The organism is Streptomyces sp. NRRL F-525 (genome assembly GCF_000716605.1).
Classification (GTDB): Bacteria; Actinomycetota; Actinomycetes; order Streptomycetales; family Streptomycetaceae; genus Streptomyces.
Genome location: NZ_JNXE01000035.1, coordinates 1 through 56,901 on the forward strand (window position 1 = coordinate 1; position 56,901 = coordinate 56,901).

General features: G+C 69.2%; 55 protein-coding genes (1 of these 55 only partly in view). 15 read left to right on the forward strand and 40 right to left on the reverse strand.

Going from position 1 to position 56,901, the window contains the following annotated elements; translation table 11 throughout:
* Positions 1-90: 90 nt before the first annotated feature.
* The 6 genes from OO69_RS36380 to OO69_RS36405 form a co-directional block, all read right to left on the reverse strand.
* Positions 91-1,110, reverse strand: a complete 1,020-nt coding sequence (locus OO69_RS36380) for a hypothetical protein (protein ID WP_033285182.1) — start codon at positions 1,108-1,110, stop codon at positions 91-93.
* 6 nt (positions 1,111-1,116) lie between these two features.
* On the reverse strand, positions 1,117-1,632 hold the full coding sequence (locus OO69_RS36385) for a hypothetical protein (protein WP_033285183.1): 516 nt from the start codon (positions 1,630-1,632) through the stop codon (positions 1,117-1,119).
* Entirely contained in the window at positions 1,629-2,327 is a 699-nt protein-coding gene (locus tag OO69_RS36390; RefSeq protein ID WP_033285184.1) for a hypothetical protein, read from the reverse strand. The genes OO69_RS36385 and OO69_RS36390 overlap by 4 nt, the downstream gene beginning before the upstream one ends.
* A 98-nt stretch (positions 2,328-2,425) precedes the next feature.
* Complete coding sequence (locus OO69_RS36395) at positions 2,426-4,684, reverse strand: Tox-REase-5 domain-containing protein (protein ID WP_033285185.1); 2,259 nt, start codon at positions 4,682-4,684, stop codon at positions 2,426-2,428.
* Between the two features lie 247 nt (positions 4,685-4,931).
* Positions 4,932-5,234, reverse strand: a complete 303-nt coding sequence (locus OO69_RS36400; protein ID WP_033285186.1) for a hypothetical protein — start codon at positions 5,232-5,234, stop codon at positions 4,932-4,934.
* A 28-nt stretch (positions 5,235-5,262) separates the two neighbouring features.
* On the reverse strand, positions 5,263-5,607 hold the full coding sequence (locus tag OO69_RS36405) for a hypothetical protein (protein WP_324604577.1): 345 nt from the start codon (positions 5,605-5,607) through the stop codon (positions 5,263-5,265).
* Between the two features lie 274 nt (positions 5,608-5,881).
* Here OO69_RS36405 and OO69_RS36410 point away from each other — a divergent pair, with 274 nt between their 5' ends.
* The gene (locus OO69_RS36410) at positions 5,882-6,292 is read left to right on the forward strand and encodes a hypothetical protein (protein ID WP_051801465.1); all 411 of its coding nucleotides are present in this window, start codon (positions 5,882-5,884) and stop codon (positions 6,290-6,292) included.
* Here the strand turns inward: OO69_RS36410 and OO69_RS36415 are convergent.
* The 19 genes from OO69_RS36415 to OO69_RS36505 all read right to left on the reverse strand — a co-directional run bounded on the left by OO69_RS36415 (position 6,271) and on the right by OO69_RS36505 (position 25,456).
* Positions 6,271-6,840, reverse strand: a complete 570-nt coding sequence (locus tag OO69_RS36415; protein ID WP_033285188.1) for a DUF4240 domain-containing protein — start codon at positions 6,838-6,840, stop codon at positions 6,271-6,273. The genes OO69_RS36410 and OO69_RS36415 overlap by 22 nt on opposite strands.
* Positions 6,841-6,951: 111 nt before the next feature.
* Complete coding sequence (locus tag OO69_RS36420; protein ID WP_158713468.1) at positions 6,952-9,579, reverse strand: TniQ family protein; 2,628 nt, start codon at positions 9,577-9,579, stop codon at positions 6,952-6,954.
* Entirely contained in the window at positions 9,576-10,655 is a 1,080-nt protein-coding gene (locus OO69_RS36425) for an AAA family ATPase (protein ID WP_234444621.1), read from the reverse strand. Before OO69_RS36425 ends, OO69_RS36420 begins: the two co-directional genes overlap by 4 nt.
* Positions 10,656-10,687: 32 nt before the next feature.
* Positions 10,688-12,838, reverse strand: coding sequence for a helix-turn-helix domain-containing protein (locus tag OO69_RS36430; protein ID WP_033285269.1), 2,151 nt, complete (start codon positions 12,836-12,838; stop codon positions 10,688-10,690).
* Positions 12,835-13,533 carry a TnsA-like heteromeric transposase endonuclease subunit gene (locus OO69_RS36435; protein WP_234444622.1) on the reverse strand — a complete coding sequence of 233 codons (699 nt, stop codon included), beginning with the start codon at positions 13,531-13,533 and terminating at the stop codon, positions 12,835-12,837. Before OO69_RS36435 ends, OO69_RS36430 begins: the two co-directional genes overlap by 4 nt.
* Positions 13,534-13,772: 239 nt before the next feature.
* Positions 13,773-14,360, reverse strand: coding sequence for an OmpA family protein (locus OO69_RS36440; protein WP_234444629.1), 588 nt, complete (start codon positions 14,358-14,360; stop codon positions 13,773-13,775).
* Positions 14,361-14,415: 55 nt separating this feature from the next.
* The gene (locus OO69_RS36445) at positions 14,416-14,997 is read right to left on the reverse strand and encodes a hypothetical protein (RefSeq protein ID WP_033285193.1); all 582 of its coding nucleotides are present in this window, start codon (positions 14,995-14,997) and stop codon (positions 14,416-14,418) included.
* Positions 14,998-15,031: 34 nt separating this feature from the next.
* Positions 15,032-15,637, reverse strand: a complete 606-nt coding sequence (locus OO69_RS36450; RefSeq protein WP_033285194.1) for a pilus assembly protein TadG-related protein — start codon at positions 15,635-15,637, stop codon at positions 15,032-15,034.
* Entirely contained in the window at positions 15,637-15,834 is a 198-nt protein-coding gene (locus OO69_RS36455; RefSeq protein WP_033285195.1) for a Flp family type IVb pilin, read from the reverse strand. The genes OO69_RS36450 and OO69_RS36455 overlap by 1 nt, the downstream gene beginning before the upstream one ends.
* Positions 15,835-16,045: 211 nt before the next feature.
* Positions 16,046-16,921: a response regulator gene (locus OO69_RS36460; RefSeq protein WP_033285196.1), complete on the reverse strand. Its 876-nt coding sequence runs from the start codon at positions 16,919-16,921 to the stop codon at positions 16,046-16,048.
* A gap of 62 nt (positions 16,922-16,983) precedes the next feature.
* Positions 16,984-18,168 (reverse strand): histidine kinase, encoded by a 1,185-nt coding sequence (locus tag OO69_RS36465; protein ID WP_199811098.1) that lies wholly within the window; start codon positions 18,166-18,168, stop codon positions 16,984-16,986.
* Positions 18,169-18,561: 393 nt separating this feature from the next.
* Complete coding sequence (locus tag OO69_RS36470) at positions 18,562-19,452, reverse strand: DUF5936 domain-containing protein (protein WP_033285198.1); 891 nt, start codon at positions 19,450-19,452, stop codon at positions 18,562-18,564.
* A gap of 16 nt (positions 19,453-19,468) precedes the next feature.
* Positions 19,469-20,410 carry a type II secretion system F family protein gene (locus OO69_RS36475; RefSeq protein ID WP_033285199.1) on the reverse strand — a complete coding sequence of 314 codons (942 nt, stop codon included), beginning with the start codon at positions 20,408-20,410 and terminating at the stop codon, positions 19,469-19,471.
* Between the two features lie 11 nt (positions 20,411-20,421).
* Positions 20,422-21,762, reverse strand: a complete 1,341-nt coding sequence (locus OO69_RS36480) for a CpaF family protein (protein ID WP_033285200.1) — start codon at positions 21,760-21,762, stop codon at positions 20,422-20,424.
* A gap of 57 nt (positions 21,763-21,819) precedes the next feature.
* Positions 21,820-22,173, reverse strand: a complete 354-nt coding sequence (locus OO69_RS36485; protein WP_033285201.1) for a TadE/TadG family type IV pilus assembly protein — start codon at positions 22,171-22,173, stop codon at positions 21,820-21,822.
* A 1-nt stretch (position 22,174) separates the two neighbouring features.
* Positions 22,175-22,564, reverse strand: coding sequence for a TadE family protein (locus tag OO69_RS36490; protein ID WP_033285202.1), 390 nt, complete (start codon positions 22,562-22,564; stop codon positions 22,175-22,177).
* A gap of 5 nt (positions 22,565-22,569) precedes the next feature.
* Complete coding sequence (locus tag OO69_RS36495) at positions 22,570-23,820, reverse strand: AAA family ATPase (RefSeq protein ID WP_033285203.1); 1,251 nt, start codon at positions 23,818-23,820, stop codon at positions 22,570-22,572.
* A gap of 9 nt (positions 23,821-23,829) precedes the next feature.
* The gene (gene cpaB / locus OO69_RS36500) at positions 23,830-24,543 is read right to left on the reverse strand and encodes a Flp pilus assembly protein CpaB (RefSeq protein ID WP_033285204.1); all 714 of its coding nucleotides are present in this window, start codon (positions 24,541-24,543) and stop codon (positions 23,830-23,832) included.
* Between the two features lie 103 nt (positions 24,544-24,646).
* Complete coding sequence (locus tag OO69_RS36505; protein ID WP_106971174.1) at positions 24,647-25,456, reverse strand: hypothetical protein; 810 nt, start codon at positions 25,454-25,456, stop codon at positions 24,647-24,649.
* A 386-nt stretch (positions 25,457-25,842) separates the two neighbouring features.
* On the opposite strand from OO69_RS36505, the gene OO69_RS36510 reads away from it, so the two are divergent.
* The gene (locus OO69_RS36510) at positions 25,843-27,531 is read left to right on the forward strand and encodes a chitinase (RefSeq protein ID WP_051801467.1); all 1,689 of its coding nucleotides are present in this window, start codon (positions 25,843-25,845) and stop codon (positions 27,529-27,531) included.
* Between the two features lie 114 nt (positions 27,532-27,645).
* Complete coding sequence (locus tag OO69_RS36515; protein ID WP_051801468.1) at positions 27,646-28,920, forward strand: MFS transporter; 1,275 nt, start codon at positions 27,646-27,648, stop codon at positions 28,918-28,920.
* A 24-nt stretch (positions 28,921-28,944) separates the two neighbouring features.
* On the opposite strand, the gene OO69_RS36520 is transcribed toward OO69_RS36515, so the two are convergent.
* A complete protein-coding gene (locus tag OO69_RS36520) occupies positions 28,945-29,169 on the reverse strand; it encodes an antitoxin (protein WP_033285207.1) in 225 nt (74 codons plus the stop codon).
* A 153-nt stretch (positions 29,170-29,322) separates the two neighbouring features.
* A complete protein-coding gene (locus tag OO69_RS36525; RefSeq protein ID WP_051801470.1) occupies positions 29,323-29,865 on the reverse strand; it encodes a hypothetical protein in 543 nt (180 codons plus the stop codon).
* A gap of 170 nt (positions 29,866-30,035) precedes the next feature.
* Here OO69_RS36525 and OO69_RS36530 point away from each other — a divergent pair, with 170 nt between their 5' ends.
* Both OO69_RS36530 and OO69_RS36535 read left to right on the forward strand, forming a co-directional pair.
* The gene (locus OO69_RS36530; RefSeq protein WP_033285208.1) at positions 30,036-30,554 is read left to right on the forward strand and encodes a SigE family RNA polymerase sigma factor; all 519 of its coding nucleotides are present in this window, start codon (positions 30,036-30,038) and stop codon (positions 30,552-30,554) included.
* Between the two features lie 88 nt (positions 30,555-30,642).
* The gene (locus OO69_RS36535; RefSeq protein ID WP_033285209.1) at positions 30,643-31,896 is read left to right on the forward strand and encodes a hypothetical protein; all 1,254 of its coding nucleotides are present in this window, start codon (positions 30,643-30,645) and stop codon (positions 31,894-31,896) included.
* A gap of 41 nt (positions 31,897-31,937) precedes the next feature.
* On the opposite strand, the gene OO69_RS36540 is transcribed toward OO69_RS36535, so the two are convergent.
* The 5 genes from OO69_RS36540 to OO69_RS36560 form a co-directional block, all read right to left on the reverse strand.
* A complete protein-coding gene (locus tag OO69_RS36540) occupies positions 31,938-32,597 on the reverse strand; it encodes a hypothetical protein (RefSeq protein WP_033285210.1) in 660 nt (219 codons plus the stop codon).
* 75 nt (positions 32,598-32,672) lie between these two features.
* On the reverse strand, positions 32,673-34,148 hold the full coding sequence (locus OO69_RS36545; protein WP_033285211.1) for a GntP family permease: 1,476 nt from the start codon (positions 34,146-34,148) through the stop codon (positions 32,673-32,675).
* Between the two features lie 114 nt (positions 34,149-34,262).
* Positions 34,263-34,667, reverse strand: a complete 405-nt coding sequence (locus OO69_RS36550; protein ID WP_033285212.1) for a RidA family protein — start codon at positions 34,665-34,667, stop codon at positions 34,263-34,265.
* On the reverse strand, positions 34,664-35,425 hold the full coding sequence (locus OO69_RS36555; protein ID WP_033285272.1) for an IclR family transcriptional regulator: 762 nt from the start codon (positions 35,423-35,425) through the stop codon (positions 34,664-34,666). Before OO69_RS36555 ends, OO69_RS36550 begins: the two co-directional genes overlap by 4 nt.
* The gene (locus tag OO69_RS36560) at positions 35,422-36,468 is read right to left on the reverse strand and encodes a sugar kinase (protein ID WP_033285213.1); all 1,047 of its coding nucleotides are present in this window, start codon (positions 36,466-36,468) and stop codon (positions 35,422-35,424) included. The genes OO69_RS36555 and OO69_RS36560 overlap by 4 nt, the downstream gene beginning before the upstream one ends.
* A 138-nt stretch (positions 36,469-36,606) precedes the next feature.
* Between OO69_RS36560 and OO69_RS36565 the strand changes: the two genes are divergently transcribed.
* Positions 36,607-37,884, forward strand: a complete 1,278-nt coding sequence (locus tag OO69_RS36565) for an amino acid deaminase (protein ID WP_033285214.1) — start codon at positions 36,607-36,609, stop codon at positions 37,882-37,884.
* A 32-nt stretch (positions 37,885-37,916) separates the two neighbouring features.
* Positions 37,917-39,497 carry an N-acyl-D-amino-acid deacylase family protein gene (locus tag OO69_RS36570; RefSeq protein WP_033285215.1) on the forward strand — a complete coding sequence of 527 codons (1,581 nt, stop codon included), beginning with the start codon at positions 37,917-37,919 and terminating at the stop codon, positions 39,495-39,497.
* A 56-nt stretch (positions 39,498-39,553) separates the two neighbouring features.
* Here the strand turns inward: OO69_RS36570 and OO69_RS36575 are convergent, their stop codons facing one another.
* Positions 39,554-40,390: a trypsin-like serine peptidase gene (locus OO69_RS36575; RefSeq protein ID WP_033285216.1), complete on the reverse strand. Its 837-nt coding sequence runs from the start codon at positions 40,388-40,390 to the stop codon at positions 39,554-39,556.
* Between the two features lie 179 nt (positions 40,391-40,569).
* Here OO69_RS36575 and OO69_RS36580 point away from each other — a divergent pair, with 179 nt between their 5' ends.
* From OO69_RS36580 to OO69_RS36605, 6 genes are all read left to right on the forward strand, one after another.
* Entirely contained in the window at positions 40,570-41,781 is a 1,212-nt protein-coding gene (locus OO69_RS36580) for a pyridoxal phosphate-dependent aminotransferase (protein ID WP_033285217.1), read from the forward strand.
* 133 nt (positions 41,782-41,914) lie between these two features.
* Complete coding sequence (locus OO69_RS36585; RefSeq protein ID WP_033285218.1) at positions 41,915-42,322, forward strand: hypothetical protein; 408 nt, start codon at positions 41,915-41,917, stop codon at positions 42,320-42,322.
* A gap of 336 nt (positions 42,323-42,658) precedes the next feature.
* A complete protein-coding gene (locus OO69_RS36590; RefSeq protein WP_033285273.1) occupies positions 42,659-43,738 on the forward strand; it encodes a substrate-binding domain-containing protein in 1,080 nt (359 codons plus the stop codon).
* A 14-nt stretch (positions 43,739-43,752) separates the two neighbouring features.
* On the forward strand, positions 43,753-44,970 hold the full coding sequence (locus tag OO69_RS36595) for a toxic anion resistance protein (RefSeq protein WP_033285219.1): 1,218 nt from the start codon (positions 43,753-43,755) through the stop codon (positions 44,968-44,970).
* Complete coding sequence (locus OO69_RS36600) at positions 44,967-46,508, forward strand: vWA domain-containing protein (protein ID WP_033285220.1); 1,542 nt, start codon at positions 44,967-44,969, stop codon at positions 46,506-46,508. Before OO69_RS36595 ends, OO69_RS36600 begins: the two co-directional genes overlap by 4 nt.
* On the forward strand, positions 46,495-47,106 hold the full coding sequence (locus OO69_RS36605) for a hypothetical protein (protein ID WP_199811100.1): 612 nt from the start codon (positions 46,495-46,497) through the stop codon (positions 47,104-47,106). The genes OO69_RS36600 and OO69_RS36605 overlap by 14 nt, the downstream gene beginning before the upstream one ends.
* Before the next feature lie 22 nt (positions 47,107-47,128).
* Here the strand turns inward: OO69_RS36605 and OO69_RS36610 are convergent, their stop codons facing one another.
* The 7 genes from OO69_RS36610 to OO69_RS36640 form a co-directional block, all read right to left on the reverse strand.
* Positions 47,129-48,292: a hypothetical protein gene (locus OO69_RS36610; RefSeq protein WP_033285221.1), complete on the reverse strand. Its 1,164-nt coding sequence runs from the start codon at positions 48,290-48,292 to the stop codon at positions 47,129-47,131.
* Positions 48,289-49,080, reverse strand: coding sequence for a PP2C family serine/threonine-protein phosphatase (locus tag OO69_RS36615; protein WP_033285222.1), 792 nt, complete (start codon positions 49,078-49,080; stop codon positions 48,289-48,291). The genes OO69_RS36610 and OO69_RS36615 overlap by 4 nt, the downstream gene beginning before the upstream one ends.
* A 3-nt stretch (positions 49,081-49,083) precedes the next feature.
* A complete protein-coding gene (locus tag OO69_RS36620) occupies positions 49,084-49,845 on the reverse strand; it encodes a vWA domain-containing protein (RefSeq protein ID WP_033285223.1) in 762 nt (253 codons plus the stop codon).
* A 32-nt stretch (positions 49,846-49,877) separates the two neighbouring features.
* Positions 49,878-50,777 (reverse strand): hypothetical protein, encoded by a 900-nt coding sequence (locus OO69_RS36625; protein ID WP_234444623.1) that lies wholly within the window; start codon positions 50,775-50,777, stop codon positions 49,878-49,880.
* An 80-nt stretch (positions 50,778-50,857) separates the two neighbouring features.
* Entirely contained in the window at positions 50,858-51,319 is a 462-nt protein-coding gene (locus tag OO69_RS36630) for a hypothetical protein (protein ID WP_033285225.1), read from the reverse strand.
* Positions 51,306-52,289: a serine/threonine-protein kinase gene (locus tag OO69_RS36635; RefSeq protein WP_033285226.1), complete on the reverse strand. Its 984-nt coding sequence runs from the start codon at positions 52,287-52,289 to the stop codon at positions 51,306-51,308. The genes OO69_RS36630 and OO69_RS36635 overlap by 14 nt, the downstream gene beginning before the upstream one ends.
* 253 nt (positions 52,290-52,542) lie before the next feature.
* Positions 52,543-54,366: a phosphoenolpyruvate carboxykinase (GTP) gene (locus OO69_RS36640; protein ID WP_033285227.1), complete on the reverse strand. Its 1,824-nt coding sequence runs from the start codon at positions 54,364-54,366 to the stop codon at positions 52,543-52,545.
* A 329-nt stretch (positions 54,367-54,695) separates the two neighbouring features.
* Here OO69_RS36640 and trhA point away from each other — a divergent pair, with 329 nt between their 5' ends.
* Both trhA and OO69_RS36650 read left to right on the forward strand, forming a co-directional pair.
* A complete protein-coding gene (trhA, locus tag OO69_RS36645; protein ID WP_033285228.1) occupies positions 54,696-55,409 on the forward strand; it encodes a PAQR family membrane homeostasis protein TrhA in 714 nt (237 codons plus the stop codon).
* A 136-nt stretch (positions 55,410-55,545) separates the two neighbouring features.
* On the forward strand, positions 55,546-56,901 hold the 5' portion of the coding sequence (locus OO69_RS36650; protein ID WP_051801472.1) for a DHA2 family efflux MFS transporter permease subunit. It continues 222 nt past the right edge of the window; only the first 1,356 of its 1,578 coding nucleotides appear in the window; its start codon is at positions 55,546-55,548; its stop codon lies off the right edge, out of view.

Genomic DNA, 56,901 nt, shown 5'->3' on the forward strand with positions numbered 1-56,901 from the left:
GTGGAGGCGGGGGCGGGGGTCATGGCCGGGTGGGGGTTGGGGGTTGGGGCTCAGGTGGAGGTCGAGACGGAGTAGCCGGGGAGGTGGGGTTCATCGGTCGTCCGACGGCAGCCTTCCCTCGGCGGCCAGCCGGGCGAGGGCCTCGCGGCTGCGGGGTACGGTGCCGTGCCAGTTCAGCATCGCCACGGCCCGGTCGGGGACGAACCCGAACCGGGCGTACCGCTCGGCGAGTTCCATCGCCCACGGGGTGACGAGGGTGTCGTCGTCGACGCACATGCCGAGCCAGGTGAAGACCTCGCCGGCGATCCAGCCGCTGATCCAGGTCACCCAGCGCCGGGCGAAGCGCGCGGCCTCCTCGCTGTCCGGGTCCCTTGGCACGCCGGGGACGGTGAGCAGCGCGCACTCGCGGATCGCCTCGGCCATCCGTTCCTCGGTGACCAGGCTCGCGTACGGCATGAAGTCCCGCAGCACCGCGCGGACTTCGAGCCAGACGGGCGGGTCCTCGCCCTCGTCCTCGTAGCTGTGCCAGGAGGGGGCGGGGACCGGATCGGATACGGGGGCTGCGGGTGCACAGGCCTGGAGGATCGCGCGGGCGCGGGCGATGTTGTCGGCGGTTTCCGGGAGTTGAGCCGGCCACTGGAAGCCGGTGTCCCAGCTGTAGGGGAGATCGTGCACGGCGGACGGCAGCAACGGGCTTTCCCCCTGGGGGAGTTGGCGTGCGCGGGCCTCGTACCCGGGGCGGCGCAGCAACGTCAGGGAGTCCCTCGCCCAGGCCCGGCTCACCTCGTCCACCCTGCCGTCCCGCACGAGCCGCAGCAGGGCCTGCTCGCCATGGGGCGTACCGAGGTCCCGCAGCAGGCTCACCGCGTGGTGGGCGGCGAGGCCGAGCACGGCGCATCGTTCGGCGACCACCGCGACACCGATCTCGTCGTACGGCCGCTGCCGGAGCCGGCGCAGCAGGTCGGGGACCGAGCCCGCGAGCGTCGGGTCGGTCGAGGCCCGCGCCAGCGCGTCCAGGGTGGCCCGCTCGTTCGCTTCGGTGTGGGCCGGTTCCTCCCGTGTCCGGCGCCCGTCCGGGGGCGGGTCGTGCCACGGATCGCTGTGCGGCACGGCGGTTCAGCCGTCTTCGGGGAGCTCGGTGATCGGGTGGTCGGAGACGACGGCGCAGAGGATCATGGGGGCGTCGCCGTCGGACTGGCTGAGGGAGACGGCCAGTTGGCGGGTGGGGGTTTCCGGGCGGGCGGTCGGTACCGGTTCCCAGACCGTGAGGTCGCCCAGCAGGTCCTCGTCGCACAGGGCTTGGAAGAGGGCGGGCATCGGGTCTCCCGCGATCTTGCGGAAGAGCGGTACGTGCATGGCGACTTGGCGGTGCGGTCCGTAGCGGTCGTCCAACTGGCGGACGAGGGCGGACAGTTGGGCCTCCGCCGCCTCTTCCGCCTCGTTGCGCTCGGGTGCGTACACGCCGGTGAGCGGTCTGCCCACCCACAGCGGGGCGATCACGAAGCCCTCGCCTCGGGTTCGGGTCCACTCCCCCGTGGCCGGGTCGCCCTCGCTCACGGTCGGTCCGGTCGCCGGTACGGGGCCGGTGAGCAGCGCGTCGAGGTCCCGGAGTTCCCGGCCGGGTGCGGTCACAGCGTGGCCCGGTCCATGGGGCGTGGCAGGGGCCGTAGCGCTCCGGTCTCCCGCAGCCGTTCGAAGGCCCGCACCACCGCGTCCACGTCGTCCTCCGTCGCGAGGTCGAGGACAACGCCCGCGCCGGGGACGGCTGTTCGGGGTGCGGTCAGGTCGTCCGGCACCAACTCGGCGCGTGCTGGCGAGAGATAGCCGGCCCGGCCCACGCAGGGGTCGCCGACGCCGTACTCCGCCTCGTCCTCCAGCGCGTCCAGTACGTCGTCGTCGGTCACGTCGCCGAAGTCGGGGTGCCAGAACTCGGCGACGGCGGCGAGGAGTTGGGTGCCGGGCAGCTCGGTGTCCTCGGGTGAGCGGATGCCGATCACCAGTGACTGGAGCAGGAACCCGGAGTCGCCACCGGCCAGTCCGCTCACCTCGACCGTCCAGCCGGGTGCGCCCGTGGCGGTGAGCCGGAGAGCGGTGCCGGTGCCCTTCGACCAGTCGTCCGCGGCCCGGGCATCCTGGAGGGCTGCGCGCAGGCTGCCCTCGTCCGACGGCACCGGGGAGGCCGGCGCGGAGACCGCCGTCCACTCCGCGGGCAGGGCTGCGTGCGGAAGGAGCCGGGTGACCTGGTCGAGTGTCGCCTTCCAGCGGCCGGCCAACTCCTCGACCGATTCCTCCCTGGGGCCCCAGAAGCCCCTCACCAGACGTCGCATTTCTCCGTCTCCGTCTCCGTCGTACGTGGTCCCTGGTCGCGCGTATGTCTGCGTGTGCGGGTGTCGTAGCAGGTCGGGCTGCCGTCACCCTAGTCGAGCTAGCCGAACGCGCCCGGCTTGCGGGTTCCGCCGACCGGCTTCTGCTTCTCGTAGACGACCCTGATGTCGAGGCCCTCGTCGCGGAACGCCCGCCTGGCTGCCTTGGCCACGTCCGGGTTGGAGAAGTGCCATTCGACGGCCTTGCCGCCCGCGGCCGCCACCTGCCGCCGCGCCTCGGTGGCGAACTCGGCCTTCGCGGACGGGGTCAGCTCCCCCTTGCTGGACTTGGAGAGGTAGCCCTCGTAACCGTTCTTGGCCTCCAGATACGTCTGCCGGCCCGCGTCCCAGCCGTCGAACTCGACGTCGGGCACGCCCTTCTTGGGGTACGGGACCACGTACTCCTCGCCGCGGACCGTGCCGGTGACCTGCTCCTGGTAGCGGAGCCAGGACTCGTTCTGCCAGTTGGGCGCGGGGTTGCGGTCCCGGCTCGCCCAGAAGCCGTCGCTGCTGTCGGCGTCGCCGAGCGTGTGGTTCTTCAGGTCGGCGGCCCAGTCCGGCGGGTTGTAGTTGCGCGGGTCCGAGGTGTCGCCGTGCTTGGGGTCGGGGTACTCCTTCTTGGCCGCCGCGGCCTTCGCCGCGCGTCCCGGCTCCTCCGCCCGCTTCTTGGCCAGGTAGGCCTCCCGCTCCTCCTTGCGGGCCTCCTCGGCCTCCTTCTTGGCGTCCTCGTCGCAGCCGTCCTCGGCGAGGAGGACGTACGGGGAGGACGCGCCGGCGGCCAGGACGGTGGTGCCGGTACCGGTGCCGCCGAGCAGCCCGGGACCACCGCCACCGTTGTCGCCGTACGGGATCCGGTGCGCCGGGGCGCCGATCGTGCAGCCGGACTCGCGAGCCTTCTTCTCGGCCTCGTCCGCCGCGTCGTCGGCTTCCTTCGCCGCCTTCTCGGCACCTTCTACGTCGCCTGCCTTGGCCGCCTTCTTGGCGTCCTCGGCGGCCTTGGAGGCTTCCTCCGCGAACTTGCCGAGCTTCCCCAGCTTGCCGATCTTGCCGAGGTCGCCGAGCTTCTCGACGACCTTGGCGCCGTCATAGCCCGGGATGAAGAGGGAGCCCGCGTTCCAGAGGACGTGGCTGACGGCGCGGGTCTTGTCGCCGTTGTTCCAGTCCTTGGCCACGTCGTCGCCGATGAACACGTCGTAGAGGACCGTGCCGCCGGTCTTGACGGAAGCACCGGCCCAGTCCCACAGGGCACCGCCGTAGTCGCCGTCGGACCACTTCTTGCCGGCGTCCTTGGAGTTCTTCGACCAGTCGTCGCCGAGCTGTTTGCCGTAGTCGCCGATGCCTTTCAGGGTGTCCCAGGGGTGCCGGACCATGTCGTAGATACCGGTGACGTCGCCCCAGACACCGTCGACGAAGAGGCCCTGGCCCACTTGCTTGACCTGGTTGCCGGCGCAGCCGAAGAAGGCGCCGATGCCGGAGAAGCAGCCGTCGTCGCCTTTGTTGTCGTTGTCGTCCTTCTTGTCGTCGGCGGGGGCGGGGGCGGGTTTCTGGTCGTCGGTGGTGCCGGTGGTACCGGTGGTGGTGCCCGTGCCGGTGGAGCCGGTGGTCCCGCCGTTTGTGGTTCCGCCGTTGCCGTCGGCGTTGTTGTTGCCGGCGGTTGTGTCCGTGTCCGTGTCGCTGCCTGCTACGGCCGGGCACGCCAGGCCGGTGACCTTGCAGACCTCCGACTGGATGCCGCCGAAGATCTGCGTGCCGAGGCCGCTGACCAGCAGCGCGGTGATGATCGCGGCGACGATGGCGATGAACCCGGCGTACTCGACCGCCGTCTGCCCCTCGTCCCGGCGCCAACGGATCAGCCGGGACAGGGAGAACGGCCGCCGCTCCACGCGCTCCAGGCCGGAAAGCCCGTACCACTGACGGCTTTCGGGCCGGGACAGGAAGAAGAGGATCAGGATCGGCAGCAGGAGCTGCAACCCCCCGCGGGCGGACCCGGAGACGAGGTTGACGACCCCGCCGAGGATCAACCAGCCCTGTACGGCGAGGAGTCCACGCCGGACGAAGGTCCCGCCCTCCCAACTCCGCCTGGCGAGCCACCAACCGAGGACACCGGGCGCGGCGGCGTACGCGACGAGGGCGATCACCTGTCCGTCGAGGGCGTCGTAGGCCCCGGCGGTCATCAGCAGCCCGAGCCCGCCGACGAGGGTGACCGCGAAGAGTACGTGCACCAGCACCAGCGCGGCGGCGAGCGGCACGGGCATGTCCCTGCGCCCGTTCAACTCACCTTGCCCGCCCGGCACTTCCGGCACTCCTCCGATCGAGGCCATGGTGTCTCCCCCGTCCCCCGACGTCGCTCCCAGCGCGACAAGACCTTGCAGAGGTTCCAGAGGTTAGGGACGGGACGGGTGCCCGAGATGGGCCCGTGGGCCTAAATCGGTACCCAAGTACTGTAGGATCTCGCGGCTCATGTCATAAGGCATCGCGCTGACCAGCAGCTTCTCGGACTGTCTCGCGCCGTGGCCAAGCACTCTTGTCTCAGGACGGGTGGCATTTCCTCATGGCCCACGTCAGGAGTCACGGTTGTCGGGCTTTGATCTGTCGGCGGGCCATGTCCCAGACCTTCTCGAACTGGTCGGAGGTCAATTCCTCGGGGTCGTGGCCTTCCCATTCTGAGACGGGCAGTTCAGCTGTGACCCCGAACCTGCTGTCGTATTCATCGAGGCGGCCCGCATCCTGCGCCTGCTGCCATTCGCTGAGGGATGCCGCTGCGATCGGGGTCAGCCCGGGGCCATGGAGCTCGATCTGCCGAGTCACCCACCCCTCTGCGTCGACCTCGAAGTAGAACCAGATGTCTTCCTCGTCCCAGTAGCAGCGCATCCATGTCATCGGCCCATGGTGACTGGGGTCACCGGAGCGCGGCGAGTTCATTGACCGAGCGAGTAGGGGTGCCCAGGAACAGCTCGGAAGCTGCGGTGCCGTATGCGATGTTGAGGGTGTCGAGGCGGTAGGTCCATTCGCCGCCGTGGGTGCCCGCGAAGCGGTAGTTGACCTGCCAGCGGAGCCATTCGCCGCGTGCCAGCCGGACTGCTGGCGGCCGCCTCCACCTGCGGGGCATGCCGAACGGGGTCACGGCCGGCTGAACGCGCAGCTTGGCGCCGTCTTCGCGTAGAACCACGCCGGTGTCCGCGGCGGAGTCGGGCAGACCCTCCCGGGTGACGAATCGGGGCTGGAAGCTGTCTGCTTCGTGCATGAGGACTTCATGGACGTAGGGGGGTGCCAGAAGCGGCAGGGGAAAGGCCGTTGGGACCGCGTTCCGGCGGGAAGCTTCAGGTCCACCCCGAGATCGTTTTGTCCAAGAAGTGCGCACCCACTGGATGACTGTGTCCACGGCGCCGATCCTTCAGCATCCGCACGGATGCTGACCACCCTTTTCCGGCCGCTCGTCGCAAGGGGCCGCGGAGCTACCCCAAACTCTGTTGGATGGGCGTCCAAGGTGCTGGGATGCTCCTGCGGTGACAACCGGCATGAGCAGATTCCAGACCGACGCGGGGTGGGACGGCCCGTACTACCGCGTCCGCGCCGAAGAGTTCGATGCACTGTTCCTCCCCGGCCCTGACGAATCACTCGACGAAGTCTGCAATGTTGATGTCGAGGTTCATCTACCTGATGGCTCGCGCTGGAGCGCGACGATCTTCACTCTCGCCGAGGTCGATCGGCTGATGAAGCGGTGGGAAGAGACCGAAGAAGCAGCGGGCGGCAAGTACTTCTGGTGCTCCAACGGCTTGGTCGTGCGGGCTCCGGGCATCCCAGGGATGGTGACAGTGATCGCCGACCTGCTCAGATCCCGAGAGTTCGACGGCGCATTTCACCGCCTGGATTCCTCGGCCTCAACGCGCTGGCCGGGGCTTGCCGTTCAGTGTGTGTCACGGAGGTAGAGGGCAGCAAGCTGCGGGAGTCGACTTCGCATCTCATCGGGGTCGTCAAAGTCGAAGTCTTCACCCATGTCTCCGGAGTCCTGTTCGGAACTGTCCCGGGTGGCTCTGTATGCGTCCCAGGCCTCGTAAAAGTCCTCTTCATCTCCGGTGACGTGCTTGAACGCCTCGCTGGCGGCGTAGTTGACGTCCTCGTAGAAGAGAGCCTCGTCACGGTGCACCTCCGCGGCGGCGATCACTGCCGGGTGCTCAGCGAGGCTGTCCGGGTGAGCCGCTGCCTTCTCGTACCAGTCGCGGCCCAGCGCAATCAGGCCGGCGCGGAAGTCCATGAAGCTGTCGTCCGAGCAGCCGCCGCCGATGAGGTAGGCGGCGGCCCACATGTCCCATCGGTACACAGCGTCATGCACCTCGTCGAAGCGTTCCTGGTAGCGAAGGATGTCGTCCTTGGTACGGGCGGCCAGCTCGTTGACTAGGGCTTCCGCGAAAGGCCTGTCTGGCGTACTGGCCGAGCGGGCGGCCTCGATGATGGTCCAGAACTCAGAGGTGTCCATGGCTGGGCACTCTGCCAGTTGGGTCTGACAGCGAGTCCTGCTGGGGTGTACGACCTCCACCGTGATCACGGTGCTGCCTGAGTCGATCCTGAGTTTCGAGTCCCATCGGGGTCACGGTGCGGATAGCCAAGCCGTTGCGGCCCTGACGACCCGCTGGCCGAGTGGCGTGAGTTTCATCGGGCGGCCTCGTTCGGCTCGTTCGAGCAGTGGGCCACCCAGCTCACGTGCCAGCCGGTTGAGTTGGTTGACGAGGGTGCTGTTGTGCAGGCCGAGTGTGCGGGCTGCCTCGTGCAGCGTGGGGTGGGTGGAGGCTGCGACAAAGCGCCTGAGGCGCTTCTCTGCGGCGGGGCTGTTCAGCGCGGGCTGCAGAAGTCGGGGTGCTTGGCGCGCCTGGGCTTGGGCGCGAAGGGCTTCACGGTGGCTGGCGCCTCCACGCTGACGGAGCGGGATGCCCGCGTTCTTAAGCCGTTTGGCGACGTTCGACCTCGTCATTCCAGTTTCAGCGGCGACGTCGTCGAGGGTGCGGCCGAGCTCGACGTATTGCTCGTGGAGCCATTCGCGGGTGAGTTCTTGGCGGTGCCGGTATTCCTTGGGTGTACGGATCGGGATCTCGTACTCGTCTGCGATGCCTCTGATCACGTCCGGTTTGACGCCGTGGAGAGCGCCAATGACCTCGAGGGACATGCGCTTGTTCAGGTAGAGGTCCGCGAACGCGGCCGGGCCCAGGGTGGCGCGGACCGGGTCGGACACCGGAGAAGGACGTGAGGTGCCGGCCGATGGGTCGGGGGCTGGGTGCCGGTCGAGGATGCAGCGCACGACGTCGAGCGTGGTGCCGAGGTGACGTGCGGCATCAGTCGCCGTCATGCCGGATTCACGGATCAGTCGGTGCAGTGTCGCGATGTCGATCTCTGATGGGCTATGTCCGGGCAGGGTGAGGCCACGCAGGAGTTCGGCCGGTGGGTGCCAGGTCACCGGCTCACCGCTGACGCCGTGGCGCTGGAGGAACTCCTCGGCAACGTGGTCGAGGTGCGTGAGGAGGACCGGGGTCAGACGGCGGTAGCGCATCACGTGCTGCGACCGGGCGGAAGTGTTCGCAGGGGTGCAGGTGGACGGCGCCAACGCGGACGGCAGGCCGCTGATTCGGACGAATAGGAAGTTCCTGAAAAGCCGGGCCAGTGCACCGCTGCCCCGCTGCCTGCCGATCTCCCGTGCGATGTCGGTCCATTGTGCTTCTGGCAGCAGACCGGTGTAGTCGATGCTCCTGCGTCGTTCGTAGTCGATGGGTGACGGGTTGGCGTCGAGGTACTCCGCGATTCGCAGGAGCGCGGTCTGGATGTCCGGCCATTGCTGGTGATCGTGCAGGTGGGCGAGCATCCGAGACGCCATGAAGCCAGTTGTCCCCTTCCCGAGAAGTCCGGCGACGGCTGTGGCGGAGTGGAGGTTTCCGACGAGGCCGACGAAGCAGGACAGCGCCGGCCTGCTGATCCGGTGTTGGTGCTGCAGGGGCGGGACGAGGGGCAGAGCGAGTTCGGGCCAGAATGCGGTGGGCAGAGACCGGAAGCGCTCGCGGATCCGGCTCGGCGGTTGGGCGCCCGGGCGGGTGGCGATAGTGCGATGCCGGAGCTGTTCGACAGCGCGAAGGCGGGGACCAGCGGCCGCGAGCTGCACTGAGCGAAGGGTCTCGGTGGTGGCTTTCCCCCAGGGCCCCAGCGGTGGGCGTCCTTGCCAGTCCTGCGGACCAGCGCCGGTAGCGATGGTCCAGCGCAGAGCTGCACCGGCTTGCTGAATGTCCGGTTGGGTCAAGATCTCCGCGGCGAGCGTGACGCCGACTGCGGTGATCGCCGCGCTGTTCGGGGCGAGCATTCCTCGGCGTTTGAGGACCTTGGAGTCGGCGTAGGTGAGAAGGGTGTTCGCTTCCTCCGTGGTGAGGGGCAGGTCGGCAGGAAGGCGTTCGGCCAGTTGCGTGCGGGGGGCATGGACGAAGATCTGGCCGACGACAGCTCGCAGGTCCGCGAGTGCGCCGAGGCTGGGCTGTGGATGCTCTGCGTAGGGGCCGAAGTCAGCGGTTCCACTCTCGACCATCGCGTCCACGAGTCGTTGCGCGTGGAGCGCGGGATGGCCGTCCTCAAGCCTTGGGGCGACCTGCCGGGTCAGGTCGGCATCGCAGCGTCCGGGCCGGGCATCGGCGTGGCCTTTCCGGAACGTGTTCGGACAGTGCCCAGGACGCGGGATCTCTCGGCTGGCGGCGGGACGTGCCCGTAGGGGACGGTGGCATTGCAGGCAGCGGTCGGCCAGCAGGCGGTTGTGCTTGATGCAGGCGAACGTCCAGCCCAGTCGCCAGTTCAACTGCCAACGGCCACTCGATTCGACCAGGCAATCCGGGCAGAAGCGAGAGCCGGTGCTGTTGCCCCAACGCGTCGAAGCGGCGAGTTCCATGCGTGGCCCGAGGACCACGGCCTGCCCCTCGTAGTGGGCCATTGTCATGGTGTGCAAGGTGGCGGCGGGCACCCCGGTCGTCCGGGAGATCGCCGTTGCCTGCGCGGGAGCCAGGCGCCTGGTCAACGTCTCCGTCGACACCGTGTCTGCCGTCTGCTGTTCCGAGGTGTCGACTCCCAGGCCCGCGAGGACGTCGCCGACCTGGGTGTGAAGTCGGAATGCCAACGCCTCAAGCCAGGAGTCCAGAGCCTCGCCGGGCAGGGGCTGCATCCGGATGGGGAATGTTCCCGGCACGTCTGTCACGAGGCTTTTCGGGAGCGAGGGCGGCTGGTCAGCCGGCGGGCTTCCAGCGCCGCTTCGAGTTCGCGGCGGGCGTTCTCGGACGCCTCGTCGTTCTTCACACGGTCGAGCAACTCCTTGTCCAGGCACTCACTGCCGCTGCGGATGGCCCGCTGGCAGCCGCGGATGATCAGCGTCATGAGGGAGCCGATGTGGCCGGTGCTGCGGAAGAAGAGGTAGTCGGACAGGTCGTGCGCGAGCATCCCGGGGTGCTTGTCAGCCAGGACGATGCGCTGTTCCAGCGCCAGGAGCATCTGGTTCCACTCCCGTCGCCCCATCTCGTTCGTGATCGTGAAGGGCCGCATGTCCAGTCGGGTCGTGCGACGTCCGGTCTGAGCCAGCGCGGTGTCCCCCGCTGCGGATCCCTCGCTGAACAGACCCTTGTCGGCCAGTCCGACCCCGACCATCAGCAGGGTCACGGGGAACTCGTTGGCGATCCACTTCAGATGGTTGCTGACCTCGATGCCGCTCGTTCTGCCCCACTTGAGGAAGTGCAGGTCATCGAGGGCGAGCACCCGGACCTCGCAGGACAGCATGCAGTCCAGAGCCCGCCGACCGAGTTGGATAGTGGTGCCTCGGGACCGTCCGGGATGCTCGAAGAACTCCAGCATGGCCCGGTTCAGGTCCTTCATGCCGGTGTTGCCGGTCAGTCCGACCCGGCAGACCGGCCACCGCTCGTGGCCCTGCTCGGTGAACTCGCCTCTCTCGGCAATCTCTCTGCGGTGGAACTCGCGCAGGAAGGCCAGGACCGACGTGGTCTTGCCCAGCCCGGGAAAGGCGTCGACGGCCACCGCCCCCTTGGCCTTGTCGCCGTCCTGCAAGTTGCTGTCGGTGATGTCCCACAGGTCCTCGTGCAGTTCGACCATCTGCGGGGTCTTGATCGGCCCTAGGTTGGCATGCCATTCCCGTCGCGACCGGTCGTACTCGGCCCGCGCCTGCGCGCCGAGCTCCTTGAGTTGCTTCCGGGTCAGCGCCTCGGGCTGCTGTCGCCGGGGCGCGTCGGCGAACGCCTTGAAGTCTTCCTTCTTCGACAGAGCCAAGTTGCCCAGGTTCGACAATGCGGCAACAGGGCTCACACGTCCTCCAGGGCATCGGCGTAGAAGTCGTCCTCGTCGGTGAGGTCTTCCAGATCGGCGTCGTCGTCATCGCCGCCTTCGGCCACGGCCTCCGGTTCCGGCTCCGCTGCGACTGGCTCCGACGGCCCCGCCTCCTGGCCCAGTGCCTTGCGTACGGAGGGCAGTGAGACGACCCGTTCCGCCTCGCCATCGGTCTCCGGCAGCTCGATGCCGGCCTGTTCGCGCGACAGCCGCAGCGCCATTCGCCGCTCGGCGATTGAGGTTCCCAGGCCGAGGTTCCAGCGCTCCAAGAGATCGGCGACGGCCAGCCGGTCGTCGGGGTAGCGGTACTTCGCCGCCGCCAGTTTCCGGGCGAACGCCAGCGCGTCCTCGCTCAGCGGCATGTCGGCCGACGGCGCGTGCTCCCAGATCAATGGGTGCCAGCGGCGATCGGCCGGATCACGGAAGTAGATCCGAGTGATGTCGTCGGGGTCGACCTGGAAGGGCCAACTGCCCTCGGCAGGGCCCCGATGTGGGCTCTTGGCATTGCGGTAGGGATTGAGCGCGGGCCCGTTGTACCGGCGGCGGCCGATCTCGACGCCGTAATGCTGGATCGTGCGCCACTCGGTCCGCAGGAACTCGAAGGCCAGGTCACGATCCCGGGGCACCTCGATGTAACCGGCCCTGGCCATGCCGTGCTCGAACATCGCGGCAGGTGAAAGCCGTAGTCCCGGCACTCCGGGATCGACCAGCCCCGCATGCGTCCGGCAGTGGTACACCGTCGCGGTCCACTCCCGGACGATCTCCTCCAGCTCGTCGAGGAAGAAGAACGCGTCGTCCTCCGGGCTCTCGCCCCGCGAGTGGATGTCCGGGCCCTTGTAGCCCGGCAGGGCCTGCAGCAGCCCCTCCCGCAGAGTCCGGAAATACCGCTCCACGGGCCCCTTGTCCCGGCCCGTCCGCAGCCTCGCAGGCTGTACCGACATCCCCAACCGGCGGCAGACACTGGTGAGATGCTCCGAGACATAGACCTTGCCGTGGTCGACCACCAGCGTCTCCGGCACCAGCGGCGGCGAGGCGAAGCCCGGCCCCTCGACCGCCTCGACATCCACCAGGACCGTCCGGGGAATGCCGTGCTCGGGCCAGACTGCGTGCCGCGGCCAGTCACGCCCCGCCGGACGGGGGCGGAACGACTGATAGAGCACCGCACTGATATCGACCGCCTTCGTCGAGACCGGCGTGATCCGAATCCCGGTGATACAGCGGGTGTACCAATCCATTCCGACCGAAAGTTCAGCCTGCAGCCACTGCAGCGTCAGCGGATCGAAGGCGAACACATCCAGGCGCGTGGAGTCCATCACCAGGTACTCGCCCGGCCGTGTCGGCCGCAGCTTCCCGTAGACCCCGTCCGGACGATCCGCGATGTCCCGGTTCCGCTTCGTGCTCAGCCGGAACAGCGGATGCTGCCGCTCCAGATCCTCAAGCAACCGAAACGCCGTCGCACGGCTCGGCAGCTTCACCACATCCGGCCCGAACCGTGCGATCACCCGGGCCCGCGTCCGCTCGATCACCATCGTCCGCGACGGCTTCGACTCCCCGGTGTGCTCGACCATCACCTCCAAAGCGGTCTCCACCCACCGCTCGTCCACCTTCGTCGGCGACCTGCGGGCCAGCCCCTTCTTCGCCACCAGACCGGCCTCACCATGGCTACGGAAGTCAGCGACCCACTGCTTCACCGTGCGAAGAGACACCCCCAGCTCGGCCGCCTTGGCCGCGTACCGGGATTCCCGGGACAGATCCGGGGAGTACTCCTGGCGGGGCTCGCCCTCCCGCGCCAACTCCGAACTTCCCGACCGGAAGCCGGTGATGACCTCTCGCACATGTTCGGACCGCTCCAGAAGCTTCGCCCGCTCCGCCGTCCCCAGCTGCCCTAGCACCACAGACGCGATCTCTGCGTCGTCATCGGCCGACGGCCCCGGCACATCAGGGATGACGGCCGCCCGGTCGGAGAACAGCAGCTCCGCGAGTGACAGTCGCAGCAGCCGCCCCCGGCCATCCTTCAGGACTACTTCATTACCTGCCGTGGTCGCAGCCATCTGCACCACCTCGACGGTCTCTCCGTCGTAGCGAAACCGCGTCCCGATCCCGACCCTTGCTCCAGCACCGCTCATGCCGGCCTCCGGCACACCCGGGACGGGTCGAGTGGTCGATCGAGGTCCACGAGGAGCTCACGGGCCCAGAGCAAATGGTGCACAGCAGCGCGCACTTGCGGCTCGGCGTATCCCGGAACCTGGCTCGCGATCTGCCCCAACCGAGCACCATCGAGATCGGCGCCACGAAGCTCGTCCAGGAGATCGGTGTCGAACAGCCAGGACCGGCGATAGCCGGCCAGAAAGCGGATGTTCTCCAACTCCGCCGGTGACGGCTCGCTCCAGACCTCGTACTGCCATCCGCGCGACTCCACCGCCCTGCGGGTCCAGTCGAAGGTGAAGGCCACTTCGGGCTTGGACACCCGGTACAGCGGTTTGACGTCCACCACCACGAGCCCTTGCCCGGTGATCAGCAAGTAGTCCGGGATGTGCTTGCAAACCTTCCCCTCCAGTGCCGCCTTCAGCAGGAACGGCTGGGCCACGATGTGGCGTACAGAAGGATCGAAATCGGCGAAGAGCAGACGTGCCAACTCCAGCCGTGACTCGTAGATCACGTGGTCGCTCGTCGTCGCCGACCAGTAGATACCCGAGTAGTGCCTCTGGCCCTTGAACCAGCGAAACGTTCGCCATGGCACCGCCGATGCCAAGAGCTCGACAGACGCCTCGCTCCAGGGCCGGTCCTCCATCACCGCACGCCCCTCGGGCCGGACGCTCACAGACGCAGCAAATTCCCCCACCGCACACCCCCAGCCGCACATCAACTTCCTATGCAGCAAAGGTTCCAGCGCGGCGAACGCAAGCGGGGTGGATCACCGCTCTCGCCACCCGAATAGGTGACGCTCCGACCTGCGAGTCTCACGGCGGCGGCATAAATGCCGCCGCCGTGCAGAACTCGCTGAGATTATGCAGCGAGTTTTGAGACCCTACAATGAGGACGGTCACGTGGGGACGTCCCTCAGCTCTCCGTCCGCGGGAACGTCACCTCGACCCTGCGGTTCTTCTTGCGGCCGGCCTCCGTGGAGTTGTCGGCGATCGGGTACTGCTCGCCGTAGCCGCGGACCTCGAAGGTGATGTTCGGGTTGTTCAAGTCCGAGTCCAGGACCGCCTGTACGGCATCGGCGCGCTGCTTGGAGAGGATGTCGCCGTGGGCGGACGAGCCGAGGTTGTCGGTGAAGCCGAAGACGCGGACCGTCGACGCGTTCTGCTTCTTGATCTCCTCGGCGATCGCGTCGATACGGGACTTCGCCTCGGCGCTCAGCTTGGAGCTGTCCTTGCTGAAGAGGACCTCGGCCTGGAGGGCGAAGGTCACGTCCGAGTTGGTGTCCTCACGGCGTTCCTCACCGCCCTGGTCCTCCACGACCGACTTGATGTCCAGGACCTTGGGGGCGGCGAGCGTTCCGCCCTCGGGGAGTTTCAGGTCCGGGTCGTTCGGGTCGACCTGCACCGGGGCGGAGGCGGAGGCCTCGGTGCCCGGCGGGACGCTCGGGCTCGGGGTGTCGTCGGCGTGCGCGGCCACCGCACCGACGATGTTCGCGGCGACCATGATCGTGGCGGCGGTCACGACCAGGGCGAGACGGGGAGTGGTGGTCACGGCCGCCTCATCCGGAGATCTTGATCGTGCCGACAGGGAACGTCGGTAGTTCGAAGGAGACTTCGGTGGTGGTCGAAGGGGGCGCCGGGAACTGCATGAAGACGGCCACCGTGCCGCCCGCCTTGATCGTCGTGAGGCCTGTCGTGGTGAGCGGCCGGCCGTCCGTGTCCCGCAGCACGTAGTAGCGCTTCTTCCCCTTGGAGTCCACGAGGGTGGCCCCGCCGAGCGACGTACCATGCTGAAGGATCTCGGTCTCGTCGCCGCGCAGGGCCGACGGAATCACGAGCAACTTGTCACCGTCGTTCTTCAGGACCCCGTTCACGGTGACGAACCCGCCCGAGTCCCTGTCGGCGGAGGTGATCTGGAGGAGCAGTCCGTCGGTCCCTCTGAGTTCGGCCAGAGGCGTCTCCGACTGCCCCTCCTGAGCGCTCGGATCGGATCCGCTGCTCTTGGAGGCCGAGGCCGTGGTGTCCGGCTTCTTGTTGTCGTCGCCGCCACTCCCGCAGCCGGCCACGCCGAGGGCCAGACCGGCCGCGACAGCCAGGGCGACCGTCCCCCTGCGGGCCGTCGAAGTGAACCGAATGCTCATGACTCTGCTTCCCTCATCACTCGTCGTTCGCTTGTCAGTCAGCCAGGTGGACGTCGAAGAGGTCCTCGGGTCCCGGTAGATCGGTGAGGTGGAGCGGATCCAGGTTCCAGTCGATGCCGTCCTTGCAGGTGAGCTTCGGCAGCACGTCGTCCCCAGCGTCCGCGCCGAGGGGTGTGAACGTGCAGCGCGGCTCGATCACGGCGGTGGCATGGGCTGTCGAGTGCTGGTCCTCCGTGCCGGGCACGATCGAGTCTCCGACCGGCTTGTCCGTCTCGACGGTGACCGTGTACTGCAGGGGGACCCCCGTCGGCGGCGCGCAATCGGTCACGTGGGCTTCGTTCTGCCCCGCGAGCTGCCCGGCGCGCCCACATCCGTCGACGAGTCCCGGCACGTTGCCGTCGAAGATGTCCTGCCACTTGGTCGGATCGAGTACGTCCTCCACCCACTGGCCCGCGAGTTGGTCCCGGGTCTCCTGGGCCGCCGCGAGCGCCGCCGCGTCGGCGGCCGTCTGGGCGCCGCTCCGGTTCACCGCGGCCTGGCCGACCGCGACGTAGGCGAACGCGAGGAAGAGCAGACCCGCCACCACCGTGATGTAGATGGGGAAGGCCTGCCCTGCGTCGCTGTACCTACGGGGCGGCATCAGCCGCCGGTGACCTCGGAGATCTTGTTGTTGATCGCGTCGAGGATCGTCGAACCGATGCTCGTACCCGTGATCGCCAGCACGATCGCGACCACCACAGCGATGATGCCCAGGTACTCCACCGCGGTCTGCCCCTTGTCGCTGCGGGCGGCGCGGGCCTGAAGGTACGTCACGGTGGTGTTGATCCAGTTGCTCATGGTGTTCCCCTCCGAGAGACTCGATCCCGGCTTCCTCGTCGCCGGTGCCGCTTTCGACATGAGAACGGTATGCCCGAACTACGGGTACGCCAGAGGGCCCCAGGGCCCAAAATCGGGCCCAATCGGAGTCCCGGACTTCGCACTGGGCCCGCCCGTCACCGAACCGGGGCCGTAGGCCCGGCAGTTGGGTCCTCCGTCGCGGCGTCACCGGTCACCCCAGCCCTCGGGCCGAACCAGGCGTCGTACCAAGCCACTTGGCCGCGGCCTCGGAGCGGCTGGTGCTGTGGAGCTTGGCGAAGATGCGGTTGATGTGGTTCTTGACGGTCTTCTCGGAGATGAAGCAGGTGGCGGCGATCTGCTGGTTGGTCATGCCGGACGCGATGTGGTCCATGATCTCCGCCTCCCTCGTGCTCAGTTGGAACCGTGACTTATCCGAGGATGACTGTCTCACAGGTGGTTGCAATTGCGAAAGACCGTGGGGAGAATTCGGCTGAGGATGGGCCACCGAAGGCATTCTTCCGTTTGCAGCCGCACCTAGTTGAGAGTCGTATGAGCCCAGGCCCTCGGGCAGGGAGGGGCCTGTCCGCTCCTGTCGCAGCTGGGCCAGCAGGGCCCCCGCCGCCGATGGCGTGAAATGGGCCCTGCCCTGCCTGATGTCCCGTACGGCGGCGACCAGTTCGTCCGCCGTGAACTCGCCGTGGACCAGATAACCGCCCGCCCCGCGCCGCAGCGCCTCCTGGACGATCTCCGACTCCCTGCTGTACGTGAGCATCACGACCGGCGCGATCCGCACGAGGTACGGCAGCGCCGAGATGCCGTCCACGCCCGGCATGCGGACGTCCAGCAGGACCACGTCGGGGTGGTGGAAGTGCGCCGCCTCGTACGCCTCCCGGCCGTCCGCCGCCTCCGCCACGACCGTGATGTCCGCGCGGCCCGACAGCAGCGCCGTCAGGCCCGCCCGGACCACCGGGTTGTCGTCGGCCACGACGACCCGGAGAGCTGAAGTCGGGGCCGGTTGCGGGAAGTTGGCGAACGGGTTCGGTGGCGGCTGTGGCGCGCCGGGGTGGGGCGTCGTCTGGTCCGGCATGGCTGCCTCCTCTCAGGTCTCTCAAGTCGTTTGTACGAGTGGGGGGATGAGGTTTACGGGGTTTACGTCGTCAGGGCTCCCAGCGGGAGTTCCAGGCGGACCTCCGTGCCCGTGTCGTGGCCGCCGCGGCCGATCCGGATGCGGGCGCCCACCGACGCGGCCCGTTCGACCATGCCGACCAGGCCGAAGTGGCCTGCCCTGCGCAGCTGTTCGAGGGTCGTGCCCGCGGGGAGGCCGCGGCCGTCGTCGTAGACGCTGATGCGCAGGAGGCTGTCGTGCACCCCGGCCTCCACGTCGACCTTCGTGGGGGTCGCGTGGCGGTGGGCGTTCTCCATCGCCTCCGTCGCGATGGTGAGGAGCTGGCGTGCCACGGCGGGCGGGACCGGCGGTACGCCGTGGTCGCCGGTCGGGCGGTAGGTCGTGGGGAGACCGGTCCTGGTGCTGAAGTCCCTTGTGCGGGCGGCCAGTTCGACGAGTACGTCCGTGCCCTCGTCCGGGTTGGACTCCCGTCGTAGGTCCGCCAGGAGTTCGCGGGATTCCGCCGCCGCCCTGCGCGCCGAGCGGGCCACCAGTTCCGCCTGCTGTCTGATCAGGGCCGGGTTCATGTGGTCCGCGCCCGCCGAGCCCACCAGGCCGTCCGCCGCGAGGGCCACGCCGTGCAGGGTCTTCGCCACCGAGTCGTGCAACTCCCGTGCCAGGCGTGCCCGTTCGGCTCCTACCGCTTCCGTTACGGCGAGGCGGGCCTGGACCGTCGTCAGCGCGGTCGTGGCCTCGCCGAAGCGGAGCATCAGGTTGCGCAGGGTCACTCCCACCGCGCCCGCGATCACGCACAGGCCGGGGAGTAGGAAGGCCTGTGCCACGGCCCTGTGGGCGTCCGCCGCGGCGGTCTGCGCCAGCACCAGGATCACCGCCTGGAGGCCGGCGAAGCAGCCGGCGCCCCGCCAGCCGTAGACGATGCCGGCGAGGAGGGGGGTGCAGACGCTGACGTAGGCGAGCGTGCTGGTTGGCCCTGCCGAGATCAGGAGTAGGGAGCCGAACAGGGTGTCCACGGCCAGGAGGGAGGGGTGGCGTAGGAGTAGGGGGCCGAAGCGTTCCCAGTCTCTGAACAGGACGTAGGAGGCCATGAAGGTGACCACTACGGCTGCGCCCACCAGGCGGGTGGCTACGCCGGGGGTGGCGTTCACCAGGGCGGAGGGGGCGGCCAGGGCGATCATCGCCAGGCGGAAGCCGAAGACCTGCCTGCACATTGCCTGGAGTGCGCTGATCTGGATGGGGAGGGCGACTTCCCGGCCTTCGGCCGGGATTTGACTCCCACCCGCACCACCCGTTTCGCCTTTGTCGTCGGGTGCGGGTGGCCCCTGTGGGGCGCCCTCGCCGTCTGCGGCCAGCCGTTCCACGCTCGGCTGCGTCGGCGGCCTCGGTACCCCCGGAAGCCAGCCCCCTATCGGCGCCCATCCCTCCGGCAACGCCGGCGTCACCGACGTGACCGGAATATCCGTCGCCCCCGACCGCACATGATCCGGCAGGACCGTCCCCGCCGGCGGAGTCGTGATCTCCGTCGGCTGGGGACGCCGCCGCAGCAGTCTCGTGCGTCCGCGTTCGTCCGTCGTCGCCATGGCCCCCGTCGCCCCCGTCCGTCCCTACTTGCCCGTGATCGTGCTGAAGTCCGTGCCGGAGCCGAGGAGAAGGCCCGCGCCGAGGAGCAGCATGGTGGCCGGGACCATGAACGTGGTGATCATCATGGTGGCCTTGGGGACCGCGCGGGCCGCCTTGCGGCGGGCGTTCTGCGCGTCCGTGCGGCGCATGTCCTTCGCCAAAGACACCAACGTGTCCACGATCGGCGCGCCCAGCTCCTCCCCCTGCTGCAACGCCGTGACGAACATGGCCACTTGCTCGCTGTCGTTGCGTCGCCGGAGTTCCGTGAAGGCGGCGCGGCGGCTCATGCCGAGGTCCATCTGGCGGAGGGTGATGCGGAGTTCGTCCGCCCAGGGGCCCTCGTACTTCGAGGCGACGCGGTCCAGTGCCTGGCGGAAGCCCAGGCCCGCGCTCACCACGACCGCGAGCACGTCCAGGAAGTCCGGCAGGGTGCGTTCGATGACGTCCCGGCGGATGCGGATCGCCGACCAGATGCCGACCTCCGTCCAGAACGCGCCGAAGGCGAAGAGGATGACGGCGACGATGTAGTGGCCCTCCAGCAGCATCAGCAGGCCGCCGAAGCCGCCGAGGAAGCCGTAGACCGCCCGGCGGGCCGCGTAGCGGTCGATGGTCAGGCCGCCGGGGTTGCCCGCGAGGTCGATCTTGCGGCGGTACTTGGCGACCAGCTTCGGGCCCATCAGGCGCAGGACCATCGGGGCGTAGCGCATGCCCATGCGGTCGATGAGGGAGTCGACCGCGCCGGTGCGGGTCGAGCCGACCTCCAGGGCGAGGACGAGGTCGGTGGGGAGTTTCGCGTCGGCGCGGTACATGCGGATGCCCGCGAAGACGCCCCACACGCTGAGGCCCATGACCAGGGCGAGGACGAGTGCGACCATGTCTGTTCTCCTCCCCTCAGACGTCGATGCGGGACAGGCGGCGGATGAGGATGAAGCCGATCGCGTAGAGCCCGAAGGCGATGATCACGCAGGCCTGGCCGATCGGGGAGCCCGTCATCCGGTCCAGGGCACCGGGTTTGACGCCGTTCATCAGGAAGAGGGCGCCCACGCCCATCACCGGGACGGCGTACGACGTCATGTTGACCTGGGAGAGCTGGGTGCGGACCTCGCGGCGGGTCTCCTTGCGCTCCTCCAGGGTCTCCGTGAGGTTGCGCAGGGCACTGACCACCTGGCCGCCCGCCCGGTTGGAGAGCACCAACGTCGTTACGAGGACGACCAGTTCGCGGGACGGGAGCCTGTCCGCCAGCTCGCTCAGCGCGTCGTCCATCGAGGCGCCCACCGCCAACTGGTTGGCCACCTTGGCGAGTTCCTCCCCCGCCGGTGCCTCCAGCTCCTCCGCCGCCATGCTGATCGCCGTACGCAGCGCGAGTCCGGCGTGGGTGGCGTTGGCCATGATGCGGGCCAGTTCGGGGAGTTGGTTGATGAACTTCTCGATGCGCTTCTGGCGCTGCCAGTTGAGGAACTGGATCGCCACCCCGATGCCCAACAGCCCTGCTATCGGCCCGAAGAAGGGCGCCAGGGACGCCTGCCCGATCAGCCAGAGGGCCGCCACCGTGCCCAGCATGTAGACGAAGAACTCGCCCGGCGTCATGTCCAACCCCGTTGCCGACAGGCGCAGTTCGAGCTGCCTGCCGAGCCGCGTACGGCGCAGTCTGCGGTCCAGGTCGCGGAAGCGGCGGACACGGCCCACCTGGATCTGGCCGGTCGAGGAGAGCCGGTCGACCAGGGCCGCGCGCTGCGCCTTGCCCGCGGCGTAGGCGTGCACACCGGCGACACCCAGGACACAGGTCAGCAGGGTGACGCCGGTGGTGAGCGTGACGATCGTCTGGAGATCCATGGGGTCGGTCCCTACCTACTGGCTTCTCTGAGGGCGAGCTGTTCCGCGGTGTGGGCGACGCCGAAGGCCTGCGGCAGGGGCTGGCTCGCCATGTAGAGCCGGTCGGCGGTGCGGCGGGAGAGCGGGAAGTACTCGAAGGTGCCGTAGACCCGGCCGTCGGCGGAGATCGGCTGCGGGCTGAAGCGGGCCACCGTCGCCAGCCGGTACGGCTCGCTGCCGTGGCTGTCGAGGAGGGCGATCTCGGTGATCCGGCGGGCGCCGTCGGCGAAGCGGGTGAGCTGGATGATGACGTCGATGGCGCTGTTGATCTGGTCGTGCAGCGCCTCGAAGGGGATCTCCACCTCGGACATGGACGCCAGGGTCTTCAGCCGCATCAGCGCGTCCTCCGCGCTGTTCGCGTGGACCGTGGCGAGCGAGCCGTCGTGGCCCGTCGACATCGCCTGGAGCATGTCGAGGGATTCGCCGCCGCGGACCTCACCGACCACGATCCGGTCGGGGCGCATACGGAGGGAGTTGCGCACCAGGTCGCGGATCGTGACCTGGCCCTTGCCCTCGACGTTCGGCGGGCGTGCCTCCAGGCGGATCACGTGCGACTGCTGGAGCTGGAGTTCGGCGGAGTCCTCGATGGTGATGATGCGCTCGGTCTCCGGGATCAGGCCGGAGAGCGCGTTGAGAAGGGTCGTCTTCCCGGTACCCGTCGCGCCCGACACGATGATGTTGAACTTCGCGTGCACCAACCCCGCGAGGAGATACAGCATGTGCTCGTCCAGCGAGCCGAAGCCGACCATCTCCTGGAGCGTGAAGGAGCGCGGGAAGCGGCGGATGGTGAGCGTGGCGCCGGTCAACGACAGCGGCGGGATGATCACGTTGACGCGCTCGCCGGACGGCAGGCGTGCGTCGACCATCGGATTCGACTCGTCCACACGGCGGTTGACCGTCGACACGATCCGCTCGATGGTCTGCATCAGCTGGTCGTGGGAGGGGAAGCGGAGCGGCAACTGCTCGACGCGGCCGCCGCGTTCGACGAAGATCGCGTCCGGGCCGTTCACCATGATCTCGGTGATCGACGCGTCTTCGAGGAGCGGTTCGAGTATGCCGAGGCCGAGCGCCTCGTCGACGACCCGGCGGATCAGCTGCGAGCGCTCGACGGTCGAGAGGACCGGTCCCTCACGGCTGATGATGTGCCCGAGCACCCGCTCCAGGCGGGCCCGTCGCTCGGCGGCGGCCAGCGCGCTCATCTCCGCGAGGTCGATCTCCTCCAGGAGCTTGGCGCGGTACGAGGCGACCATGTGGCCGTCCTCGCCCCGATGGCCGTTCTCCTCGGGATGGTTGACACGTTCCCGCAGACCCATGAGTGCTGTGCTCCTCGCTCCTTGTTCAGTCGAGCTCTGTCGTTCTCTGTCGTTGGTTCAGTGGTCGAGCGGCATGGTGGCGGTCTTGCTGGCGTCCCCGAAGCCGTCGTAACCGGGGATGACCGACGGGATGTGGATGGTGGCGGTGACCGAGACCGTGTCGCCGCCGAACGACGCCGGGCAGCTGACCGAGAGCCAGTCGCTGACGGCCTCGCTGCACGCGGGCTGCGCACCCTGCCGCAGCGAGGCGCTGCGCGCCCCCGCCCGGGCCGCCGTCCCCGCCTGCTCCGCGGTGTACGCGACCAGCCCGAGCTGCACCGCCGCCAGCGTGACGAGGATCAGGACCGGGATGAACCCGAGGTATTCGATGGCGACTTGACCGCGGTCGCGCGCTCGGAGGCCGTAGGACATGTCAGTTCGTCTCCTCCTCTACGGCGCCCGCGTGGCCGCGCACCGTGAAGGGGAAGCCGATCGCGCCGGGGAAGAGGACGGGCACCTTGAGGGTGACGTCGGCCGTGATGAACCCCGTGCCTCCGCAGGTCACCGTGGCGTCCCCCTTCCACGGGCCGTCCAGCTTGTCGAGACCGGCCTGTCGGCAGGCGGCCAGCCGGTCGCCCCGGGTGGCGGCCGTGCCCGCGCGCACCGCCTCGTCCGCAGCATTCCCCGCGAGCGTGAAGGTGTACCCCACCAACACGAACTGCCACATCAGCACCAGCGTCAGAATGATCAGCGGGGTCATGCCGAGGAACTCGATGGTGGTCTGGCCCCGGTCCCGTTCCCGTACGGTCGCGCGCACGTCCATCCCCCTCACTCCCTACGACGCCGGAAGCTCACCGAGCCGCGGTCGCCGCCGCCCCGCAACCGCCCGCTCTTCTGGGCGACTTCGGGGACCTTGACCAGTCCCAGTTCGCCCGCGAGACCCCAAAGGGCCTGTTTCACCACGCTCTTGTTGTCGAGTTCGTGCAGGCGGCCCGCGTCCACCGCGCCCTGGAGTTCCTTGAAGTTGGCGGGGATCGCGGTGGCGGCGACCGTCGTGCCGGTGATGCGCTGGATGAGCGCCGGCTGGATCTCGGTGCCGCGTGTGTAGCGGTTGACGACGATGGTCGTCTCCTCGGCCTTGCGGATCTGCAGCCGGTCCCACATGCGGACGGTGCGCTTCGCGGCGCGTACGGCGACGACGTCCGGGGTGGTGAACAGCAGGGCGGTGTCGGCCATTTCGACGGCGGCCGCGCTCGCGCCGCTCATCTGGGCCCCGCAGTCGATGACGACGACCTCGTAGCGGGAGCGCAGCGCGCTGACGATCTGGCGGGCGGCCCGGTCGGTGACCTCCTCGCCGCGTTCGCCCTCGCCGGGGGCGAGCAGCAGCGCGATCCCCGTGTCGTGCCGGAACACGGCGTCGGCCAGGACGCGCGGCGAGATGTCGGTGATCGCGGCGAGGTCGACGACGGAACGGCGGAACTGCACGTCCAGGTAGGAGGCGATGTCCCCGGTCTGGAGGTCCATGTCGACGAGCGCGACGCTGCGGCCCGACACCTGCGCGGCGAGGGCGAGTTGGATCGCCGCGAGGGTGGCGCCGACCCCGCCCTTGGCGCCGCTGACCGTGACGACGGTGCCGCCGACACCGGTGAACACGTCGCCGCCATGGCCCAGATGGCGCCGTACGCCCACCGACCAGGCGGCGACGGCCTGGACGCGGTTGGCCAACTCCTCGTAGCTCAGCGGCAGGGCGATCAGGCCGCGGGCGCCGGAGTCCATGGCGGCCTGGAAGAGGCCGGGGCTGGCGTCGGTGGTGACGAGGATGACGCCCACCGCGGGGAAGCGCAGGGCCACTTCGCGGACGAGCTCCAACGCCGGTACGGGACCGATGCGTTCATGCACCACCACGACCTCGGGCAGCTCGTCGACGGACTCGGCGGCGAGCCGGGCCAGGGTGTCGATGAGCTGCGTCGAGTCGGCCACCGGGGCCACCGGGTCGGCGTCCGGGAGCTGGCTGAGCAGGGTCGTGATGGCGCGGATGGCGTCCGCGTCTCCGACCGCCGGAAGAATCCTGGTGGGCATGCGGGCCTCTCACTTGTCCTTCGCGAGTTCGTACGTCCGGTCCTTGTCGGGGACGGTCGTATCGGTGCCGGGTGCCACCAGCGCGAGCCGCACCCGCTCGGCGAACGACTCGGCGTAGGTGATCCGCTGGGCGTCGAGCGTGGAGAGCGCGAAGGTGATCGGCACGCCGTTGGTCGACTGCTGCTGGTTCTTGTCGCTGTTGCTGCCGGGGTCGAGGGCGGTGATGTGGCCGACGTCGATGACCTTCGCGTTCGTCACGATGATCTTGGACTGGTCGGGGTCGCCCTCTTTCGCGCCCGCGAAGGTGGCGTACACGTTGACCGTCGAGCCCGGTGTGATCTTGCCGGCGACGCCGGTCGCCGCGTCGATCATGATGGCGACCTCCTGCTCCCCCGGCTTCAGGGCGGGCTGGTCCACGATCATGTCGGTCTGCAGCAGGGAGCCCCCGCGCAGGGTGGTCACCGCGATCTTGCCCTGGATCTGCCGGAGATCGGTCACGGCGGTGTCCGACAGCCACCGCTTGGGCATCTCGATCTTCTTGAACTGCGCGGCGGTCAGCGCCGTGTAGGGCGCCACGTTGTCCTTGACCTGGTACGCCGTGACCTCGGGACCGACCTTGGACTTCACGTCACGGATGACGGAGAGGACGCCGGCGAACGCGCCGAGGGCGCAGATCACCGACAGGAGCAGGAGTATCACGCCGCGGCGCTGACGGGAGTTCATGAACCGTACAACCTCATTGGGGATATCGGTCGAGCGGAAATGAGCGGATCGAACCGGGTCTGGCGAATTCGTGTGCTGTAAGCGTGTCCTGTGAGTTGAGGACTTATCCGCTCGATGTTTGGTTCTCGTGAACGGGCGGTGTGGCGGAGCAGAAGACACAACGGTCGCCGATGACGTCGATACCGCACCAGTGGCACACGGACTGCCGTACAGAGGTGACCAGTTGGTACAGCACCGACAGGTCGGGCAGATACGTACAGAACTCGATCAGCTTGTTCGTACCCCACCAAGTCACCGATTCGGCGGGCAGGGTGGCCTCGCGCAGCCCCATCGCGTTCCACGCCGGGGCGAGGGTGGTGCCGATCCAGTCGGACTGGAGCTGCCCCTTGGCGACCAGCATCCAGGTGCCGAACTCCGGCCCCTCCAGGGTGACTCCGGGGCCGACCCGGACCAACTGCGGCTCGGGGTGGGCGATCACCGCGAACTGACTGCCGGGCACCCAGGACTTGGCGTGCTGCTTGAGGCCGACGGGGACCCGGTCCAGCTTGGTGACCGAGCCGAGGAGCGCGCCGGCGTGGATGTAGTGCGTGAGCAGCCGGCCCGCCGAGGCGAGCACGCCGGGACTGAGGTCGCAGGACGCGAGCTGCCTCAACTGCCGGGCCAGGACGGCGAGTCCGAGCGGGGGAAGATTCGGGCGGAACAGGGCGATCCGGTCGGTCTCCAGGATGGACCGGATCGTGTGCAGCCGTCGGTCGACGCCCTCGGACACGGCCTGCGAGGACACGACGACGACATGTCCGTGCTGGTCGATCAGGGCCTGCATCTCCGACAGCGCCTGGTCCAGCGGTCGTTGATCGAGGTCCCGCAGGACGACGGCGGGCAGGGTCCGTTCGTCCTGTGGCGGCAGCGCCATGTCGGCGCTGGTCACGGCAATGGCAGTTGGCACGCGCAGCTCCCCGTCTCACGCCTGTCGGCCCACCGGCATTACTCCGGCACACCGAGTTGACTTCACTGCGTGACTACCTCAGCACTGTAACCACGCCCCTGTGACCGGAGAACAGCGTTTCTGTAGCTGTGCGGCAACTGTCATCGCACACAACACGCCAAATCGGGGCAGGTCGCGCATCTGATCACGCGGGGAGCACCGGGACCGACGTCGGCGAAGTTGGTCTGGACCTCTTGACATCAGATTGGTCTGGACCAACTCTGGACTTCCAGCGGTGGCCACCGTCGGCACAGTCACAGTCACAGCCCCTCCAAACTCCCCCACCGGAGGCATCAGTGGACCGCGCACCAGGCATGCCCGTACTCGGAAAAAGACGTCTGTGGGCCGGGGTCGCCCTGGCCGCCCTCGCCCTCTCCTTCGCGGGCACCGGCCAGGCGTCCGCCGCCGACATCAACAACGCCAAGAACGCCGGCTTCGAGTCGGGCCTGACCAACTGGACCTGTACGGCGGGCAGCGGCACGACCGTCTCGTCCCCGGTCCACAGCGGCGCGGCGGCCCTGAAGGGCACCCCGGCCGGCCAGGACAACGCCCAGTGCAGCGAGCCGGTGGCGGTGAAGCCCAACTCGACGTACACGCTGAGCGCTTGGGTGCAGGGCGGCTACTCCTACCTGGGCGTCACGGGCACGGGCACGACGGACGTCTCGACATGGACCCCCGACACCGCGTCGTGGAAGCAGCTCTCGACGACGTTCACGACGGGCGCGTCCACCACGTCCGTCTCGGTCTACACGCACGGCTGGTACGGCCAGGCCGCGTACTACGCGGACGACATCTCGGTCTACGGCCCCGACGGCGGCGGTGGCAGCGACCCGGCCCCGACGGTCCCGGCGACACCGACGGGTCTGAGCGTGCCCTCCACGACGTCCTCGTCGGTCTCCCTCGCCTGGAGCGCGGTGTCGGGAGCGACGGGCTACAACGTCTACCGCGGCGGCACGAAGATCACGGCGGTGACGGGAACGTCGGCCACCATCACGGGACTTGCGGCCTCGACGGCGTACTCCTTCCAGGTCACGGCGACCAACTCGGCCGGTGAGTCGGGCAAGTCGACGGCGGTGACGGGCACGACGACGGCGACCGGCGGCAACGGCGGTACGGGGCTGCCGAAGCACGCGGTGACCGGCTACTGGCAGAACTTCAACAACGGCGCGACCGTCCAGAAGCTCTCGGCCGTCTCCTCGCAGTACGACATCATCGCGGTGGCCTTCGCGGACGCGACCTCGACGCCGGGCGCGGTCTCCTTCACGCTCGACTCGGCCGGCCTCGGCGGCTACACGGTCGACCAGTTCAAGGCGGACATCGCGGCCAAGCACGCGGCCGGCAAGAAGGTCGTGATCTCGATCGGCGGCCAGAACGGCACGATCTCGGTGAGCGACTCGACGTCCGCGACGAACTTCGCCAACTCCGTCTACTCCCTGATGCAGACGTACGGCTTCGACGGCGTCGACATCGACCTGGAGAACGGCATCAACGCCACCTACATGACACAGGCGTTGAGGTCCCTCTCGGCCAAGGCGGGCTCGTCCCTCGTCATCACGATGGCCCCGCAGACGATCGACATGCAGTCCACGTCGAACGCGTACTTCCAGACGGCCCTGAACATCAAGGACATCCTCACGGTCGTCAACATGCAGTACTACAACAGCGGCACGATGCTCGGCTGCGACGGCAAGGTCTACGGCCAGGGCACGGTCGACTTCCTGACGGCGCTGGCCTGCATCCAACTCCAGGGCGGGCTCGCCCCGTCCCAGGTGGGCCTGGGCCTCCCGGCCTCGACGAGCGCGGCCGGCAGCGGCTATGTCTCCCCCACCGTCGTGAACAACGCCCTCGACTGCCTCACCGCCGGCACCAACTGCGGCACCTTCAAGCCGTCGAAGACGTACCCCGACCTGCGGGGCGCGATGACGTGGTCCACCAACTGGGACGCGGCCGCGGGGAGTTCGTGGTCCAACTCGGTGGGAGCGCATGTGCACGCGCTGCCGTAGCACTCGGTAGGCGGGGAGGGTGGGGAGCGCGGCCGCTGTCGGGGCGCGCTCCCCACCCTCTCGGTTAGGTTGACGTGATCATCCGTGACGTCGACCTCCTGGCAGGTGCCTCGTATGCCTTTACCCACCCGGCTCGGACTCCTCCGCGAACCGGACTTCGGACGCCTCTTCGCCGCCACCGCGCTCGGGCAGTTGGGCGACCGGATCATTTTCCTCGCTCTGCCGCTCGTCGCCATCGTGGCGCTGGACGCGGACGAGTTCCAGGTCGGACTGCTGACCGCGATGACCACGGCGGGTTCGCTGCTGGTCGGGCTGCCGGCGGGCGCGTGGGTGGACCGGATGCGGAAACGGTCGGTGATGATCAGCACCGACCTCACGCGGGCGCTGGTGCTCGTGACGGTGCCGGTGGCATGGTGGGCGGGTCTGCTCACCGTGTGGTGGCTGTACGCGGTCGCGTTGGTGCACGGGGTGCTGACGGTCTTCTTCGATGTGGCGTACGTCAGTTACCTGCCGCATCTGGTGGGGCGCGACAACCTCGTCGAGGGGAACGCGAAGCTCTCGGCGATCCGCTCGGTGACGAGCATCAGCGGGCCGGGGATCGCCGGGCCGCTGGTCGGGTGGGTCGGTGCGCCCGCGACGCTGTTGGTGAGCGCGGCCGGGATGGCGATGTCGGGGCTGCTGGCGATCACCATCCGCAAGCAGGAGCCGCAGCCCGAACGGGAGTTGGGGCCGAGCGAGCGGTCTCGGCTGGGCCGGGACATCAAGGAGGGCCTGAGGTTCGTCCTCAAGTACCCCGCCCTGCGCGCGATCATGCTGAGCGACGCGATCTTCAACCTCTTCCTGGTGATGTACCAGACCATGCTTCTGGTCTTCCTGGAACGGGAGTTGGGCCTCGACTCCGCCGGTATCGGCCTCGTCCTCTCGGGGATGGGCTGCGGCGCGCTGCTGGGCGCGCTGTCGGCGACCCGGGTCGCCCGGTGGGTCGGCCAGGGCCGGGTCATCTGGCTCGCGTCGCTGGTGACGTGCCCGCTGACCGTCCTGATGCCGTTGGCCCACCCGGGCTGGAGCGTGTGCGTGGCGGCGGCCGGCCTCGCCTCGCTCTCCTTCGGCGGAGTCGTCCGCGTCGTGGCCCAGTCCAGCTTCCAGCAGGCCCTCACCCCTGACCGGCTCCTGGGCCGCGTGAGCGCGACGGCCCGGTTCGTGTCCTGGGGCGGGATCCCGCTGGGCGGACTGCTGGGCGGGACGTCGGGCTCGGTGTTCGGCGCTACGGCGACCCTGTGGATCGGCGCGGCGGGCATGACGGTGAGCGTCCTCCCGAACTTCCTGTCACCGCTGCGCACGATGCGCACGCTCCCGACAGAGAGCGACGAACTCGACGCCGTGGCCTGAGAGTTCCCCCCTGGCCAGCCCCCGTCAGTCCTTCTTCCCACCCTCCGCGGCCTGCGCGGCGAGCCGCTCCACCAGGTCCTGTGCCTTGTCGACCGCGGTGTCGATCTGCTCGCTGTGCTTGCCGTCCGTCTTCTCGTCGACGAGATCCCCGGCCTTCTCCAGCCCGTCGGCGATCTTGTCCCCGTGCTCCTCGGCGATCTCCTCGGCCTTGTCCTTGAGCTTCCCCAGGTCTCCCAGGTTGTCGAACACGACAGTCCCCCTCGCTGCGACAGGCTTACGCGGTCAAGGACATGGTCGTCACGCCCGGCCCCGGAGGACAAGGTGGCCCCACCCCGGACACCCCGGCGGACGGAGGCGTGGGGCGGGGCGTGTTCGGGGCGCACGTGGGCCGGGGCGAGGGGTTCAGATCAGCGCCCCGACGAGCCCGATCGCGAACAGAGTGAAGACCGCCGCCACGATCAGGCCGACCACCGCCATCGGCACGAGGGCGATCAGGCCCGCCGGGCGTCGTAGCACCGGCTTGCCGGGGTCGAGGGGCGGGCGCCAGCCCCAAGTCGTGGGTGCGGGGAGGTCGTTGAGGACGGAGCGGGCGGAGAGGAGGTTCACCAGGAGCGTCACCGGGGTGATGAAGGCCGACAACGGGCCCCACCAGCCCAGCATCAGGGTGTTCGTCTGCATCCCGCGGAATATGGCCGTACCGCAGGTCTTGCAGAACACGCCCTGGTGGCGCAGGAATCGCATCATCACGATCATGCCCTGGTGGCCCCGGACACTGACCCGCGCGGCGGGGCCCGCGCCGCACACCTGGCACAGGGGGACGATCGGCGCGGGTGCCGGCACGGCGCCCGGCGGGCCGTATGCCGGATGCGGTGTCCGGTAGGGCGCCGACTGGTACGGGTTCTGGTACGGCGCCTGGGTGGGGGGAACGGGCGGCGGGGTGGTCAACAAAGCCTCCGGCGAAGATCAAACAACCGGTGAAGCACCCTACCCGCCCCGCCTGCCGAGCCTCGCCGCCCCGGCGATTCCCCCGGACCTGAAACATTTCTGTGGGCCCACCGCATCAGTACAAGTGAGGGCGGTGCTCGCAACAGCCCGCGAAAACAGGGGGATCAGGCATGAGACGACACGAACGTGCCGACGAGTACGCGGAGTTCGCCTCAGCGCGCGCCGGGCATCTCTACCGGTCCGCCTGTCTGCTGACCGCCGGGGACACGCATCTCGCCGAGGACCTGGTCCAGGAGACCCTCGGCAAGCTGTACGTCGGCTGGGGCCGGCTGACCCGGGTCGGCAACCCCGCCGGGTACGCCCAGACCGTCCTCACCCGTACCTACCTCGCCCACCAGCGGCGCCGCAGCAGCACCGAACGCGCCACCGACGTCCTGCCCGACCTGCCCGACCCCGGCGCCCCCGGCTCCGACACACCGCTCCGGCTGACCCTGCTCCAGGCCCTCTCCCGGCTGCCCGCCAAGGACCGCGCCGTGGTCGTCCTGCGGTACTGGGAGGACCGGTCCGTCGAGGAGACCGCCGATGTGATGCACGTCAGCTCGGCCGCCGTACGCACCCGCTGCGTCCGCGCGCTCGGCCGGCTGCGCGAACTGCTCGGCGAGAACCTCGACGAGTACGCCCGCCCCTGAACACCTGTGGTCAGTCGCCAACTCCCGCCCTCTTCAAACCCTTTGTACGAATCTCTCCCAAGCCCCTGATGCGAAACGGTGGTCCGCCATGCCCGACACCCAGCACAGCGAACCCCTCGACCCCTTCGAGGAACGGCTCACCGCCGGCCTGCACGACGCGGGCAACGCCTTCGAGACCGACCGGGCAGCCCTCGCCACCGCCGGCGCCCTCAAGGGCCGCAGGCGCCTGCTGCGCCGCCGCAACGCCGCCGTGATGGGCGGCGCCGCCGGTATCGCCCTCGTCGGCGTGGGCGGCGCACTGCTGCTGCCCAGCGGGAACCCCGCCGAGGCACAGGCCGCGCACGCCACCGGCGCGAGGCCCACGGCCACGTCCGCGCCCGCCCCCGTCTCCGGCGCCGCGCTCATCAACACGCTCGAAAAGCTGCTCCCGGAGGGCACGTTCGCGCAGGCCCAGGCCCGCGGCACCGACGAGGAACCGGGGCCGTACGTCCATGTCGTCTACGACGACGGCAAGGGCGCGTCGGCCGTCGAGGTCGGCCTGGGACGGGTGCAGCCGGGCAGTGACCAGGCGCGACAGACGACCCGGTGCCCGGGGAAGGCGCTCACGCACTACGACGCGTGCGGCACGAGCCGGCTGGCGGACGGGTCGGTGGTCATGGTCCTTCAGGGGTACGAGTATCCCGACCGCCGGGTGGACACCAAGTTGTGGAGCGCCGAACTCGTCACCCCGCAGGGCCAGCACGTCAGCATCAGCGAGTGGAACGCCGCCGCCGAGAAGGACTCACCGATCACCAGGAGCCAACCGCCGCTGTCCCCGGCCCAGTTGAGGAAGGTGGCCGCCGCCGCGGCCTGGCGGGACGCCATCGACGCGATGCCGGTGGACCCCAACTCCCAGGACACCCAGCCCAGTTCGAGCGAAACGGGCACTCTCCTGTCCGTCACCTCGACGCTCCGGACCCTGCTGCCGAAGGGCCTCACCGTGTCCGAGGCGAGCGACACCGACGACGCCGGGTTCGGCTACGTCGTCGTCGACGACGGCAAGGGCAAGACCTTCGTCCAGGTCAACGTCCAGGCCGACATGTCGGATGTCGAGGGCCAGTTGTTCGGTTCCGACGCGGAGGTCCTGGCCGACGGCACCAAGGTCGCCGAGCATCAGGGCCCGGGCGAGAAGGGCGGCTCGGGTGTCGTGATGTGGACCGTCGACACCATCAGGACCGACGGGCGGCGGGTGGTGATCAGCGCCTTCAACTCCGGCGCCCAGGACACCCCCGCGACCCGCACGGCCCCGGCCCTGACCATGAGCCAGCTCCGGCAGATCGCGCTCAGCCCGAACTGGATCTGATCAGCACGGCAGTTGGTCCGACGCCGGGCAGAGCACAGAACTCAGTCCTCGCGGACCTCTGCCTCCGCCGCGGCGAGCGCCGCCTCGTCCACCTCGTCGGACCCGTCGGCCTCGTCCTCGTCACCGTCGTCGAAGTACGCGTCGAGGACCGCGTCCAGCTGCGTCTCCCACTCGGCGAACCTGCTCCTGGCCGCCGCCTCGATCTCGATCGGGTACCAACGGCGGTCAGGCGTGTGCACCGTGATGGTGAACCGCTTGCCGAAGCGCGGGGACTCGGTCTCTATCGCGCCGATCTCGTCCCAGCGGAACTCGCAGGCCTGGTCGTCCAGGCGCAGTCGTACGCCCTTCCCGTCCGCGACGATCGCCGCACGGCGGTCGGACGCCTCGAAGACCGGCCCGTCGCTCTCGGACGAACCCTCGGCGTCCTCATCAGCATCGGCATCGGCGTCGCCATCGTCCTCGGCAACGGCCTTCTCCAGGTCGGCCTTCGCGGCCGGCGACTTCTCGGACCCTTCCGACTCGTTCGGTTCCTCCGGTGCCGCCGGCTTCTCGGCCTTCGCGTCCTCCGGCTCCGCATCTCCCGGCTTCGTGTCCTCCGGCTGGTCGGAGGACACGGCGGGTGCGGTGAGCCCGGGGACGAAGGCCGGGTCGAATCCGGCGCCCTCCAGGGGCTGGCTGCTCGAACCTATGCGCTGCTCCACAGCGCGAAGTATGGTCGACGATCCTGTGTCGGGCACAGCCAGCCCCAACTTTGTTATCAGACGCCTACAAGCGGCTTACACGAACACACTGAGCACAGCGGCCACCGCGAACCCCGCGACCGACAGCACCGACTCCAGCACGGTCCACGTCTTCAGCGTGTCCCGCTCGCTGATCCCGAAGTACTTCGCGACCATCCAGAAGCCGCCGTCGTTGACGTGCGAGGCGAAGATCGACCCCGCCGAGATGGCCATGATGACCAGCGCGACGAAGGCCTGCGAGTGGTCGCCCTCGGCCAGCAGCGGGGCCACGATGCCCGCCGTCGTGACGATCGCCACCGTCGCCGACCCCTGTGCGACCCGTAGTACCAGCGAGATCAGGTACGACAGGACCAGCACCGGCAGGCCCACGTCGTGGAAGGTGTCCGAGAGGGCCTGCGCGACCCCGCTCGCCTTCAGCACGGCACCGAAGATCCCGCCCGCGCCGACGACCAGCAGGATGTTGCCGACCGGCTTGAGGGACGCGGTGGAGACGGTCTCCAGGGACTTGCGGGACCAGCCGCGCCTCAGACCCAGGAGGTAGTACGCGAGGAGGAGCGCGATCGTCAGGGCGACGAAGGGGCTGCCGAAGAACTCGACCACCGAGCGGCCGGTCGACGGGTCGAAGGCGATCGACGAGAAGGTGGCCGCGAGGATCAGGACGAGGGGCGTACCGATGATCGCGAGGACCGTGCCCAGCGACACCGGCTTCTCCTGCGGTACGACGCCGGACTCCCGCTGTTCGTCGATGACCGCCTGCTTCGCCTCGGCCGCCGCCTCGACCATGTCCTGCGGTACGGCGACGAAGATCCGCTTGCCGACCCAGGCGGCGTAGGCCCACGCGGCGAGCACGGCGGGGATGCCGCAGACGATGCCCATGAGGATGACCCAGCCGAGCTGGACGTGCAGCAGACCGGCCGCGGCCACCGGGCCGGGGTGCGGCGGCAGGAACGCGTGGGTCATCGACAGACCCGCGAGCAGCGGCAGGCAGTACAGCAGGATCGACTTGCCGCCGCGCTTGGCCGCCGCGTACACGATCGGCGCGAGGACGAAGATGCCGACGTCGAAGAAGACCGGGATGCCGAAGATCAGGCCGGTGAGTCCCATGGCGAGCGGCGCCCGCTTCTCGCCGAACAGATTCAGCAGCCGGGACGCCAACACCTCGGCCCCGCCGCTGACTTCGAGGATCGCGCCGAGCATCGTGCCCAGGCCGATGATGATCGCGACATGGCCGAGGATGCCGCCCATGCCGGACTCGATGGTGGAGACGGCGTCGGAGCGCTGCACCGTGCCGAAGAGTTCGGTGACCGAGAGGCCGGACAGCAGGCCGACGGTTATGGAGACGGCGAGGAGGGCCACGAAGGGCTGGAGTCTGACCTTGATGATCAGGAAGAGGAGGAGCGCGATCCCGAGGGCGGCGACCGTCAACAGGCCTGCCGTGCCGTCGAGTAGGAGAAGCAGGCCTCCGGTGTGGGGTGGTGTCGCGGGGGCGGTGGCGGCGAGCGGTAGCGACATGTGGGGGTCCTCTTGATCGTCGTAAGAACATGGGGCTTTCGGGCAGGGGGAATCGCGGTTCGGCGCCGATGCGGGCGCCGAACCGTCGTACGGTGTGCGGGAGTTGGGGCGGTGCTAGCTCAGGACGGCCAGCGCGTCGATCTCGATGAGCAGCCCGGCGGGCAGGCCGACGTAGACCGTCGTGCGCGCGGCGGGCACCTCGACGCGCCCCTCGAAGTACTCGTTGTAGATCGCGTTCATCTCGGCGAAGTGGTCCACGTCCGTCAGATAGACGCGGATCATCATCGCGTCCTCCCAGCTCGCGCCGCCCTCCTCCAGGATCGCCTCGACGTTGGCCAGGGTCTGGAGGGTCTGCTCGCGCAGGGTCGGGCCGGCCGGGGTCGGCGGCTTGCCCTCCTCGGCGGGGAGGAAGCCGACCTGCCCGGCGACCTGGAGGATGTTGCCCTTGCGGACGCCGTGCGAGAACTTCGCGGGCGGGGCGGTGTGGGTCTTGGGGGTGAGGGCGGTCTTGTCGGTCATTCGGTGTCCCTGGTGGTAGTTCGGCCGGAGTACTCACCGCTGATGGCGTCCGCCGTGCGACGGACCAGGGGGAGCAGGGTGAGGAGTTCGTCGGCGGTGACGACGACGTTGGGCGCGGAGACCGACATCGCGGCGGCCACCCGTCCGTCGGCGCCCCGGATCGGCGCGGCGACGCAGTTGATGGACTCTTCGTGGCCGCCGAGGTCGGTGGCCCAGCCCTGTTCCCGCACCTTCTCCAACTCCCGCAGGAAAGCGGGGGCGTTGGGGGTGGAGCGGGCGGTGTACATGGGGTATTCGAGCTTGTCGGCGAGGGCCCGGCGCTCGATCTCCGGGAGGTCGGCGAGCAGCAGCTTCGCCACGCCCGCGACCGTGATGGCGACGGGCTTCCCGATCCGCGAGTACATGCGCACCGGATAACGGCTCTCCACCTTGTCGATGTAGAGGACCTCGTTCTCCTCGTACACCGCGAGGTGGACGGTATGACCGCACTGCTCGTTCAGCCGGGCGAGGTGGGGGTGGGCGATCTCGCGGATGTCGAGGTTCTCCATCGCCTCCTGGGCGAGGGCGATGAGGCGGGCGCCGAGGCGGTAGCGCTGGTCGGACTGGCGGTAGACCAGGCCGTGTTCGTGCAGGGTGCGCAGGAGGCGCAGGGCCGTCGACTTGTGGACGTCGAGACGCTCGGCGACCTGGCCGAGGTCGGCGGGGCCCTCGGCGAGCAGCGGCAGGATGCTGAGCGCGCGGTCGACGGTCTGACTCATGGCGTACATACCTCCTCGTCGGCCCAGTCGGCGGCGTCGGTCCAGCCGGGGCCGAGTCGAAGTCTCCCCCACGCCTGGTCGTCCAGGGCGACCAGCCGGTCGGCGTGGTCGCGGACCGGGGGCGCGGCGAGGTCGCCGGGCACGGTGAGGGCGGCGGCGGCCGTGAGATGCCCGTGCCGCAGCCGGTCCCGTACGGGAAGTCCCCGCAGGGTCGCGGAGAGGAACCCGGCGGCGAAGGCGTCCCCGGCACCGACCTCGGCGACGACGTCGACGTGCGGCGCGGGCACGAAGGTGACGTCACCCCGGTGGAAGACGGTCGCCCCGCGCCCGCCCTGCTTGACGACGAGCGTCTCGGGGTCGGGGAACGCGGCCCGTACGGCATCGGCCCCGACGAGCCCCCAGACCTCGGCGGCCTCGTCCTCCCCGACGAACACGAGGTCGGCGCCACGCGCCAGCTCAAGCAGCACGCTCGGCCCGTCGGCCGAACGCCCCAGCGCGGGACGGTGGTTGACGTCGAACGAGATCAGCGGGCGGTGCGCGCGGATCGCGGTCAGCTCACGCACCAGGCCGAGGCAGTCCTCGGACAGCATCGGGGTGATCCCCGACAGATGCAGCACCCGCCCACCCCGTACGGCGGCCAGGTCCACGTTCGCGACGCCCATCGCGGAGGCGGCGGAACCGGCCCGGTAGTACGCCACCTCGTGCGCGTCGGTGGCCCGGTCCCCGGCGGTGCGGAAGTAGATACCGGTCGGCCGCACGGGATCACGCCGTACGGCGGACACATCCACCCCGTACCCCCCGATGGTCTCGACGAGATGATCACCGAACCCGTCGGCCCCCACCCGGCTGACCCACCGCACGCTGTGCCCGGCGGCCGCCAGCACGCACGCGACATTCGACTCGGCGCCGCCGATGGCGCGATCGAAGGACGGCACGTCGGCGAGGCGGCCCGGCCGACTGGGTAGGAACGTGACCATGGACTCGCCCAGCGCTACGACGTCCACGACGTCACGGGCGGCGGTGGACTGTCCGTCGGCGGTCACGATGGTGATGGCTCCTCGTCCGGTGCGCCGGGGGCGGCGGCTCCGTTGACCCGGTGTTGGGCGAGATGTTAGACAGCGGTAAGCGATATACGCAATGAAGGTTGCAGAGATTGCAACACTCCAGCTCAGGGAGGCCCCATGGTCCGCGACACCGGTACCGAAGCGCTCGCCCGGCTCGCCGGGGAACGCGTCGACCACCGTTTCAAGGGCCTCCCCCCGGACGCGGACGGCCTCACGCTCACCGAGCTGGCGGCCCAGCGCCGCAACCTCTTCACCGACGGCTTCACCACCCCGGTCCTCGCCCTCTCCGCCGAGCGACTGGACCACAACCTCCGCCTCATGGAGACCTACGCGACCCGCCACGGCCTCGCCTTCGCCCCGCACGGCAAGACCTCCATGGCCCCCCAGCTGTTCCACCGCCAACTCGCCCACGGCGCCTGGGGCATCACCCTCGCGGTCCCCCACCAGGTGCGCGTGGCAAGGCAGTTCGGCATCGACCGCGTCTTCCTCGCGAACGAACTGGTCGACCCGTCGGCCCTGAAGTGGATCTCCTCCGAACTGGACGCCGACGCCGACTTCCGCTTCATCTGCTACGTCGACTCCGTGCGCGGCGTCGAGCTGATGGACGCGGCCCTGCGCGGCGCCGCCCGCCCGCTGGACGTCGTCGTCGAACTGGCCGCCGGCGAGGGCGCCCGCACCGGCGTCCGCACGGAGGCGGAGTGCGCGGCGGTCGCGGACGCGGTGGCGGCCGTAGGGACACTGCGGTTGGTGGGGGTCGCCGGGTACGAGGGGGAGGTGCCGCAGGCTGATCCCGGGCGGGTGCACGCGTGGTTGCGTCAACTGACCGCGCTCGCCGTGGAGTTCGACAAGGACGGGCGTTTCAAGGGAGTTGACGAGATCGTCGTCAGCGCGGGTGGCAGTGCGTGGTTCGACGCGGTGGCCGACGTCTTCGCTGAGCTGCCCGAACTCTCGCTCCCCGCGCTGAAGTTGCTACGGTCCGGCGCCTACGTGTCCCACGACGACGGCCACTACCGCGAGATCACCCCCTTCACCCGCATCCCCGAAGAGGGCGCCCTGGAGCCCGCGTTCCGGCTCTGGGCGCAGATCGTCTCCCGCCCCTCCCCCGAGCAGGCCTTCGCCAACGCGGGCAAGCGGGACGCGGCCTACGACCTGGACCTGCCCGTCGCCCAGGTCGTCCGCCGGGACGGCACCGAGCACCCGGCGACCGGCGTCGAGGTGACGGGGCTGTCCGACCAGCACGCCTGGCTGCGGACGGCCCCGGAGGCGGACCTTGAGGTGGGTGACTGGATCGGGATGGGCCTGTCCCACCCGTGCACGTCCTTCGACAAGTGGCAGCTGATTCCGGTGGCTGAGGCGGACGGGACGGTCGTCGACTACATCCGTACGTTCTTCTAGAAGCCGTATCGGACCCAGCTGGAGGCATGGGCATGGAAGAGCTGGTCATCCGGGACGTGGACGTCGTCGACGGCAGCGGTGGACCGTCCTACCGCGCCGATGTGGTGATCGACGGCGGACGGATCGTCTCGATCGTGCAGGAGGCCGCGGCGGCGGGCTGTCAACGCCCCAAGGCACGCCGGGAGTTGGACGCGGAGGGCCTGGTCCTCTCCCCCGGCTTCATCGACATGCACGCCCACAGCGACCTGGCCCTGCTCCGCGACCCGGACCACAGCGCCAAGGCGGCGCAGGGGGTGACCCTCGAAGTCATCGGCCAGGACGGGCTGTCGTACGCCCCGGTCGACGACCGCACCCTCGCCGAGGTACGCCGGGCGATCACCGGGTGGAACGGTTACGGCGACGACATCGACTTCGACTGGCGTTCGGTGGGCGAGTACCTGGACCGGCTGGATCGTGGAGTGGCGGTCAACGCGGCCTACTTGATCCCGCAGGGCACGGTCCGGATGCTCGCGGTCGGCTGGGAGGACCGGGAGGCGACGCCCCAAGAGCTGGACCGGATGCGGCAGTTGGTCGCCGAGGGCATGGAACAGGGCGCGGTCGGCATGTCGTCCGGCCTCACCTACACCCCCGGCATGTACGCCAAGGACGCCGAACTCACCGAACTCTGCCGGGTGGTGGCGTCCTACGGCGGCTACTACTGCCCGCACCACCGCTCGTACGGAGCGGGCGCGCTGGAGGCCTACGCGGAAATGGTGGAGCTGAGCCGCGAGGCGGGCTGCTCCCTGCACCTGGCCCACGCCACCATGAACTTCGGCGTGAACGAGGGCCGCGCACCGGAGCTCCTGTCCCTCCTGGACGAGGCCCTGGCGACCGGCGCGGACATCAGCCTCGACACCTACCCCTACACCCCCGGCTGCACAACTCTCGTGGCGATGCTGCCCAGTTGGGCCAGCGAGGGCGGCCCCGAGGAGATCCTGAAGCGCCTCGCGGACGACGACACCGCCGACCGTATCCGCCACCACCTGGAGGTGACCGGCTCGGACGGCTGCCACGGGGTGCCGATGGAGTGGGACACGATCGAGATCGCGGGGGTCGAGAATCCCGAACTGGCGGACTACGTGGGCCGCCGCCTCGACAGCTGGCCCACGGCCCGCCACCTCCTCCTCGCCGACCGCCTCGCCCCGTCGATCCTCCAGCACGTGGGCCACGAGGAGAACGTCCGCCAGATCATGCGCCACCGCGTCCACACCGGCGGCTCCGACGGCATCCTCCAGGGCGCGAAGCCGCACCCACGGGCGTACGGCACGTTCCCGCGCTATCTCGGCCACTACGTACGGGAGTTGGGCCTCCTGTCCCTGGAGGAATGCGTCTCCCACCTGACGTCCCGCCCGGCAGCCCGCCTACGCCTGCCGGACCGCGGCCTGGTCAAAGAGGGCTACAAGGCGGACCTGGTCCTCTTCAACCCGCGGACGGTGGCGGCAGGTTCAACATTCGAGGAGCCCCGCAGACTCCCGACAGGCATCCCCCACGTGCTGATCGACGGCCGCTTCGTGATCGAGGAAGGCCACCGAACGAACGAACTGGCGGGCAGATCAGTACGCCGAGTCCTTTAGGGGCGCGGGGAACTGCGCGACCAGCCCCCACGCACCCGCAGCCAAAAAACGACCCACTACGGCTTGGGCAGGGTGCACCCAGACGCGCTAAGGCTGAGCACGTTCGCCGAGGTGAAGCAGCCCGGGATGTTGTAGGTCTCCTCGGCGTAGTTGATCCCCTGACGGACGGTCACCTTGCCGCTCTCATCAACCTCACACGGATTGTCGACCGTGCAGGTCTCCCCGTCCTCGTTACCCGTGTTGTTGACCGCGACAATCTGCCCCGTACTGGTATCGATCACCGGAGACCCCGACGTACCCCCGATCGTGTTGCACGCGGAGGTGTAACGAACCGAGTCCTTCCAGGTCCAGTCCCCCTCCTTCAACCGGTACACGAACCCGTCGATGCTGCAGCTGTAGATCGTCTTCCAGTACCCGGAGACGACCTTGATCGCGGTACCGGCGGTCGGGTGCGAGGCGCTCACGGTGAGCGGACTGATCCCGTACGCGCTCTTGATCGCCGCGTACGTCGTGGTCGTGCGGTAGATCGTCACGTCCGTGTCGGTCATCGTCGAGTAGACGACCTGGTTGGCCCGGAGCGTGGCGACCTTCGTGCCGGCCGAGTTCAGGAGTCCGAACGTACGGCTGGAGGACTGGCCGGTGATGACCTCGCCGGGCTCCGGGAACCCGGTCTCCAGGCAGTGGCCGTTGGTCATGACCAGCGCCGGAGCGGTGTCGGTCGAGTTCGGGAAGCGGATGACCGAGCCGGAGCAGTTGCTGAGCGAGACGATGCCGGCGAAGTCGACGGTCACCGCGGCGGCCTTCGGCGCCACCTGGGGTGCGGCGACCGCGGGTGCCACGCCCGCCCCGGCGATGGCCAGGGTGGAGAGCGCGGCAAGGAGAGGCTTGTTCATGTGGGGGTCCCCTCTTATGACGAGACGACCGGAGATCTTCCGGCCGCCGTCTTTTTGTCATGAGCATTGTGATCGCGGAGAGGGGTGGGGGCAAGGAGCGGTTTCCGGCCGTTCGCGGCGCGTCTCATGTGGCGGAAAGCACGAGCCAAGTCTCGTTACCGCGCCGTAAGCTCACCGACATGCAGGTGATCCAGTCGACCAAGCTCTCCAACGTCTGTTACGAGATCCGGGGCCCGGTTCTCGAAGAGGCGATGCGCCTGGAGGCGGCAGGCCACCGCATCCTGAAGCTCAACACGGGCAACCCGGCCGCGTTCGGGTTCGAGTGCCCGCCCGAGATCCTGGAGGACATCCTCCGGAACGTGTCGTCGGCGCACGGGTACGGCGACGCGAAGGGGCTGCTGGCGGCCCGGCGCGCGGTCGTCATGCACAACCAGACCCTGGGCATCGAGACGGACGTAGAACACGTCTTCATCGGCAACGGCGTGTCCGAGCTCATCGTCATGGCGATGCAGGGACTTCTCGACGACGGCGACGAGGTCCTCGTACCGTCGCCGGACTACCCGCTGTGGACCGCCGCCGTCTCGCTCTCCGGCGGGACCGCCGTCCACTACCGCTGCGACGAGCAGTCCGACTGGATGCCCGACCTCGCCGACGTGGAGCGGAAGGTCTCCGACCGCACCAAGGCGATCGTCATCATCAACCCGAACAACCCGACCGGCGCGGTGTACGACGAGGCCATGATCAAGGGCCTCACCGACATCGCCCGCCGCCACAACCTCCTCGTCTGCTCCGACGAGATCTACGACAAGATCCTCTACGACGGCGCCACGCACACCCCGACCGCGAAGGTCGCCCCGGACCTGCTGACCCTCACGTTCAACGGGATGTCGAAGGCGTACCGGGTGGCCGGATACCGGGTCGGGTGGATGTCGATCTCGGGGCCGCGCGCGCACGCCGACTCCTACATCGAGGGTCTGACGATCCTGGCGAACATGCGGCTCTGCGCGAACATGCCCGGGCAGCACGGGGTCGTCGCCGCGCTCAGTGGGCGGCAGACCATCAACGACCTGGTGCTGCCGGGTGGGCGGTTGAAGGAGCAGCGGGATGTGGCGTACGAGTTGCTGACCCAGATCCCGGGTGTGACCTGCGTGAAGCCGAAGGGGGCGCTGTATCTGTTCCCTCGGCTCGATCCGCAGGTGTTCAAGGTCAAGGACGACCGGCAGATGGTCCTCGACCTGCTGCGCCAGGAGAAGATCATGGTCGTGCACGGCACCGGGTTCAACTGGTCCGAGCCCGATCACTTCCGGGTCGTGACGCTGCCGTCGGTCGGGGATCTGCGGGACGCGGTGACGCGGATCGGGAACTTCCTGGACGGGTACAGCCAGCCGTAAGTGGTGGCCGAACCCGCTCTAAACCTCGCGGGGCGGGTTTCTTGGGGGTTTTCCGGCCAGATTTTCGGCCAGCACAACTTTAGACGAGATCTAAGCTAGGATGGTTTCCTGTCTGAGCACAGGAGACCATGCCATGTACGAGCCGATCCGCACGAAGTCGGTCCACAGCACGGTGGCCCGCACGTCCTCCTCCGACTTTCCTCACCGGTCGCGTGAGGAGGAGCTTGATATTCAGCTTGCGGGGCATCTTGCTGCGCTGCTTGCCGTGACCGATGAACTGCGGGCGCTGGAGCCGTCCGATGAGTTGGACGTGGCTGCGGAGAGGCTTGCCGGGCAGTTGACGCGGTTGCGGGGGGCTTCGCCGAGCCGGGCGGGTGTGGCTGCGGACGCTTCTTCTACGTCCCGTTTGGATGCGCTGCATCTGCGGGCGCATGCTCTTGCCGGGCGGGCGTTGGTTGTTGCCGCGTCGCGGGCTGATACGGCTGCGGCGATTTTGTCGGCCGAGCGGATGGACGCCCACGCGGTTGCTCCGGTGGCCTGAGCTTTCGCGCCTCATCGCCGTTGGGGTTCGTGTTCGTCGTGCGAGTGCCGGCCCGCTGTGGCTGGTCGCGCAGTTCCCCGCGCCCCTAAAAAGCACGGGTGCGCGTCTGCTGTAGCTGGTCGCGCCCACGCGGCGGAGCCGCAAATCGACACAGCCCCGCGCCCTGAAAAACCCGGGTGCGCGTCCGCTGTAGCTGGTCGCGCCGACGCGGCGGAGCCGCAAATCGACACAGCCCCGCGCCCTGAAAAGCAGCCGTGTTGATCCGGGACCCGGCCGACACCTCCCGTTCATCCCTTTCCTCGGGGAATGTTGGGTTCCGCGAGCACGCTGCCCCTCGTGAGACGTATCGCGGGAATCGTCCTTGCGGTGTTGCTGATCGGTGGCGTGGTGGCAGCCGTCGTAGCGGGCCGGGACAACGGGGACAAGGGCACGGCAACGAAGACCGTGCGTGGTGTGATCGGTTCGGAGAAGGCGGACTTCTTCGCCGATCCCGATGTGGTGAAGGCCCTCGCCGCCAAGGGCTTCACCGTGAAGACGGAGACCTCCGGGTCCTGGGCCATGGAGGGGCTCAACCTCAAGGGGTACGACTTCGCCTTCCCCTCCAGTCAGGCTCCGGCCGACGCGCTCGCCGACAAGTACAAGGTGCGGCAGCCGTTGCCGCGCCCCTTCTACTCGCCCCTCGTCGTCGTCGCCCACCGCAGCGCCGCCCAGGTGCTCGCGGACAACGGGCTCGCCACGCTGGACAGCAGCAAGGATCGCGGCACGCTGAAGATGGCCGCCTATCTCGACGCCGCCAAGCGGGATCTGACCTGGCAGCAGCTCAAGGGGGCCTCCAAGCATGGGGAGTTGACCGGCACCCTCTACATCGCCACCACCGACCCCGAGACCTCCAACTCGGGGGCTCTCTATCTCGCCGCCGCCTCCTACGTCGCCAACGGCGGGCGGGTGGCGGCCAGTAGCGCCGATGTGGATCGCACCGCGCCGCTCATGCACAAGCTGATCAGCGTGCAGGGGGCTCAACAGTCCAGCTCGGACGCGCCGTTCAGGGACTTCATCAGCGGCGCCGGCAATCCTCTGGTCCTCGTCTACGAGTCCCAGGTGGCCTCGCTGCTCCTCGACAAGCAGCCCGTCGGCGACCTCGTCGTGCTCTACCCGGACACCACGGCCAACAGCGACCACACCGTCGTGCCGCTCACCCCGGAGGGCCGCGAGCTGGGTCAACTCCTCAGCAGTGACCCGACGTTGCGCAAGCTCGCCGTACAGCACGGGTTCCGGCCGCAGGGTGACACCGCCGAGTTCGTCGCGGCCACGGCCGCCCACTCCAGCTATCTCAACCAGACGCTGACCGGTGTCCGGCAGGCGCCCGTGCCCACCTCGAAGGTGCTGCACGACATGGCGCGCCGGGCGCGCGGTTGAACGGGGGGAACCACATGAGCAGCAGTTTCAACACCAGCCAGAACAGCAGTCAGCACACCCAGAGCGGGGACGACGTCTTCACCCTCACCCCGCCGGAGGCCGTCGCGCCGGTGCCGAAGGAGAAGGCCGGCGGGCTGGTGCCGGTGGACGAGAGCGTCCGTACGGACATGGCTCAGAAGGCCGCCGCCTATGTGGAAGGGCTTGCCTCGCTCGATGCCCGGTCGCCCGAATTCGCGGGCAAGGTCGGGGAGATCAGTGCACTCGGTGCCGGTGAGATGCGGACCGCCACCGCGCAGTCCAACCGCATGCTGGAGCGGACCGTGCGGAGTCTGCCGTCCAAGGGCGGGGACGCTCAGTCGCAGGTCGCCGGGTCGCTCGTCGAACTCCGGCGTGTGGTCGAGGACTTGGACCCGCGTGACCTGCCCGCCTCCAAGGGGCGGAAGTTCCTGTCCCGGCTGCCGGGCGGCAACAAGCTGCGCGACCACGTCGCCAAGTACGCCTCCGCGCAGGGGACTCTCAACAAGATCGTGGGCTCGTTGCGCGGCGGCCAGGACGAACTCCGGCGTGACAACGCCGCGTTGCAGACCGAGCGGGTCCGTCTGTGGGAAACCATGGGCAAGTTGCAGGAGTACGTCGTCCTCACCCAGGCCCTCGACACGGCCGTCGAGCAGCACATCACCGGCGTCGAGGCCGCCGACCCGAGCCAGGCCGACACCCTGCGCGCGGACGTCCTCTTCCCGGTCCGGCAGAAGCACCAGGACCTGCTGACCCAGCTCGCGGTGTGCGCGCAGGGCTACTTGGCGATGGACGTCGTACGGCGCAACAACGACGAGCTGATCAAGGGTGTCGATCGGGCGGCGACCACGACCGTCTCGGCCCTGCGGATCTCCGTCATGCTCGCCTCCGCGCTCGACAACCAGCGCAAGGTCGTCGATCAGGTCAACGCCCTGCGCGGTACGACCGAGGACCTCATCCGGGGCAACGCCGAGATGCTCTCCACGCAGAGCGGCGAGATCCAGCGCATCGCGGCCGACCCGGCGGTGGGCGCGGAGACGCTCCGTACCGCCTTCCAGCAGATCTACCGCACGCTCGACGCGATCGACACCTACAAGGTCCAGGCGACCGAGGTGATGGCCGCGACCGTGGAGTCCCTGACGTCCGAACTCCAGAACGCCAGCACGTACTTGGAGCGCAGCCGGTCGCAGAGCGCCCTGGAAGGCGGTCTCGGATGAGACGTCTCCTCGCGCTCGCCCTCGGCACGGCCGCGCTGCTCACCGGCTGCACGTCGTCGGCCCATGACACGAAGGCCGAGACCGACAACGCCCCCAAGCCCGGCACGCTGCGCGTCCTCGCCTCCAGCGAACTCAGCGACATGACCCCGGTGTTCGACCAGGTCCGCAAGGACACCGGCATCACGATCCGCCCCACCTACATGGGCACCCTCGACGCGGTGGACCTGCTGGCGAAGGGCAAGGTCGACGGGCAGTACGACGCCCTGTGGCTGTCGTCGAACGACTATCTGCGGCTACGGCCCGACGCGGCGAAGAAGGTCGTCTCCGAGACCTCGATCATGTCCAGCCCGGTCGCGATCGGCGTCAAGACGGCCACCGTCACGGCACTCGGCTGGACGCCGGACAAAGTCACCTGGTCGGGGATCGAACAGGCCGTCCAGGACGGCAAGTTGACCTACGGCATGACGGACCCGGCGCGCTCCAACTCCGGTTTCTCGACCCTCATCTCCGTGGCCTCCGCCCTCTCCGGCGCCCAGTCGGCGCTCACCGACGCGGACGTCGCCAAGGCGACTCCCCGGCTGAAGGAGTTCTTCAAGGGGCAGAAGCTGACCTCGGGTTCGTCCGGGTGGCTGGCGACCGCCTATCAACGCCGGGGAAACGTCGACGCGTTGCTCAACTACGAGTCCGTCCTCAAGGGCATCCCGGGCCTGACCGTGATCCGCCCGAGCGACGGGGTCGTCACCGCCGACTACCCGTTGACGTCCCTCGCCTCGACGGACACCACGACCCGCGAGAACGTCCGGCGCGTGACGACGGACCTGCGCACGAACGCCCTCCAGAAGCTGATCACCACCGGCACACACCGCCGCCCGGTCGTCACCTCCGTACCGCCCGCGTCCGGCCTCGACACCAGCCGACGGCGTGAACTCCCCTTCCCCGGCAGCCAGTCCGTCGCCGACGGGCTCCTCGACTCGTACGAGAACAAGCTGCGCCGGCCCTCGCGGACCGTGTACGTGCTCGACACCTCGGGCTCGATGGAGGGCGACCGGCTGTCCCGGCTGAAGAAGGCCCTCACCGATCTGACCGGGGACTTCCGGCAGCGCGAGGAGGTCACGCTGATGCCGTTCGGGTCGGCCGTGAAGAGCGTGCAGACGCATGTGGTGAGCCCGAGCGATCCGCAGGCCGGGCTGAACGCGATCCGTAAGGACACCAAGGCGCTCGGCGCGGACGGGGCCACCGCGATCTACACCTCGCTGGAGAAGGCCTACGAGCATCTCGGCACCGGCGGCGACACGTTCACCTCGATCGTGCTGATGACCGACGGCGAGAACACAACCGGCGCCAAGGCGAAGGAGTTTGACGGCTTCTACGGTCAACTCCCCACCGCCCAGCGGGACATCCCCGTCTTCCCCATCCTCTTCGGCGACTCGGACAAGGCGGAGCTCCAGCACATCGCCGACCTGACCGGCGGCCGGCTCTTCGACGCCCAACAGGGCTCGCTGGACGGCGCCTTCGAGGAGATCCGTGGCTACCAGTAAGTTCCTGGGCTACCTGGAGTCCCGCAAGAACCTCACCGGCAGCGCGTGCGGGCTCGTCGGGCTGGTGCTGACGTTCGTGGGCGTGGCGGGGCCGTACTGGCCGGTCGTGGTCGTCGGCCTGTACGGCGCGGGTGCGTTGATCGCCCCGCCGGAGCGGCCGGCACTCCCCGACTTCCCGGACCCCTCCGCCCAACTGGAGGAACTGCGCGACGACTTCGAGAAGCTCGGCGGCTATCTGGCGGGCGTAGAGCTGCCGCCTGCCGCCGCCGGTCGGCTCACCGAGCTGAACCAGCTCCTCGCCGGGCTCCTCGATCCGCAGGTCACGCACGACCTCGCGCAGGACCCGGAGGGCGTGCACATCCTGTCGCGGGCGATCCGGCAGGACGTACCGGAGGCGGTCGACACGTTCGTACGGACGCGGTGGTGGACGCGGTTGGCGCCCGGTACCGAGCCCCCTGAGCGGCATCTGGAACGGCAGTTGACGGTGCTTCAGGAAGAGGCGCAGGGGTTGGCGGCCAACCTGCGGGAGGTCGAAGCGCGGCGGCAGGAGTCGCACACACGGTATCTGGAGGACCGGGGGCGTTCGCAGAACGGCTGAAGGCATGCAACGGCCGTACTCCTCAGAGCAGTTGCAGCACGACGATCAGCAGGACGAGCGCGAGCAGGACGAGGCCCGCCACCTTCAGCGGGCCCATGCCGTGCTCCGACTCCGGTGCGGTCGCGGGAGGTACCACCGGCACCGCAGGGCGCACCGGCACGTTGAACACGTCGTGTCCCGTCACCGCCGCCCGCGTGCACCACGGGCAGGTCGGGAGGTGGGAGCCGTAGGAGTGCAGGGGGCGTTGCGGGCAGACCTGGACGCGGGAGCGTTCCTGGTCCAGGGCGCGTAGCCAGACCTCCGGGGTGGGGCGGGCGGAGGGGGCGTGGACGCCCGCGCCGAACGCCGTGTGGGCCAGGGTGAGGAGGCCCGGCGGGAGGACCGAGGGGTCGACCGTGCCGCGGGGGATGACGACCGCCTCGGGGCGGACGACGTAGGAGACGCTCGCGGCGATGTTGTCCTTGACCGTGGACTCGGGGGTGCTGTCGTGCGGGACGCCGCCGAAGGGGTGGTTGCCCGCAGTGAGGAGTTGGTAGATCAGCACCGCCAGCGCGAAGTTGTCGCTCTCCTCGGTGGCCGCCGCGCCCGACTGGCGTTCCGGTGAGGAGTAGTCGGTGGTGTGCATCAGGCAGGGGAAGGGCTCGCCGGTGACCGGGTCGGTGAAGGCGATGGAGTCGCAGTCGAGGAACGTGACGAAGCCGTTGGCGTCGACGACGACGTTGCTCGACGAGAAGTCGCCGATGACGAGGTTGTCGTAGTGCATGCGGGCGGTCATGAAGGCGAGGTTCCAGGCGACGCCGAGGAGGAAGCGCCAGTCGGCGCGGTCGCCGAAGAGGCGGAGGCGCTGGGCGCGGGTGAACAGGCCCACCAGTTGGACGTGTTGGGGTTCGCCGAAGCGGCGCATGGCGTAGCCGAGGAACTCGCCCTCGGGGCTGCGGGCCATGGCGGTGGGCCAGGCTAGTTCGGGGGGCTGGTTGGCGTCGGTGGGGCGGGCGGCCAGGGGGGACATCGTGAGCATGCGGGCCAGGCGGCGCTCCAAGTCCGGGCCCGGGCGGTCTCGGTAGAGCTTGACGACGATCGTGTCGTCGCCCTCCACCGGGAAGACGGCCGCCTGTCCGCCGCCCTTGAGCGGGAGTTCGGCGAGGGTGACGGGCTTGCCGTCCAGGTGGACCGTGCGGCCGGTCATGGGGTCACCACGCGGACGGCCCGCAGCAGGGTCTTGTCGTCGGCGTTGAGGCTCGTCAGCCGGTCCGAGCGGAGGAGGGCGGCAAGGTTCTCGTGTGCTTTGTCGGTCACCGGTCCCGGGGTGTCCAGGGAGCCCAACACCGCTTCCACGAAAGAGGTGTTGGGCTGGGGCGGGCCGCCGCCGGAGAGCGACAGGGCCGCCTGCGTGAGGCCGTCGGTGGAGAGCAGGACGCCGTCCACGCGCGGGTCCGCGACGCAGTCGGTGCGCAGGCGGCGCGGTGCGTCGGGCGAGGTGAGGAAGACGGTCTCGTTGCTGTACTCGCTGACGGCGGGCGGCTGCGGGAGAAGGTGGAACTGCCGTTCCCCGTCCTCCGTTCCGGCACGGACCACGACGAAGCCGTCGCCGACGCTGAGGTGGCCGAGCCAGCCGGGGGTGAGGACGACGACGGTGAGCGTGGTCGCGTAGTCGGGGGCCGTGCTGCCGTAGGTGTCCAGGAAGATCTTGGACACGTCGTGGAAGGCGTCCGCGAGCAGGTCGTGCACCTCCTCCCCCGGCGGGCAGCCGGACGCTGCGGCCGCCCGGCGCCGGAAGTGCTCGGCCGCCAACTCGACGGCGTGCAGGGCCCCTTGGTCGGAGTGCGGGCGGCTGCCCGCGCCGTCGGCGACGGCGAGGACGGACACGGACGCGGAGGCCGTGTAGGTACAGGCGTCCTGGCAGGGCGTGCCGGTGCGGCGGTGCCGGTAGCCCTCGACGCTCAGGCCGTGGATGCGCCAGGGCGATTCGGCCACCGCTCAGCTCTCCCAGGCCGGGCGCTGCGTCTTGAACTGGCTGAAGATCTTCTCGAAGACCTCGTCGCCCGCGCCCTTCTGCTCGGCGTTCGCGCTGGCCGACATCATCTGGAGCAGCTCGCGGAACGGGAAGCCCTGGATGCGCGCGTTGAACTTCGGCGCGAAGGCCTGCAGCACCTGCTCGCCGCGGTCGGTGATGCCGCCCACGCCGATCGCGTACAGCCGGAAACGGCGGGCCTGTTGCTCGTCGGCGAGGACGGGCAGCAGGCGGTGCCAGGAGTCGGTCATGTGGCCGGTGGCGTCGGTGGGGAGGCCGTCGGTGACCAGGCAGATCTGCGGGCGGTAGTACTGGAGCCCGGAGGCGCGCAGCTCCGCCTTGCGGGCCGCGACGACATGCATGGCCAGCTCCAGCGCCTCCGTCATCAGGGTGACCCCGGACGCGGTGAACCGGGGTGCCTGGAAGGCGTGCGCGGGGACGAAGGGGCTCAACCGGGCGCGCGGGTCGAGGAGTTGGGGTCCGCGCCAGGCGCCGACGCCCTGGCCGCCGAAGGTGATGACGGCGACCTCGACGCTGTAGCTGAGGGAGACGTCGTCGTGGAGTTCCCGGGTCCACTCGGCGAGCGCGTCGTTGAGGGTCTGGATCGGCGCGCCCGCCATGGAGCTCGACGTGTCCAGGCACAGCACGAGCGGCAGCCGTTGCGCGTTGTTCTCGAACTCGATGTCGGCGTACTCCGCCGGCATCGTGGGCGGGTATTCGCTGTGCATGGCGTCTCCTGGTCGACCGGGCGGTACGGGGGTCACGAGGTGCCGCGCGCGTGGTGCCGGGCGGCGGGCGGGAAGGCGTACAGGACGTCGGAGTCGGCTTCGCGGGCGTCGGTGACCTCGACGTACGCGCCGGGGACGGGCGGGGTGCGGTCGGGTTCGGCCCACACCGCGCGGTACAGGACGTGATCGAGTTCGACGTAGCCCTGCGGGTGAAGGGCCGTACGGACCACGGCTGTTCGGGACGGCCCGGTGCGGGGGCCGACCTGGCGGCCGTAGGAGGACGGGGCCGGTGCGGGTGGGACGGGGCGCAGTCGGGCGGTGGTCTCGGCGCTGGTCTCCTCGGAGGAGATCTCCGTCGCCGGGGTGCGGGAGCGGCGGACGGCGAGGAGGAGGGCCAGGAGCAGGAGGAGGAGTACGGCGGTCAGGGCGAGCAGCAGGACGCGTGTGTGGTCCGTGGACTTGCGGCCGCCCCCGAGTTCGGCGACGCCCACCTTCTTGTCGATCAGCTGGCCGCCGGTGAACGAGGAATTCTTGAGCGCCTTGCACAAGTCGCCGTCACAGGCGGGGAGTTCGGCCAGTGTTCTGGCGTCCAGCCGGTCGATCCGGGCGTCCCGGTCGACCAGTGCGTGGCCCGCCAGGACGAGCAGCGCGGTGCCGCCCTGGCCGGTGTGGACGCCGGCCGGTACCTGCACCCGGAGGTTCTTGAGGTCCCGGCGGACGGCGGCCTCGCCGCCCTTCTGGCCGGCGTCGAAGCCCAGAGGCTTGTTCAGCGTGACCGTGACCACGGCCCCGTCGTCCAGCGCGTCCTGCCAACAGCCCAGCCGCGTCGGAAAGTTCTTGCCGCAGTCCGCGCCGGCCGCGGCCGCCGGCCCCGCCGGAATCACCGCGATCAACAAGCCGAACAGCAGGGCAGTGAACAACGTATGTCTCATGACGACCCCCCGTTGGCGCCCATAGTGGAGCCAACAGGCGGGTGGCCGAAAGGGGTTGACTGAGAATGCTCAATTCACTTCTACAGCTGGAAAACCTGATGACAACGGGTGAACATCTGTCGCGCCCGTTCCACCCAATCACTGGCCAGAACATCGAAATCGGCCTGGGAGATCCGGCAGGTCAGCGGGAGGTCGCAGACCCCGGCGAGGCAGGGTCTGGGTCCGCGTACGTCCCACACCGAGAGCATGGGATTCAGTTGTTCGGTGTTCCACGCGTTCGACGCGGCGGCGGCGATCGCCAATTGATCCTTGCGCAGAGAATGACCGTCGGTGACAAAGGCGACAAGGAGTCTTTTCGTGGTCATGAAACGCACGGTGAGCGTGCGCCCGGACGCCTCTAGATCGAATTGCAGGGAGACGGAATCGACCTCGCTCTCGACGTGGTAATTCCGGCGCGCGCCCCAGGTATGGGTCAACTGCCGCCAGGACGAGCCGAGGTCGTAGTCCCGGCCGGGCGGGAGGGAGGCCTCAGGCGTCGCCACGGGCCACCGCCTGCGCGATCATGTCGTCGGTGAGACCCGCGTCCAGCAGGGCCTGCGCGTGCAGCAGCAGACAGGACGGCACCGGCAGGCTGGTGCCGCCCCCGCGCCGGGCGGCGAGTTCGCTGCGGCGGACCTCGATCGTGCGGGCCACGGCGGGCGGCGGCCAGGTCGCGGGGCGTGGCTGCGCCAGCAACTCGCTGAGCAGGGCGGCCAGTTGGGGACGGTCCTCGGGGCGCTTCGCGAGACACCGCGCGAGCAGCGGCCGTAGACCCGGTGGTACGCCGTCCAGTTCGGGTGGGCGGTGCACGACCCGCAGGCTCACCGCCTCGCCCGTGCCGAACGGCGGGCGGCCGGTCAGGGCGTAGACCAGGACACCGCCGAGGGAGAACACGTCGCTGGGCGGGCCGATCTGACCCGCCGTCATCTGCTCCGGGGACATGAACGGCGGGGTGCCGACCACGATCCCGGCCTGGGTGAGGCTCGGGGCGCCCTCGACGCGGGAGATGCCGAAGTCGATGACGCGGGGGCCGTCGGAGGCGAGCAGCACGTTGGCCGGTTTGAGGTCGCGGTGGACCAGGCTGGCCGCGTGGATCGCCTGGAGCGCCTCGACGAGGAACGCGCCGAGCCTGCGGACCTGCGCCTCGGGCAGCGGGCCGTCCGATCGGACGGCCTCGGCGAGGGACGGGCCGGGCACGTACATCGTTGCCAGCCAAGGGAGTTCGGCCTCGGTGTCCGCGTCGACGACGGCCGCCGTGTAGGCGCCGCTGACCAGCCGGGCGGCGGCGACCTCGCGGGCGAAGCGCTCGCGGAACTCGCGCTCGGCGGCCAGTTCGGGCCGTACGACCTTCACCGCCACCTCTCGGCCAGCCGGTGAACGGCCGAGATACACCCAGCCCATCCCGCCGGAGCCGAGCCGCCCGGCGATCCGGTACGGCCCCACGCTCAGGGGATCGCTGACCGGAGTGCGCACCCCGCTCACCTCACTTCGGGGTTCGTTGCAGGTTGTCCCGAGTGTCCCCCGAAATCCCGTCTTGGGCAGGGGGGATGCGCGAAATGGCGGTCAGAGGTGCGCCGTGGACCCTTGGTGGTGTAACGGCAACGGGCAGGGCCCCGCACGCCGTTGTGCGGGACCCTGCCCGTTGTGCTGGCACCGCGGCCGGCCTGTGACGACATTGCTGGTCAGGGCACAATCGGCGGCCGGCCGCGGAGTTTTCGGCGGGTGTCTAACCCAGGCGCTCCACCAGGGCGCGGTACTCGTCCCACAGTTCCTTCGGGGTGTGGTCGCCGAAGGTGTTGAGGTGGTCGGGGACCAGGGCGGCCTCCTCGCGCCACACGTCCTTGTCGACGGTGAGCAGGAAGTCCAGGTCGGACTCGGAGAGTTCGAGGCCCTTGGTGTCGAGGGCACCCTTGGCCGGCAGCACGCCGATCGGGGTCTCGACGCCCTCGGCGCGGCCGTCCAGGCGGTCCACGATCCACTTCAGGACCCGGCTGTTCTCGCCGAAGCCGGGCCACACGAACTTGCCCGCGTCGTTCTTGCGGAACCAGTTCACGTAGTAGATCTTCGGGAGCGTCGCCTGGTCGCGGCCCTTGGCCACATCGACCCAATGGCCCATGTAGTCACCCATGTTGTAGCCGCAGAACGGCAGCATGGCGAAGGGGTCGCGGCGCAGCTCGCCGACCTTGCCCTCGGCGGCGGCGGTCTTCTCGGAGGCCACGTTGGCGCCGAGGAAGACACCGTGGTTCCAGTCGAAGGACTCCGTCACCAGCGGTACGGCCGAGGCGCGCCGGCCGCCGAACAGGATCGCCGAGATCGGCACGCCCTTGGGGTCCTCCCACTCGGACGCGATGATCGGGCACTGCGAAGCGGGCACCGTGAAGCGGGCGTTGGGGTGGGCTGCGGGCGAACCGGACTCCGGCGTCCAGGAGTTGCCCTTCCAGTCCGTGAGGTGGGCCGGAGTCTCCTCCGTCATGCCCTCCCACCAGATGTCGTTGTCGTCGGTCAACGCCACGTTGGTGAAGACGGAGTTGCCCCACAGCGTCTTCATCGCGTTGGCGTTGGTGTGCTCGCCGGTGCCGGGCGCGACGCCGAAGAAACCGGCCTCGGGGTTGATCGCGTAGAGCCGGCCGTCCTCCCCGAACCGCATCCAGGCGATGTCGTCACCGATCGTCTCGACGGTCCAGCCGGAGATGGTGGGCTCCAGCATCGCGAGGTTCGTCTTGCCGCAGGCCGAAGGGAAGGCGGCCGCCACGTACTTGGACTCCCCCTGCGGCGGGGTGAGTTTGAGGATGAGCATGTGCTCGGCGAGCCAGCCCTCGTCCCGCGCCATCACCGAGGCGATGCGCAGGGCGTAGCACTTCTTGCCCAGCAGCGCGTTGCCGCCGTAGCCGGAGCCGTAGGACCAGATCTCGCGGCTCTCGGGGAAGTGCGAGATGTACTTGGTGGAGTTGCACGGCCACGGCACGTCCGCCTCGCCCTCGGCCAGCGGCGCTCCGAGCGTGTGCACAGCACGCACGAAGAAGCCGTCGGTACCGAGTTCGTCGAGGACGGGCTGTCCCATGCGGGTCATGGTGCGCATGGAGACGGCGACGTAGGCGGAGTCGGTGATCTCGACGCCGATCGCGGAGAGGTCCGAACCGAGGGGGCCCATGCAGAACGGGACGACGTACATCGTCCGGCCCTTCATGGAGCCGCGGAAGATGCCCTGTTCTCCCGCGAAGATCTCCCGCATTTCCGCAGGAGCCTTCCAGTGGTTGGTGGGACCCGCGTCCTGCTCCTGCTCGGAGCAGATGAACGTCCTGTCCTCGACCCGGGCGACATCGGTCGGGTCGGAGGCGGCGTAGTACGAGTTGGGGCGCTTGATCGGGTCGAGCTTCTTGAAGGTGCCCTTTTGGACGAGCTCCTCGCTGAGCCGCTCGTACTCCGCTTCGGATCCGTCACACCAGACCACGCTGTCCGGCTGGGTCAGTTCGGCGATCTCGTTGACCCACGAGATCAGTTCCTTGTGCTCGGTTGGGATGACGGGGGGAGCCGCGATGTCGCGCGCCACGATTGCTCCTATGATGAGGGATTTTGTCCTTGTTGCCCCGTGGGGGCCGCGACCCGGATGCTTCACGATGGTCGATCTTGGCGCTCATCCGGTGCCGACCGCACTCATTTGATCATCCGACGCGTCCGCCCATATGTCCAGAGGGCCTCACATACGAGCGACGTGAGGATCGCCACTCATCCACCCCTCACCGACATGTTTTCCGTGCGTCACCATCGGTTCACCCCGGGTACCCGGCCGCCGACCACACATGAGAGAGTGGCCACTTCTGGACCCTCATCTCGCCGCACTGATACGTAACTTACGGTTCCGTAGGTACGATTGAGCGCATGACTGCGTCCGTCCCCGACGCGCACACGGACACGCCGACAGACGGCCACGGTCCCTCCGCGCTCTCCCTCCCCGACCACGTCAAACCGAAGCTGCGCGGCTGGCTGCACCTAGGCATGTTCCCGGCCGTCCTCGTCTCCGGCCTGGTGCTCACCGCTCTCGCCGACACGCCCCGGGCCCGTATCGCCTGCGGGATCTTCGCCCTGACGGCCTGCCTGCTCTTCGGGGTCAGCGCCCTGTACCACCGGGGCGACTGGAGCCCGCGCATGGACGGCGTCCTGCGCAGACTCGACCACGCCAACATCTTCCTGATCATCGCGGGCACGTACACGCCCCTGACGATGCTGCTGCTGCCGGGCGCCAAGGGCGAGTGGCTGCTGTGGAGCATCTGGGGCGCGGCCGCGGCCGGCATCGCCTTCCGCGTCTTCTGGGTCGGCGCACCGCGCTGGCTCTACACCCCCTGCTACATCGCGATGGGCTGGGCGGCCGTCTTCTTCCTCCCCGACTTCATGCGCACGGGCGGCATCGCCGTCCTGGTCCTGGTGGTCGTCGGCGGACTGCTCTACAGCGCGGGCGGCGTGATCTACGGCATCAAGCGCCCGAATCCGTCACCGCGCTGGTTCGGTTTCCACGAGGTCTTCCACTCGCTCACGGTGGCGGCGTTCCTCGTGCACTACGTGGGGATCTCCCTTGTGGCGTACCAGCACGGGTAGCACCTGAGGCACCCACCGGGACACCTCTGTTCATGGCCACGGCTTTCGAGCCGTGGCCATTTTTCATGTCCGGTTCCACTCCCTGACAGTCGATCCCTGTTGACATCCACCACCTTTTGACAGCTACTCTCATTTCATGGCTACTGTCACTCACTCCAACGACGTGCGACGCGACCCGCGCCGCTGGTGGGCCCTCGGGGCCCTGGTCGCGAGCATGCTCACGCTCGGTTTCGACACGACGATCCTCAACGTCGCCCTGCCCACGATGGCGGGCGAACTCGGCGCCACCACCGGCCAGCAGCAGTGGATGGCCGACTCCTACGTCATCGTCTTCGCCGCGCTGATGCTCCCGGCGGGACTGCTCGGCGACCGCTTCGGACGGCGCCGGATGCTGATCGCGGGGCTCGGCATCTTCCTCGCCGGTTCCGTGGCGGGCGCCCTGGCCGGTGACGTCACCTGGGTCATCGCGGCCCGCACGGTGATGGGCGTCGGCGCGGCCCTGGTCACCCCGCTCGCCCTGTCCGTACTGCCTTCCCTCTTCGGCCCCGACGAGCGCACCAAGGCCGTCGGCATCATCTCCGCGGCCTCCTCGCTCGGGCTGCCGCTCGGCCCGATCATCGGCGGCTGGCTGCTCAACCACTTCTGGTGGGGCTCGGTCTTCCTGGTCAACATCCCGATGGCCGCGATCGGCATAGCGGCCTGCGTCTTCCTGCTCCCCGAGACCAAGGACCCCGCGTCGCCCCGGGTCGACGCCCTCTCCACGGCCTTCACGGCGGCCGGCCTCGGAGCCCTCATCTACGCGATCATCGAGGCGCCCAGCCGCGGTTGGGGCGACCCGCTGATCGTGGGCATGCTCATCGGATCCGCGATCCTCATCACCGCGCTCGTGCTGCGCGAGCGGCGCATGGAACGCCCCATGCTCGACATGACCCTGCTCGCCCACCGCGGCTTCCTCTTCAGCTCCATCGCGGCGACCCTGGTGATGTTCGTCCTGTCCGGCCTGCTGTTCGTGCTCCCGCAGTACCTACAGGCGGTGCTCGGCAACGACGCGCTCGGCACCGGCGTCCGGCTGCTGCCCATGATGGGCGGCCTGATCGTCGCGGCCCGGGCCGCACAGCCGCTCGTCAACAGGTTCGGCTCCCGTGCCGTGGTCTGCGCGGGCCTGGTGGTCCTGGCCTTCGCCGCCCTGCTCGGCAGCCGTACGACGGTCGACTCCGGCTACGGCTTCACTGCGCTGTGGCTGTCCATCACCGGGTTCGGCTTCGGCTTCTCGATCGTCCCGGCGATGGACGGCGCGCTGGGCGCACTGCCCCGCGACCGGGCCGGCAGCGGCGCCGGGCTCCTGATGACCATGCGCCAGGTCGGCGCCGCGATCGGCATCGCCCTGCTGGGCAGCCTGCTCGCGAGCACGTTCCGCGACCGCCTCGACGTGACGGGCCTGCCCGCGAAGGCGGCGGACACGGCCGGCGAGTCGGTGGTGGCGGCGCACATG

Bases quoted from the DNA above. Each gene is read 5' to 3' on its own strand.
- OO69_RS36470 (WP_033285198.1), bottom strand. From the start codon at position 19,452: ATGGTCGCACTCGTCCTCGCCCTGGTCATGGGCCTCAGCGTGTGGGGC.
- OO69_RS36475 (WP_033285199.1), bottom strand. From the start codon at position 20,410: ATGGATCTCCAGACGATCGTCACGCTCACCACCGGCGTCACCCTGCTG.
- OO69_RS36545 (WP_033285211.1), bottom strand. From the start codon at position 34,148: ATGTCGCTACCGCTCGCCGCCACCGCCCCCGCGACACCACCCCACACC.
- OO69_RS36565 (WP_033285214.1), top strand. From the start codon at position 36,607: ATGGTCCGCGACACCGGTACCGAAGCGCTCGCCCGGCTCGCCGGGGAA.
- trhA (WP_033285228.1), top strand. From the start codon at position 54,696: ATGACTGCGTCCGTCCCCGACGCGCACACGGACACGCCGACAGACGGC.
- OO69_RS36510 (WP_051801467.1), top strand. From the start codon at position 25,843: ATGCCCGTACTCGGAAAAAGACGTCTGTGGGCCGGGGTCGCCCTGGCC.
- OO69_RS36480 (WP_033285200.1), bottom strand. From the start codon at position 21,762: ATGGGTCTGCGGGAACGTGTCAACCATCCCGAGGAGAACGGCCATCGG.
- OO69_RS36575 (WP_033285216.1), bottom strand. From the start codon at position 40,390: ATGAACAAGCCTCTCCTTGCCGCGCTCTCCACCCTGGCCATCGCCGGG.
- OO69_RS36535 (WP_033285209.1), top strand. From the start codon at position 30,643: ATGCCCGACACCCAGCACAGCGAACCCCTCGACCCCTTCGAGGAACGG.
- OO69_RS36600 (WP_033285220.1), top strand. From the start codon at position 44,967: ATGAGACGTCTCCTCGCGCTCGCCCTCGGCACGGCCGCGCTGCTCACC.
- OO69_RS36390 (WP_033285184.1), bottom strand. From the start codon at position 2,327: ATGCGACGTCTGGTGAGGGGCTTCTGGGGCCCCAGGGAGGAATCGGTC.
- OO69_RS36455 (WP_033285195.1), bottom strand. From the start codon at position 15,834: ATGAGCAACTGGATCAACACCACCGTGACGTACCTTCAGGCCCGCGCC.
- OO69_RS36515 (WP_051801468.1), top strand. From the start codon at position 27,646: ATGCCTTTACCCACCCGGCTCGGACTCCTCCGCGAACCGGACTTCGGA.
- OO69_RS36450 (WP_033285194.1), bottom strand. From the start codon at position 15,637: ATGCCGCCCCGTAGGTACAGCGACGCAGGGCAGGCCTTCCCCATCTAC.
- OO69_RS36415 (WP_033285188.1), bottom strand. From the start codon at position 6,840: ATGGACACCTCTGAGTTCTGGACCATCATCGAGGCCGCCCGCTCGGCC.
- OO69_RS36570 (WP_033285215.1), top strand. From the start codon at position 37,917: ATGGAAGAGCTGGTCATCCGGGACGTGGACGTCGTCGACGGCAGCGGT.
- OO69_RS36580 (WP_033285217.1), top strand. From the start codon at position 40,570: ATGCAGGTGATCCAGTCGACCAAGCTCTCCAACGTCTGTTACGAGATC.
- OO69_RS36485 (WP_033285201.1), bottom strand. From the start codon at position 22,173: ATGTCCTACGGCCTCCGAGCGCGCGACCGCGGTCAAGTCGCCATCGAA.
- OO69_RS36460 (WP_033285196.1), bottom strand. From the start codon at position 16,921: ATGCCGGACCAGACGACGCCCCACCCCGGCGCGCCACAGCCGCCACCG.
- OO69_RS36400 (WP_033285186.1), bottom strand. From the start codon at position 5,234: ATGCGCTGCTACTGGGACGAGGAAGACATCTGGTTCTACTTCGAGGTC.
- OO69_RS36530 (WP_033285208.1), top strand. From the start codon at position 30,036: ATGAGACGACACGAACGTGCCGACGAGTACGCGGAGTTCGCCTCAGCG.
- OO69_RS36550 (WP_033285212.1), bottom strand. From the start codon at position 34,667: ATGACCGACAAGACCGCCCTCACCCCCAAGACCCACACCGCCCCGCCC.
- OO69_RS36445 (WP_033285193.1), bottom strand. From the start codon at position 14,997: ATGAGCATTCGGTTCACTTCGACGGCCCGCAGGGGGACGGTCGCCCTG.
- OO69_RS36595 (WP_033285219.1), top strand. From the start codon at position 43,753: ATGAGCAGCAGTTTCAACACCAGCCAGAACAGCAGTCAGCACACCCAG.
- OO69_RS36620 (WP_033285223.1), bottom strand. From the start codon at position 49,845: ATGCACAGCGAATACCCGCCCACGATGCCGGCGGAGTACGCCGACATC.
- OO69_RS36440 (WP_234444629.1), bottom strand. From the start codon at position 14,360: ATGGTCGCCGCGAACATCGTCGGTGCGGTGGCCGCGCACGCCGACGAC.
- OO69_RS36465 (WP_199811098.1), bottom strand. From the start codon at position 18,168: ATGTGCAGGCAGGTCTTCGGCTTCCGCCTGGCGATGATCGCCCTGGCC.
- OO69_RS36610 (WP_033285221.1), bottom strand. From the start codon at position 48,292: ATGACCGGCCGCACGGTCCACCTGGACGGCAAGCCCGTCACCCTCGCC.
- OO69_RS36505 (WP_106971174.1), bottom strand. From the start codon at position 25,456: ATGGCGCTGCCGCCACAGGACGAACGGACCCTGCCCGCCGTCGTCCTG.
- OO69_RS36495 (WP_033285203.1), bottom strand. From the start codon at position 23,820: ATGCCCACCAGGATTCTTCCGGCGGTCGGAGACGCGGACGCCATCCGC.
- OO69_RS36555 (WP_033285272.1), bottom strand. From the start codon at position 35,425: ATGAGTCAGACCGTCGACCGCGCGCTCAGCATCCTGCCGCTGCTCGCC.
- OO69_RS36405 (WP_324604577.1), bottom strand. From the start codon at position 5,607: ATGCACGAAGCAGACAGCTTCCAGCCCCGATTCGTCACCCGGGAGGGT.
- OO69_RS36625 (WP_234444623.1), bottom strand. From the start codon at position 50,777: ATGAGACATACGTTGTTCACTGCCCTGCTGTTCGGCTTGTTGATCGCG.
- OO69_RS36395 (WP_033285185.1), bottom strand. From the start codon at position 4,684: ATGGCCTCGATCGGAGGAGTGCCGGAAGTGCCGGGCGGGCAAGGTGAG.
- cpaB (WP_033285204.1), bottom strand. From the start codon at position 24,543: ATGAACTCCCGTCAGCGCCGCGGCGTGATACTCCTGCTCCTGTCGGTG.
- OO69_RS36410 (WP_051801465.1), top strand. From the start codon at position 5,882: ATGAGCAGATTCCAGACCGACGCGGGGTGGGACGGCCCGTACTACCGC.
- OO69_RS36490 (WP_033285202.1), bottom strand. From the start codon at position 22,564: ATGGACGTGCGCGCGACCGTACGGGAACGGGACCGGGGCCAGACCACC.
- OO69_RS36430 (WP_033285269.1), bottom strand. From the start codon at position 12,838: ATGAGCGGTGCTGGAGCAAGGGTCGGGATCGGGACGCGGTTTCGCTAC.
- OO69_RS36585 (WP_033285218.1), top strand. From the start codon at position 41,915: ATGTACGAGCCGATCCGCACGAAGTCGGTCCACAGCACGGTGGCCCGC.